The organism is Verticiella sediminum, from assembly GCF_007558815.1.
GTDB classification, from domain to species: Bacteria; Pseudomonadota; Gammaproteobacteria; order Burkholderiales; family Burkholderiaceae_B; genus Verticiella; species Verticiella sediminum.
Map to the genome: position 1 here is coordinate 1 of NZ_VLTJ01000032.1, position 41,327 is coordinate 41,327.

Annotated in this window: 38 protein-coding genes and 1 tRNA gene; 22 read left to right on the plus strand and 17 right to left on the minus strand. The window is 69.4% G+C overall.

The genetic code is table 11. The features are described from left to right. Nucleotides 1-18 precede the first annotated feature (18 nt). From FOZ76_RS17625 to FOZ76_RS17635, 3 genes are all read right to left on the minus strand, one after another. Nucleotides 19-1,779 (minus strand): hypothetical protein, encoded by a 1,761-nt coding sequence (locus FOZ76_RS17625; RefSeq protein ID WP_170235518.1) that lies wholly within the window; start codon nt 1,777-1,779, stop codon nt 19-21. A gap of 328 nt (nt 1,780-2,107) precedes the next feature. Beyond that, on the minus strand, nt 2,108-2,560 hold the full coding sequence (locus FOZ76_RS17630) for a YaiI/YqxD family protein (protein WP_143949608.1): 453 nt from the start codon (nt 2,558-2,560) through the stop codon (nt 2,108-2,110). Between the two features lie 151 nt (nt 2,561-2,711). Beyond that, nucleotides 2,712-3,119, minus strand: coding sequence for a GFA family protein (locus tag FOZ76_RS17635; protein WP_143949609.1), 408 nt, complete (start codon nt 3,117-3,119; stop codon nt 2,712-2,714). Nucleotides 3,120-3,205: 86 nt separating this feature from the next. Between FOZ76_RS17635 and FOZ76_RS17640 the strand changes: the two genes are divergently transcribed. The 5 genes from FOZ76_RS17640 to FOZ76_RS17660 all read left to right on the plus strand — a co-directional run bounded on the left by FOZ76_RS17640 (nt 3,206) and on the right by FOZ76_RS17660 (nt 7,501). Beyond that, nucleotides 3,206-3,406, plus strand: coding sequence for a hypothetical protein (locus tag FOZ76_RS17640; protein WP_143949610.1), 201 nt, complete (start codon nt 3,206-3,208; stop codon nt 3,404-3,406). A gap of 76 nt (nt 3,407-3,482) precedes the next feature. After that, the gene (locus FOZ76_RS17645) at nt 3,483-4,439 is read left to right on the plus strand and encodes a Bug family tripartite tricarboxylate transporter substrate binding protein (RefSeq protein ID WP_143949611.1); all 957 of its coding nucleotides are present in this window, start codon (nt 3,483-3,485) and stop codon (nt 4,437-4,439) included. 33 nt (nt 4,440-4,472) lie between these two features. Beyond that, complete coding sequence (locus tag FOZ76_RS17650) at nt 4,473-4,955, plus strand: tripartite tricarboxylate transporter TctB family protein (RefSeq protein WP_143949612.1); 483 nt, start codon at nt 4,473-4,475, stop codon at nt 4,953-4,955. Further along, entirely contained in the window at nt 4,955-6,442 is a 1,488-nt protein-coding gene (locus FOZ76_RS17655; protein WP_143949640.1) for a tripartite tricarboxylate transporter permease, read from the plus strand. The genes FOZ76_RS17650 and FOZ76_RS17655 overlap by 1 nt, the downstream gene beginning before the upstream one ends. A 36-nt stretch (nt 6,443-6,478) precedes the next feature. Continuing rightward, nucleotides 6,479-7,501 (plus strand): LLM class flavin-dependent oxidoreductase, encoded by a 1,023-nt coding sequence (locus tag FOZ76_RS17660; RefSeq protein ID WP_143949613.1) that lies wholly within the window; start codon nt 6,479-6,481, stop codon nt 7,499-7,501. Nucleotides 7,502-7,605: 104 nt separating this feature from the next. Here FOZ76_RS17660 and FOZ76_RS17665 read toward each other — a convergent pair whose 3' ends face one another. The 3 genes from FOZ76_RS17665 to FOZ76_RS17675 form a co-directional block, all read right to left on the minus strand. Beyond that, complete coding sequence (locus FOZ76_RS17665; RefSeq protein ID WP_143949614.1) at nt 7,606-8,028, minus strand: NUDIX domain-containing protein; 423 nt, start codon at nt 8,026-8,028, stop codon at nt 7,606-7,608. Nucleotides 8,029-8,193: 165 nt separating this feature from the next. Further along, complete coding sequence (locus FOZ76_RS17670; RefSeq protein WP_143949615.1) at nt 8,194-8,325, minus strand: Arm DNA-binding domain-containing protein; 132 nt, start codon at nt 8,323-8,325, stop codon at nt 8,194-8,196. A 169-nt stretch (nt 8,326-8,494) separates the two neighbouring features. Next, nucleotides 8,495-8,570, minus strand: a tRNA-Phe gene (locus tag FOZ76_RS17675). A gap of 150 nt (nt 8,571-8,720) precedes the next feature. On the opposite strand from FOZ76_RS17675, the gene hemA reads away from it, so the two are divergent. The 5 genes from hemA to FOZ76_RS17700 all read left to right on the plus strand — a co-directional run bounded on the left by hemA (nt 8,721) and on the right by FOZ76_RS17700 (nt 13,122). Further along, nucleotides 8,721-9,989 carry a glutamyl-tRNA reductase gene (gene hemA, locus FOZ76_RS17680; protein ID WP_143949616.1) on the plus strand — a complete coding sequence of 423 codons (1,269 nt, stop codon included), beginning with the start codon at nt 8,721-8,723 and terminating at the stop codon, nt 9,987-9,989. A 107-nt stretch (nt 9,990-10,096) separates the two neighbouring features. Next, the gene (gene prfA / locus FOZ76_RS17685; RefSeq protein ID WP_143949641.1) at nt 10,097-11,176 is read left to right on the plus strand and encodes a peptide chain release factor 1; all 1,080 of its coding nucleotides are present in this window, start codon (nt 10,097-10,099) and stop codon (nt 11,174-11,176) included. Between the two features lie 162 nt (nt 11,177-11,338). Further along, nucleotides 11,339-12,172, plus strand: coding sequence for a peptide chain release factor N(5)-glutamine methyltransferase (gene prmC / locus FOZ76_RS17690; RefSeq protein ID WP_143949617.1), 834 nt, complete (start codon nt 11,339-11,341; stop codon nt 12,170-12,172). A 30-nt stretch (nt 12,173-12,202) separates the two neighbouring features. Continuing rightward, nucleotides 12,203-12,532 (plus strand): Grx4 family monothiol glutaredoxin, encoded by a 330-nt coding sequence (gene grxD, locus FOZ76_RS17695; RefSeq protein WP_143949618.1) that lies wholly within the window; start codon nt 12,203-12,205, stop codon nt 12,530-12,532. Then, nucleotides 12,529-13,122, plus strand: a complete 594-nt coding sequence (locus FOZ76_RS17700) for a UbiX family flavin prenyltransferase (protein WP_143949619.1) — start codon at nt 12,529-12,531, stop codon at nt 13,120-13,122. Before grxD ends, FOZ76_RS17700 begins: the two co-directional genes overlap by 4 nt. Before the next feature lie 45 nt (nt 13,123-13,167). On the opposite strand, the gene FOZ76_RS17705 is transcribed toward FOZ76_RS17700, so the two are convergent. From FOZ76_RS17705 to FOZ76_RS17725, 5 genes are all read right to left on the minus strand, one after another. Next, on the minus strand, nt 13,168-14,172 hold the full coding sequence (locus tag FOZ76_RS17705; RefSeq protein WP_143949620.1) for a Bug family tripartite tricarboxylate transporter substrate binding protein: 1,005 nt from the start codon (nt 14,170-14,172) through the stop codon (nt 13,168-13,170). Nucleotides 14,173-14,377: 205 nt separating this feature from the next. Beyond that, nucleotides 14,378-15,439: a histidinol-phosphate transaminase gene (hisC, locus tag FOZ76_RS17710; protein WP_143949621.1), complete on the minus strand. Its 1,062-nt coding sequence runs from the start codon at nt 15,437-15,439 to the stop codon at nt 14,378-14,380. A gap of 29 nt (nt 15,440-15,468) precedes the next feature. Continuing rightward, on the minus strand, nt 15,469-16,449 hold the full coding sequence (gene ttcA, locus FOZ76_RS17715; RefSeq protein WP_143949622.1) for a tRNA 2-thiocytidine(32) synthetase TtcA: 981 nt from the start codon (nt 16,447-16,449) through the stop codon (nt 15,469-15,471). A gap of 39 nt (nt 16,450-16,488) precedes the next feature. Next, nucleotides 16,489-16,854, minus strand: a complete 366-nt coding sequence (gene folB / locus FOZ76_RS17720; RefSeq protein ID WP_143949623.1) for a dihydroneopterin aldolase — start codon at nt 16,852-16,854, stop codon at nt 16,489-16,491. A gap of 66 nt (nt 16,855-16,920) precedes the next feature. Then, nucleotides 16,921-17,712, minus strand: coding sequence for an SDR family oxidoreductase (locus FOZ76_RS17725; RefSeq protein ID WP_143949624.1), 792 nt, complete (start codon nt 17,710-17,712; stop codon nt 16,921-16,923). A gap of 130 nt (nt 17,713-17,842) precedes the next feature. On the opposite strand from FOZ76_RS17725, the gene FOZ76_RS17730 reads away from it, so the two are divergent. Continuing rightward, entirely contained in the window at nt 17,843-18,670 is an 828-nt protein-coding gene (locus tag FOZ76_RS17730) for an NADPH-dependent oxidoreductase (RefSeq protein WP_143949625.1), read from the plus strand. An 18-nt stretch (nt 18,671-18,688) separates the two neighbouring features. Here FOZ76_RS17730 and FOZ76_RS17735 read toward each other — a convergent pair whose 3' ends face one another. Further along, nucleotides 18,689-20,236, minus strand: coding sequence for an acyl-CoA carboxylase subunit beta (locus tag FOZ76_RS17735; protein ID WP_143949626.1), 1,548 nt, complete (start codon nt 20,234-20,236; stop codon nt 18,689-18,691). Further along, complete coding sequence (locus FOZ76_RS17740; RefSeq protein WP_143949627.1) at nt 20,181-21,047, minus strand: GntR family transcriptional regulator; 867 nt, start codon at nt 21,045-21,047, stop codon at nt 20,181-20,183. The genes FOZ76_RS17735 and FOZ76_RS17740 overlap by 56 nt, the downstream gene beginning before the upstream one ends. Before the next feature lie 64 nt (nt 21,048-21,111). Here FOZ76_RS17740 and FOZ76_RS17745 point away from each other — a divergent pair, with 64 nt between their 5' ends. Further along, the gene (locus FOZ76_RS17745; RefSeq protein ID WP_143949628.1) at nt 21,112-21,327 is read left to right on the plus strand and encodes an acyl-CoA carboxylase biotin carboxyl carrier protein subunit; all 216 of its coding nucleotides are present in this window, start codon (nt 21,112-21,114) and stop codon (nt 21,325-21,327) included. Between the two features lie 154 nt (nt 21,328-21,481). Here FOZ76_RS17745 and FOZ76_RS17750 read toward each other — a convergent pair whose 3' ends face one another. After that, nucleotides 21,482-22,264, minus strand: coding sequence for a GntR family transcriptional regulator (locus FOZ76_RS17750; protein WP_143949629.1), 783 nt, complete (start codon nt 22,262-22,264; stop codon nt 21,482-21,484). A gap of 290 nt (nt 22,265-22,554) precedes the next feature. Between FOZ76_RS17750 and FOZ76_RS17755 the strand changes: the two genes are divergently transcribed. From FOZ76_RS17755 to FOZ76_RS17795, 9 genes are all read left to right on the plus strand, one after another. Continuing rightward, entirely contained in the window at nt 22,555-25,005 is a 2,451-nt protein-coding gene (locus FOZ76_RS17755; RefSeq protein ID WP_170235519.1) for a CaiB/BaiF CoA transferase family protein, read from the plus strand. Further along, nucleotides 25,002-26,075, plus strand: coding sequence for an ABC transporter ATP-binding protein (locus FOZ76_RS17760; RefSeq protein ID WP_246129599.1), 1,074 nt, complete (start codon nt 25,002-25,004; stop codon nt 26,073-26,075). Before FOZ76_RS17755 ends, FOZ76_RS17760 begins: the two co-directional genes overlap by 4 nt. Then, a complete protein-coding gene (locus FOZ76_RS17765; protein ID WP_246129601.1) occupies nt 26,072-27,160 on the plus strand; it encodes an ABC transporter ATP-binding protein in 1,089 nt (362 codons plus the stop codon). Before FOZ76_RS17760 ends, FOZ76_RS17765 begins: the two co-directional genes overlap by 4 nt. A gap of 20 nt (nt 27,161-27,180) precedes the next feature. Further along, nucleotides 27,181-28,752, plus strand: a complete 1,572-nt coding sequence (locus FOZ76_RS17770; RefSeq protein ID WP_143949631.1) for an ABC transporter substrate-binding protein — start codon at nt 27,181-27,183, stop codon at nt 28,750-28,752. A gap of 132 nt (nt 28,753-28,884) precedes the next feature. Further along, entirely contained in the window at nt 28,885-29,844 is a 960-nt protein-coding gene (locus tag FOZ76_RS17775; RefSeq protein WP_143949632.1) for an ABC transporter permease, read from the plus strand. Continuing rightward, a complete protein-coding gene (locus tag FOZ76_RS17780; RefSeq protein ID WP_143949633.1) occupies nt 29,841-30,734 on the plus strand; it encodes an ABC transporter permease in 894 nt (297 codons plus the stop codon). Before FOZ76_RS17775 ends, FOZ76_RS17780 begins: the two co-directional genes overlap by 4 nt. Nucleotides 30,735-31,148: 414 nt before the next feature. Further along, the gene (ptsP, locus tag FOZ76_RS17785; protein ID WP_143949634.1) at nt 31,149-34,028 is read left to right on the plus strand and encodes a phosphoenolpyruvate--protein phosphotransferase; all 2,880 of its coding nucleotides are present in this window, start codon (nt 31,149-31,151) and stop codon (nt 34,026-34,028) included. Then, nucleotides 34,028-34,975, plus strand: a complete 948-nt coding sequence (gene pfkB, locus FOZ76_RS17790) for a 1-phosphofructokinase (protein ID WP_143949635.1) — start codon at nt 34,028-34,030, stop codon at nt 34,973-34,975. The genes ptsP and pfkB overlap by 1 nt, the downstream gene beginning before the upstream one ends. Next, complete coding sequence (locus FOZ76_RS17795; RefSeq protein WP_143949636.1) at nt 34,972-36,744, plus strand: fructose-specific PTS transporter subunit EIIC; 1,773 nt, start codon at nt 34,972-34,974, stop codon at nt 36,742-36,744. The genes pfkB and FOZ76_RS17795 overlap by 4 nt, the downstream gene beginning before the upstream one ends. 39 nt (nt 36,745-36,783) lie before the next feature. Here FOZ76_RS17795 and FOZ76_RS17800 read toward each other — a convergent pair whose 3' ends face one another. Continuing rightward, nucleotides 36,784-37,701: an FkbM family methyltransferase gene (locus tag FOZ76_RS17800; protein ID WP_170235520.1), complete on the minus strand. Its 918-nt coding sequence runs from the start codon at nt 37,699-37,701 to the stop codon at nt 36,784-36,786. A 157-nt stretch (nt 37,702-37,858) separates the two neighbouring features. After that, complete coding sequence (locus FOZ76_RS17805) at nt 37,859-39,658, minus strand: M61 family metallopeptidase (protein WP_246129603.1); 1,800 nt, start codon at nt 39,656-39,658, stop codon at nt 37,859-37,861. Nucleotides 39,659-39,751: 93 nt separating this feature from the next. Between FOZ76_RS17805 and FOZ76_RS17810 the strand changes: the two genes are divergently transcribed. After that, nucleotides 39,752-40,528, plus strand: a complete 777-nt coding sequence (locus FOZ76_RS17810) for an enoyl-CoA hydratase (RefSeq protein ID WP_143949638.1) — start codon at nt 39,752-39,754, stop codon at nt 40,526-40,528. Between the two features lie 21 nt (nt 40,529-40,549). Here FOZ76_RS17810 and glcF read toward each other — a convergent pair. After that, a partial coding sequence (glcF, locus tag FOZ76_RS17815; RefSeq protein ID WP_143949639.1) for a glycolate oxidase subunit GlcF occupies nt 40,550-41,327 on the minus strand: 778 nt, incomplete at its 5' end.

A 41,327-nucleotide genomic window follows, 5' to 3' on the forward strand; every position in this document is an offset into this window, starting at 1 on the left:
CCCGGCCGTGCTCATGCCCTACTGCACCGCCTCGTCCGTGTAAATCATCATCCAGCCGTTGCGGCCTTCGATGAAGCGCGCCTGCTTGAGCGACGCGCCCTCGAGCAGGCGCTGGGCTTCGGGGCCGACCAGAGCCGGGTTCAAGCGCTTTTCGACCGCCAGCCGGTAGTCGCACTGGTAGCCGGCCTGGCCCAGTGCCGGCGCGCAGCCGATCTTTTCGAACGCCAGGATTTTCGGCGGGGGCGCGGGTTCCCAGGTGCCGCTGGTCACTCCGGCGTAGAGCATCGTGGCGAGGCACACCTGGTTCATGGCCGGATCGTGGGTCCGCGGGCCGTCCAGGCAGCCGGCCATGAGTGCGTTCTGGCGTCGCGTGCCGGTATCGAGCACGCTGCGCACCAGATCGTACATGACGTCCTCGGAGGGCTCGCCCGCTGCGGCCTGGGGGGCAGCCTGCTTCGAGGGAGCGGGCTGTTCGGGCTCGACGCCCGAGCGGCCCAGCGCGATGCGCTTGTCCACAGCCTGCGCCTGCGCGGTAAAGGCGGTGAGGATGGCCATGCCCGGCACCGTCTGCTGATCCTGCGGCAGGAGATAGCGCGCCTGCAGGCCATGCAGCTCCTCGTGGCTCGCCGTGCCGGCGGCCTGGCGTTGCAGCGTCTCCCGAGCCTGGGCCAGGGCTTGCTCGCGTTTTTGGGTGAAGTAGGGCAGCAAGCCAGCCAACGGCTCGACCCGCGCCGCGTACGGTTGCAGACGCTGCAGGTAATCCGCATGCCAGCGCACGCCTTGCTCCAGGGCCACGGCTCCCTCGCCCAGGGCGTCGATGCGCTGTCGCTCCGTCGCGGCCAGCGCTTCGCCGATCGCGTCCATCCGCTGCTGGATGCGGCGCAGGTTCTCCGCGCGCGCCTGCACGCCCTCGGTGGATTGCAGGCGCTCGCCCGCCGGCATGAAGCCGGCCTGCTGGCGGTGCGCCAGGGTGGCCAATGCCTGCAAGCCGTCCAGCCCCTGGGCAGATGCCAAGGCTTGGTCGACGGCCGCGGCCAATACCGGCACTGCGACGGCCGTGTCCGCCGCGCGCAGGTCCGCCAGGAACCGCTCGCGCGCCGCCTGTGCGGCCATCGCGAACACCGCCTCGCCTTCACGCTCCATGGCGAGCAGGCGCTGGGCATCGGGCTCGGTGGGCTGCAGGCCCGTCGCCGCCGACGCCAGCCGAAGCAACGTGGCGTCGGCTTCGCGCGCACGCGCCAGGTGCTGCAGGTTGGCTGGCTGCTGCCCGGGGGCCAAGGCGCTGTTCACGAGCTGCTTCTCGCGCGCGGGCAGCGCCGCCAGCGGTCCGTTGGGAACCGCGAAGCAACGGGAAGCGCCCTGCGCAAGCTGCTGCAGTGTCTGGCGGTCCATCTCGTCATAGCGCTGCCCGAAAATCGGTACGAAACGCGCATCGCGAAGCATCGCGGCGATGGCCGCCTCGCTGGGGCGGTGGCCGGTGTAGAACGGGATCGGCTCGGCATCGACCCACGCCTGGAGCGAGGCGCAGGAGCGCGCCAGCGTCTCCTGGCGCGCCTGAGCGTTGGCCTCGCGCTGTGCCTGAGCCTGACGCTGTCGTGCCTCGCGCTCGGCCTGCGCCGCGCGCTGGCGTTCCTCTCGTTCGGCCCGTGCCTGCTGCTGCTTGGCCTGACGCACAGCCTGATCCGCCGCCCGCTGCACGGCGCGCTGGACGTCGGCGTCGGTGGCCGCGAACGTGGGCAGGGCGATCGACAACAAGGCGACGGCCAGGACAGCGCGCAACCACGGCGCGCCCGCGCGAGAGCGGCGCAGCGGCTGGGGCAGGCATCGTCCTGGCAGGCTACAAGGCGACATGTGCGGTCTTCCGGCAAGGCGATGCAGAAAGTCCGACGATAAGAAAGGCCTGGCCTGCCGTCCATTCGCCAATGGGCCTAAGACAACGCTGTCGGACGCGCTATTCGCGCGCCTGCCGAGCTACGCCTTGTGCGCGGGCGGCGTCGCCCATGGCGTTGGGCCGGGACGCAGGAAAAAGGGGCTGCGCTTTCACGCAACTCCTGCGGATACTCGAGGGCTGGGTGCAGTCGAACCGGTAGACGCAGCGAACGCCCGTTTACGCGCGCGCTGCGTGCAGCATCAGTCGATCGAGCGCATTGGCAAACGTGCGCCGGTCGCTTTGGCTGAGAGCCGCGGGGCCGCCCGTATCGACGCCCAGGCTGCGCAGCTCTTCCATCATGTCCCGCAGCGACAGGCGCTCGCGTATGGTGTCGACGGTGTAGCGCTCGCCTCGCGGGCTGAGCACCAAGGCGTTCCTGTCGAGCACCTGGGCAGCCAGGGGAATGTCGCCGGTAATCACCAGGTCGCCGGCGGACACATGCTTGACGATATAGTCGTCCGCCACATCGAAACCGCGCGGCACCTGGACGGCACGGACCAAGGGCGATGGCGGCGTGCGCAGCATCTGGTTGGCGACCAGCGTCAGCGACCGTTGCCATCTTTGCGATGCCCGGTACAGGATTTCCTTGATCACGACGGGGCAGGCGTCGGCGTCGACCCAGATATGCATGGCGCTGGATAGTGGATCGTCTGTGGGGTACTGCTGGGGAGGGGAGTGGTGGCTGGCGCGAAATCGAAAACTGCCAGCAAGCCACCGTTCAAGCCATTCTACGCCGTTACATTGCGCTGATGACGCCGGACGCCTTTCTCTCGAAAGAAGGCTATGGCTGCCCTTCGATCTCGCCAACGCCGTCGAGCGGCGGCATCCAGCCGACACGGCGGCGCGTCCAGATTTGCGTTTGAGGACCACCCAACTGGTCGCGCTGCGCCAGGGTGCCGACCCGCAGCGAATAGCGTTTTGGCGTACCGGGATCGGTTGCGTAGAGCTGCGTGCCGCACTGCTCGCAAAAACCGTTGACCCGGTGCGCGCCGCTGTCGGCGGTCTTCACATAGTGGCGCGGCTGGCCTTGCAGCAAACGAAACGTCTCGGCCGGCGCGGCGATATTCGTGCGAAACGCCGAACCCGACATGATCTGACAGTCGAGACAATGGCAAATCCGCATCGAATCGGGTTGGACCTCGGCCTCGTAGCGGATCGCGCCGCAGTGACATTGCCCCTGCACTTTCATTGCTATCTCCCGTTCAGCCCCGGAATGGCCGTCCCCCGGGTCTGGTAGATGGTCGGAGCCTATGATTTGAGCATAGGAGAAAGTCCATGAGCACCGAGCGTTTTACCCCGGAATTCAAGGAAGAAGCGGCCAGCCAGGCGCCGGCCGCGTCGGGCATCGTCGTCTTTCCGGGTGGACAGCGCCACGGCTCGATGTCGAGGCGTCAAGGCAAGCTGGAAATGTCCGCTAGTTGGGCAGGCTATGCGCTGGTCGCCGGGCGGCAAGGTGACCCAGGGACGGCGCATTGACAGCCGCGAGGCCCAGGCTTACGCTGCAACGAGCGCGGCGCGCGGCGTATATAACCAGAAGAATCAGGGGACTGCCATGAAGGCGATGCAGTGGATGAAAGCACTGGCGTTGGGGGCTGTTTTGTGCGCCGGGGCGGCGCACGCTCAGGTGAGTGTGATGTTGCCGGCCAATCCGGGCGGCGGTTGGGATGCGACCGGGCGGCAGGCCTTCCAGGCGATGAACCAAGCCGGTATCTATACCGGGACCGTGAGCTACACGAACAAGGGCGGCGCCGGCGGCACGATCGGGCTGGCCGATTTCCAGCGTGCGCAAAAAGGCAAGCCGGACGCCCTGGCGGTGTTCGGCGCGATTACCGTGGGCGCCATTACGCTGAATAAATCCCCGATCGACCTGAGCCAGTTCAAGCCGGTGGCGCGGCTCACGGCCGAGTACCTGGTGCTCGCCGTGAAGGCCGATTCCTCCTACAAGTCGCTGGACGATTTCGTGGCGGCGCTCAAGAGCGACCCGGGCGCGACGGCTGTCGGGGGCGGCTCGGCCGGCGGGGTGGACCACATTGCCCTGGCGCTGCTGGCGCAAAGTGCGGGTGTGCCGGTGCAGTCGCTGAATTACATTCCACAGGCGGGCGGTTCGGACACCGTGATCGGCATCGTCAACGGCACCTTGAAGGCGGGGATTTCGGGTATTTCCGAGTTCCAGCAATTCGCCCAGGATGGCCGGATACGCATTCTGGGCGTGACGACCGCCGAGCGCATGAAGAATCTGGCAGACGTTCCGACCTTCAAAGAGTCCGGTTACGACGTCGAGATCGCCAACTGGCGAGGCATCCTCGGTTCGATCGACATGCCCGAAGCCAATCAGAAGGAATGGGTGGATCGCTTCAGCAAACTGAACGAAAGCGACGCCTGGAAGGCTGTGCTCGAGAAACAGGGTTGGGATCCCTATTTCCTGGCCGGTGACGAATTCGGCGAGTTCATCCAGAGCGAAAGCGGTCGTATCAATCAGGTGCTCAAGGACGCGGGCCTGGCCAAGTAAGCGCAAGCGCGCGGTTTTGCTGAAGGAACGTCGATGAGCTGGTTGCGCAAGGGCCCCTGGTGGTTGGGGCTGGCCGTGATATGCCTGGGCGCCGTCTGCATCTATGCCTCGACCGAGCTCGCGGCAACCGCCCAGTACGCCGCCATCGGCCCCGGCATGCTCGTGTCGGTGGTGGGCCTGGGGCTGGTCGTTCTGGGCATTCTGTTGTTGATCCAGATCGCACGCGGCGAAGTGTTCGAGCCGGAAGAGGCCGAGAACGCTGCGCCGGGGCAGCCGATGGACAAGCGCGCCTTTTTTACCGCGCTGCTCGCCGTCATGCTTCCTGCCCTGGCCATGCAGACCCTCGGCTTGCCGATAACCGCCATGCTTGCCTTCATGCTGGTTGCGCGGGCCTTCGGCTCGCGGCGCGTGGTATCGGACCTCATCGTTGGCTTCGCACTGGGCGGGCTGTGCTGGCTGCTGTTCGGCTGGTTGGGCTTGCAACTGGGCGGATTCTTTCCGTTGGCGGGCCTGTAATGGATACCCTGGCGCTGCTTTTCCATGGCTTCGAGGTGGCGCTCACCCCGACCAACCTGATGTGGGCTTTCATCGGGTCGGTATTGGGCACGGCCATCGGCGTGCTTCCGGGCATCGGGCCGGCCCTGACCATCGCCTTGCTGCTGCCGATCACGGTCTCCGTGGGGCCGGTGTCCGCCTTCATCATGTTCGCCGGCGTGCTGTACGGGGCCATGTATGGCGGCTCGACCACCTCGATCCTGATCAATACGCCGGGCGAGGCGGGGTCGATGATGACCGCCCTGGAAGGCAACAAGATGGCGCGCGCCGGGCGTGGCGCGGCCGCGCTGGCGACCGCGGCCATCGGGTCGTTCGTCGCCGGAACCATCGCCACGCTGTTGCTGACGTTCGCCGCGCCGGTCGTAGCCGAGCTTGCCTTCCTGCTCAAGCCGGCCGACTATTTTGCCCTCACGGTTCTGGCGTTCACGTCGGTGGCGGTGGTGATGGGCGCATCGCGGGTGCGCGGTTTCGTCTCGCTCTTCATCGGGCTTGCTCTCGGTCTGGTCGGTATCGATGGGATGACCGGTCAGCCGCGCATGACCTTCGGCATCGCGGACCTGCTCGACGGGGTCGAACTGACGGTCGTCCTCGTATCGGTCTTCGCCGTGGGCGAGATTCTCTACGTCGCCAGCCATTACGTGCACGAGCAGGGCGAGATCGTCGCCGTCAAGGGGTGGACCTTCATGACGCGCGAGGATTGGCGACGTTCATGGCGGCCATGGTTGCGTGGAACGGCGCTGGGTTTTCCGATCGGTACGATTCCCGGCGGGGGCTCCGAAATCCCCACGATGCTGTCCTATGCGGTCGAGAGAAAGCTGTCCCGGCATAAGGACGAGTTCGGCAAAGGCGCCATCGAGGGGGTCGCCGGGCCCGAGGCGGCCAACAATGCCGCGGCCGCCGGCATTCTGGTGCCTTTGCTGACGTTGGGACTGCCCACGTCGGCCACCGCCGCGATCCTGCTTGCGGCGTTCCAGAACTATGGGCTGCAGCCGGGGCCGTTTCTGTTCAGCAGCAATCCGGAGCTGATCTGGGGATTGATCGCGTCGCTTTACATCGGCAACGTGATGCTGCTGGTGCTGAACCTGCCGCTGGTCGGCATTTGGGTGAAACTGCTGCAGGTTCCCCGGCCTCAGCTATACGCGGGCATCCTGGTGTTCGCCATGATCGGAATCTGGGGCGTATCGGGTTCGGTCTTCGACCTGGTCCTGATGGCCGCCCTGGGAGCGGTCAGCTACGCGATGCGGGTTTACGGCTTTCCCATCCCGCCGCTGCTCATCGGCCTGATTCTCGTGCCGCTGGCGGAAAACCAGTTGCGCACGGCGCTGGCGGCGGCGCAGGGCAGCGTATCGGTCCTGTTTGAGACGCCGATCTCGATTGCCTTTCTCGCGCTGGCGCTCCTGTTCCTCTTTGCGCCGATGTTGTTGCGGCGGCTGAGGGCGGCGGCGTAAGCTGGGTGCATCGGTCGCACCTACAGAGCGCATCGCATGAAGAAGATCGGATTCCTGTCGTTCGGCCACTGGACGCCTTCCCCCCAGTCGCAGACGCGTTCTGCCGCGGACGCGCTGCTGCAGTCCATCGAACTGGCCGTGGCCGCTGAGGAACTGGGTGCGGACGGTGCCTATTTCCGGGTGCACCACTTCGCCCGCCAGCTCAGTTCGCCTTTTCCTTTGCTGGCTGCCGTCGGCGCGAAAACCAGCCGCATCGAGATCGGCACGGGCGTGATCGACATGCGCTACGAGAACCCGCTTTACATGGCCGAGGATGCGGGCGCGGCCGACCTCATTGCCGGTGGACGCCTGCAGCTCGGCATCAGCCGGGGTTCTCCCGAGCAGGTGGTCGATGGCTGGCGCTACTTCGGCTACCAACCCGCCGAGGGCGAGACGGACGCCGACATGGCCCGGCAGCACACGCAGGCCCTGCTCACCGTCTTGCAGGGCAAGGGTTTCGCGCAGCCCAACCCGCGCCCGATGTTCCCCAACCCGCCCGGCCTGTTGCGCGTGGAACCCCATTCCGATGGCTTGCGCGAGCGCATCTGGTGGGGTTCGAGCTCGAATGCGACCGCGGTCTGGGCCGCCGAGTTGGGCATGAACCTGCAGAGTTCGACGCTGAAGGACGACGAGACGGGCGAGCCATTCCACGTCCAGCAGGCCAAGCAGATCCGGGCCTACCGCGAGGCATGGAAGGCGGCGGGCCATGCGCGCACGCCACGGGTGTCGGTGAGCCGCAGCATCTTCGCCCTCGTGAACGAGCAGGACCGGAGGTATTTCGGGCGCAGCGGCCAGGAGGACGATTCAATCGGGTTCATCGATGAGAAAACCCGGGCGATCTTCGGCCGCAGCTACGCCGCGGAGCCGGACCTGCTGGTCGGGCAACTCGCGCAGGACGAAGCCATTGCCGAGGCCGATACCTTGCTGCTGACGGTGCCGAACCAACTGGGCGTCGACTACAACGCGCATGTGATCGAATCGGTGCTGACGCATGTGGCGCCGGCACTGGGCTGGCGGTGAAACAACAAGCTAGATGGGCTGAAAGTCTCCCGTCGCCACGTACCGCAGGTACGCATCGACGCTTCTTGCCATGTTCGGCAGCATGGCCGGCAGGTCGTCGACGATCAGCCCGACTTCTTCGGCGATTTCCCGGCGCACGACGGATTCCAGGTTCTCGCTTCTTCGCCGCTGCAGCAGGATTTCTTCCTTGGCGTTCTCGATGGCGACGTGCGCGCCAGGCATGAGCAGAAGCCGATCGCCAACGGCCGCGCGCAGTTTGCCGAGATGGGTGTCCGAGAACTCCGCCATTGCATGTCGAACGAGCGCTGCGTGATCGGCGCGCCGATGTCGGCCCGCGTGAAGCCGGTTTCTTCACGCAACTCCCGTCGCGCGGCGGTCTCGAAGTCTTCGCCGTCATCCACCGCGCCGCCCGGTGTGGCCCAGAAATCGCGGCCGGCCAGCGGGCCGCGCCGATGCACGAATCGGAACAGCAGCACTCGACTGGAGGCATCGACGACGAGCAGGCGGGAAGACGAGCGGGTACGCATGGGCAACGAATCCAAGGGGCAAAGGGCATTCTAGCCGCCCGGCTTCGGCATCATGCTTCGGCCGTCGGCTGTCATCCATCGGCGTTGGCCAGAATGGCCTCCAGCTTTCGGCGCACCTGCGCCCGATGCTGATCGGCCTGGCGTCTTTGCCTGCATAAGCCAGCGTCACGGATAGTTGAATAGCCAGCTCTTGCCGCCACTCGGATGGACGCGAAGATACAGCTCGTCCCCGTTGGACAGCATGTATTCTTTGTCCGCGAGCTGAGCCAGTTCAATGGCTTTGGCAGTGAGTTTCATCGCTGTGCTCCCGTGCATCCTGGAAAGCTGGGGGAGTACGGTAAGGGAACACGCCTGGGAACAAAAACCCTGGAATTCGGTGGAACCGAATAATGCGGCGCTATGGGACAGGTTTCTGCTGCCAGTCCTCTCCTGGGGATGGGACTGTTGAAACCGGATGGGAGGGGGATGGTGGCCTGGGGCGGAATCGAACCACCGACACGCGGATTTTCAATCCGCTGCTCTACCAACTGAGCTACCAGGCCACGCGAAGACCGAAACTATACCGTATTTTTGTGGTGGTGCAACACCCTGGCAACCCCTTTCCGTGCTTTTTTTGCCATGTTGCTTATAATTGCATCAACCTCCGCTCCTGATCCGCCCGTCCGAGTTTCCAAGCGCAGGCGGGGCCGCCCATGTCAGTCGATGTCATCACTTTTGGCTTGAACCACACCTCTGCGCCGCTCGCCGTGCGCGAGCAGGTGTCGCTGGCCGGCGAGCTGATGAAGCCTGCGCTGACGGCGCTGCGTTCCGCCTTCGGCGGCGCGGTGCGCGAGGCGGCCATACTCTCCACCTGTAATCGCACCGAGATCTACTGTGCGGCCGAGCCCTCGGCCGCGCGGGAGCTGCCTGCGTGGCTGGCGGACTTCCAGCGGGTCGAGGCGGACGCGCTGCAGCCCCACCTGTATCGGCACAGCCAGGACGAGGCCGTGCGCCACGCGTTCCGGGTGGCGAGCGGGCTCGATTCGATGGTGCTGGGCGAGCCGCAGATCCTCGGCCAGATGAAGGATGCGGTGCGCACGGCCGAAGACGCCGGTGCGCTCGGCACGCTGCTGCACCAGCTCTTTCAGCGCACGTTCGCGGTCGCCAAGGAGGTGCGCTCGACCACGGCCATCGGCGAGCAGTCGGTGTCGATGGCGGCCGCGGCGGTCAAGCTGGCGCAGCGGGTGTTCGGCGATCTGCGCCAGGTGAAGGTGCTCTTCATCGGTGCGGGCGAGATGATCGATCTCTGTGCGACGCACTTCGCCGCGCAGCATCCGGCTCGCATGACGGTGGCCAATCGCACCATTGCGCGCGCCGAGGGGCTGGCCGGCAAGATTTCGGCCGGCACGATGCGGCTGGCCGAGCTGCCTGAGCACCTGGCCGAGTACGACGTGGTGGTGTCCTGTACGGCCTCGGCCCTGCCCATCCTGGGCCTGGGCATGGTCGAGCGGGCGACGCGCCAGCGCCGGCGCAAGCCCATCGTGATGGTCGATCTGGCCGTGCCGCGCGACATCGAGGCCGAGGTCGCGCGCCTGGACGACGTCTATCTCTACTGCGTGGACGATCTGGGCCGCCTGATCCAGACGGCCACCGACGCCCGCAAGGCCGCCGTGGTGCAGGCCGAGGCCATCATCGAGACGCGGGTGCAGCACTTCATGCACTGGCTCGGCACGCGTCGGGTGGTGCCGGTGATCCGCGATCTGCATGAAGCCGCCGGCGCGATGCGCGCGGCCGAGCTGGAGCGCGCGCGCAGGGCGCTGGCGCGCGGCGACGATCCCGAGGCGGTGCTCGAGCAGCTTGCCCACGGGCTCACCCAGAAATACCTGCACGGGCCGCTCGCGGCGCTCAACCAGAGCGAGGGCGAGCACCGCGATCAACTGCTCACCTGGCTGCCCAAGCTCTACCCCCTGCGCGAGCGTTAGCGGCGCTGTCTGTTCCGGCCCTGCCGCTGGCGGCGGGGTATCCCCCTCCTTCTTCCCGACCCGGCCGCTCGCCGTTTCCTCCGCTTTTTCCGGAATTCTCCTCGATGATCAAAGCTTCCATGCGCGAACGCCTCGAGCAGTTGTCGCGTCGGCTGGTCGAAGTCGACGCCTTGCTCGCCACGCCGGAAGTCGGCAGCGACGTCGAGGCCTTCCGCAAGCTCTCGCGCGAGCGCGCCGAGCTGGAGCCGGTGGTCACGGCTTTCGCCGAGTTCGCGCGCACCGAGGACGATCTGGCCACCGCGCGCGAGATGCTGGCCGACCCGGAGATGAAGGCGATGGCCGAGGAGGAGATCGAGACCGGCCGCGTGCGCCTGGACGAGCTTGCCGAGGCGCTGCGCCTGCTCCTGCTGCCGCGCGATCCGGACGACGGCCGCAATCTGTTCCTGGAAATCCGCGCCGGCACGGGAGGCGACGAGAGCGCGCTCTTTGCCGGCGACCTCTTGCGCATGTACCTGCGCTACGCCGAGCGCAGGGGCTGGCAGACGGAGATCATGTCCGAGAGTGCCTCCGAGCTCGGCGGCTACAAGGAAGTCATCGTGCGCCTGGCGGGCGAGGGCGCCTATGGGCGGCTGAAGTTCGAATCGGGCGGGCACCGCGTGCAGCGCGTGCCCGAGACCGAGGCGCAGGGCCGCATCCATACCTCGGCCTGCACGGTGGCCGTGATGGCCGAGCCGGACGAGATGGGCGAAATCGACATCAACCCCTCGGACCTGCGCATCGACACCTTCCGCGCCAGCGGCGCCGGCGGGCAGCACATCAACAAGACGGATTCGGCCGTGCGCATCACCCATCTGCCCACGGGGCTGGTGGTCGAATGCCAGGACGACCGTTCGCAGCACCGCAACCGCGACAAGGCCATGAAGGTGCTGGCCGCGCGCCTGAAGGACAAAGAGGTGCGCGAGCGCCAGGCCAAGGAGGCCGCCGAGCGCAAGAGCCTGGTCGGCTCGGGCGACCGCTCCGAGCGCATCCGCACCTACAACTTTCCGCAAGGCCGGGTCACCGACCATCGCATCAACCTGACGCTCTACAAGCTGCAGCAGGTGATGGACGGCGATCTGGACGACATCACCAACGCTCTGATTTCCGAACACCAGGCCGAACTCCTGGCCGCCCTTGGAGACGCATGATGACCCGCTCCCGTCCTTTCCCCGCTGCCTGGCGAGGCGCCTGGCAGCGTCGCGCGACGGCACCGGCGCCGTCGCCGGCGCCGCGTCCGCAGCAGCCGCAGGGAACGCCGTCGCCGCGATGAGCTCGATCCCGGCCGCCGCCCCCCGCCGCGGGGGCAGGCCATGACCACCGTGCGCGAACTGCTGGCCGAGGGAGCCCGCGCGGGCATGCCCGGCCTGGAGGTGCGCCTGCTCGCCTCGCGCGCGCTGGGCGTCGGCCGCACCTGGCTGATCGCGCACGATACCGAGGCGGTCGAAGTGGGGGCGCTGACGCGGGCGCGCGAATGGTTCGCGCGGCGCGCCGCAGGCGAGCCGGTGGCGTATCTGCTGGGCGAGCGCGAGTTCATGGGCCATGTGTTCCGGGTCGGCCCGGCCGTGCTGATCCCGCGGCCGGAGACCGAGCTGCTGGTGGAAACCGGGCTCGAGCACGTGCGGGACATCGCGGCGCCGCGCCTGCTCGACCTGGGCACGGGCAGCGGCGCAATCGCCATCTCCCTGGCCCTGGCGCGCCCGGACGCCGAGGTGACGGCGACCGATCTGAGCACCGACGCGCTCGCGGTCGCCGGAGACAACGCACGGCGGCTGGGCGCGCGGCTCGGCCTGCACGCCGGGTCGTGGTGGGACGCACTGCCGGCCGGCGACACGGGCGGTTTCGACCTCGTCGTCTCCAATCCGCCCTACATCCGCCCCGACGACGAGCACCTGGCCCGGGGCGACCTGCGCCACGAGCCTCTCGGTGCGCTCACCGACCACATCGACGGCCTGGCGGCGCTGCGGGCCATCGCCGCCGGCGCGCCCGCGCGTTTGAACCCCGGTGGGGCACTGTGGGTCGAACATGGCTACGACCAGGCGGCCGCGGTGCGCGAACTGCTCGTTCAGGCGGGTTTCGCCGACGTGCGCAGCCTGCGCGATCTGGCGGGCATCGAGCGGGTTTCCGGCGGCGTGCGCCTTCTATAATTCTCCTCATCCAACGCAAACGAGGTTGCCATGAGCACCGTGCAGGAATTCATCTCCAATACCGTCACGCAGAACCCGGTCGTGCTCTTCATGAAAGGCACGGCCCAGTTTCCTCAGTGCGGCTTTTCGGGCAAGGCGATCCAGTTGCTCAAGGCCAACGGCCTGAAGCAGCTCATTACCGTCAACGTGCTGGAAGACGCCGAAGTGCGCCAGGCCATCAAGGAATTCTCCAACTGGCCCACCATTCCGCAGCTCTACGTCAAGGGCGAGTTCATCGGCGGCTCGGACATCATGGCCGAGATGCACGAGTCCGGTGAGCTCAAGCAGTTGCTGGACGACGCCGGCGCGACCGGCGGATGACCGCGGCCAAGCGCCCGCGCCGGCTGATCGTCGGCATCACGGGCGCCACCGGCTCGGTCTACGCGCTGCGTCTGCTGCAGGTGCTGCGCGATGTTCCGGAGGTCGAGACGCATCTCGTCATCTCGCCCTCGGGCGTGCTCAACGTCAAGCACGAGCTGGATCTGGGGCGCCAGGATCTGTATGCGCTGGCGGATCACACGTACGGCATCCGCGACGTGGGCGCCACGCTGGCCAGCGGCGGTTTCGCGACCGACGGCATGATCGTCGCGCCGTGTTCGATGCGCACCCTGGCCGCGGTAGCGCAGGGCCTGTCGGACAACCTCATCACCCGCGCGGCCGACGTGGTGCTGAAAGAGCGCCGCCGTCTTCTGCTGATGGTGCGCGAGACGCCCTTCAACCTCGCGCATCTGCGCAACATGACCGCCGTCACCGAGATGGGCGGTATTGTGTTTCCGCCGCTGCCGGCGTTCTACCACCGCCCGCAGAGCATCGCCGAGATGGTCGACCACACGGTGGCACGCATGCTCGGGCTGCTGGGCATCGAGGTGCCGGGGCCGGAGTGGCTGGGGACGCGGGGCGAGGGCGGCTGAGGCCGCCTGTCCGGGCGGCCTGCCGTTCCAGGCGCCGCAAGCGTCTTACTCGTTCACGATGCCGGCCGTGCGGATGATGCGTTCCCATTTTTCGCTTTCCGCCGCGACGAAGGCGGCGGCGCCGTCGGGGTCCAGCAGGGTATCGTCGCTGACGGCGACGCCGGTCTGGTTGCGGAAGCGTTCGCGCGTGTCGGGATCGCGCAGCACCTGCACGATTTCCCGGTTGAGATAGGCCACGACCTCCGCCGGCGTGCCCCGCGGCGCGAAGATCGCACTCCAGGGCGTCAAGTCCATGCCGGGCACGCCTGCGTCGGTGGCTGCCGGCACATCCGGCAGGGCCGGGCTGGCGGTGGCGGAGGTCACGGCCAGAGGGCGAATCTTGCCCGCCTGGGCCAGCGGCAGCGTGGCCAGCAGCGTATCGAAGACGACCTGGACGTGGCCGCCGAGCAGGTCGGTCATGCTGGTGGAACTGGCCTTGTACGCCACCGGGTACAGGTCGACCTGCGCCAAGCGTTCCAGTTCGGCCAACGCCACCCGGGCCGTGGTGCTCGGCAGCGCCACGCTGACGGTGTCGGGCTGCCGGCGCGCCTGCTCCAGCAGGTCTTGCAGGCTGCGCAGGGTACTGTCGGCGCTGACCGACAGCACCATAGGCGAACGGTTGAGCAGTGCCACCGGCATCAGCGCCTCGCGCGGGTCGAAGCCCATGTCCTTATACAAGGCCCGGTTGGCCGCGTTCGTTGCGTTGGTGCCGTAGAGCAGTGTGTAGCCGTCCGGCGTCGATCTGGCGACGTGGCCGGCGCCGATGTTGCCGCCTGCGCCGGGCTTGTTCTCGACCACCACCGGCTGGCTGATCCGTTGCGCGAGCTTTTCGGCGACCAGGCGCCCCGAGGTGTCCGCGCCCTGGCCGGCCGCATACGGCACCACCAGGTGCACGGCGTGCGTGGGGAACGCTGCGCCCATGGCCGCGGGCGCAGCCGCGGCGGCCAGCGCCAGCACGAGGATGCGACAGGCCAGGGACGAAAGACGGGCGAGGACGGGGGCGGCGGTCATGGGCAGCGTTCCGGTGAGGCGCCCGGGCTTGCTCGGTGGCAGGTGCCGGCACGGGGCCGCAGGCGTTGCAGTGCCGATGAATGTAGATGGAAGAAAACGCCCCGTGAAATCGAAAGATCGGTGAAAACCATCGATAAAACCGATCAGTGCCTGGCGCCGCTTCCCGCCGCCGCGCCAGGCGTTCCTGGCGCGACTCCACGACTGTTCAACGCCCCAGGATCGCGTCCAGCGCCTTGACGAACGCGGCGCACTGCGCCTCGGTGCCGATCGAGATGCGCAGGAACTGCTCGATGCGCGGTAGCTTGAAGTGGCGCACCAGCACGGCGCGCTCGCGCAGCGCCTGGGCCAGCTCGGCGCCGTCGCGGCTGGTGTGGCGCGCGAAGACGAAGTTGGCGTAGGAGGGCAACACCTCGAAGCCGCGCTTCTCGAGCGCCTGGATGAGGTCGTGGCGCGAGTTCATGATCTTCTCGCGCGTGGTGCGGAACCAGTTGTCGTCCTCGAAGGCCGCGGCGGCGCCGGCCTGGGCCACGCGGCCCAGCGGGTAGGAGTTGAAGCTGTTCTTCACGCGCTCCAGCCCCTCGATGAGTTCGGGATGGCCGATGGCGTAGCCCACGCGCAGGCCGGCGAGCGAGCGCGACTTGGACAGCGTCTGGACGACCAGCAGGTTGCGGTACTGCTTGGTGAGCGGCACCGCGCTCTTGCCGCCGAAATCGATGTAGGCCTCGTCCACCACCACGAGCTGGTTGGGCACGCGCTTGACGAGCTTCTCGATGGCCTCGGGCCCCAGCAGGTGGCCGGTGGGCGCATTCGGGTTCGCGAAGATGATCGGGCCGGCGTCGGCGCGGTAATCGTTCAGGTCGATCTCGTAGCGCGCGTTGAGCGGGATCGCATCGTGCCGGATGCCGTACAGCAGGCAGTACGACGGATAGAAGCTGTAGGTGATGTCCGGCATCTGCAGCGGCTTGCCGGTATTGAGCAGCGCCATGAAGACGTGCGCCAGCACCTCGTCCGAACCGTTGCCCACGAACACGTGATCGAGCGCCACGCCATGCCGCTTCGCGACCGCCTGAGCGAACGCGCTCGAATGCGGATCGGGATACAGGCGCAGGTTGTCGTTGACCATGTCGCGCATCACGGCGATCGCGTTGGGCGACGGGCCGTAGGGGTTCTCGTTGGTGTTCAGCTTGACGAGCTGGTCGATGCGCGGTTGCTCGCCCGGGATGTAGGGCTTGAGCTGGCTGACGATGGGACTCCAGAACTGGCTCATGATGTCTCGTGGTGGTTTGCTGCCGGGGGTCAGGCCGGGCGTTGGCGCACGAACTGGACCGTGCGCAGGCCCTCGTCCTCGCCCGGCGTATCGCAGGGCTCGGCGGCGCGGTCGCCGGCCGGCTCCACCGGGTCGAACGCGGTGTCGCCATCCGGGTCGGCGCGGCCCGTGGGCTCGAGCCCAACGAAATCGTACAGCTTGTGGTCCATCAAGTGGCTGGGAATCACGCGGCCGAGCGCGTTGAACATGTTGTCCACGCGGCCGGGAAAGCGCGCTTCCCACTCGTCGATCAGGCGCGCGGCCTCTTGGCGCTTGAGGCCTTCCTGCGAGCCGCACAGGTTGCACGGGATGATGGGGAACTCGCGCCAGGCCGCGTAGGCGACCAGATCGTCCTCGCGCACGTAGGCCAGGGGCCGGATCACCGTATGGCGCCCGTCGTCCGAGACCAGCTTGGGCGGCATGGCCTTCATGATGCCGCCGTAGAAGAGGTTCATCAGGAAGGTGGCGAGGATGTCGTCGCGGTGATGGCCCAGCGCGATCTTGGTCGCGCCCAGTTCGTCGGCCACGCGGTACAGGATGCCGCGGCGCAGCCGCGAACAGAGCGAGCACATCGTCTTGCCTTCCGGGATCAGTCGGGTGACGATGGAATACGTGTCCTGCGTCTCGATGTGATAGGGCACGCCCAGCTTATCCAGGTATTCGGGCAGTACGTGTTCGGGGAAGCCGGGCTGCTTCTGGTCCAGGTTGACCGCCACGATGTCGAAGTGGATGGGCGCGCGCTCGCGCAGGCGCAGCAGGATGTCGAGCAGGCCGTAGGAGTCCTTGCCGCCCGAGAGGCACACCATCACCTTGTCGCCGTCCTCGATCATGTTGAAGTCGGCGATGGCCCGGCCGGTCTCGCGCATCAGCCGCTTGGCGAGCTTGTTGCGTTCGAAGGCGAGCTTGCGCTCGTCGATGGCGTTGGGCGTGTCGTGCGCTTCGGTCTGGGGGGCGGTGGCCGCGGTGGTCATGGCAGTTCGCAGAATGGAGGCGCGCCGCAGCGCGCGGGTTCAGGCGGAGCGTTCTATGGTGGTTTCGATGCCGACGGCGGCGCAGTCGGCGAAGGCCATCGGCTTGCCGATGCGCAGGCGCACGCGCTGGACGTCGGCGAAGTCGCGCAGCAGGCGGGCGGCCAGCCGGTCGACCAGCGTCTCGAGCAGGTTCACGTGCGCCCGCGAGCACTCGTCGATGATGGCTTCGCGCAGGCGCCGGTAGTCCAGCACGTCGTGGATGTCGTCATGCCCGCTGGGCGGCTTGACGGCGACGTCGAGCTCGGCGTCCACGTGCAGCGGCTGGGTGGTGCCGCGCTCGTGATCGAGGATGCCGATGCGGGAGTCGACGGCGAGCCGGGAAAAGAAGATACGGCGGTTCTGCATGACGGGTCCAGGTAAAGGCCGAAAAGGTCGGCGTGGCGGGAACGCAGGCCCGCGCCGGGCGCGGGCTCAGCCCTTCATCAGGCTGAAGTCGCGCGCGAAGCCCACCAGGTGCTGGCCGCCGTCGACGAGTATGGTCGTGCCGGTGATCGACGGGTTGCCGGCGGCGAACAGCACGGCGTCGGCCACCGCGCGCGGGTCGCTGGCCTTGCCCAGCGGCGACAACTGGTGCGTGCGGGCGAAATCTTCCTCGCTCTGCAGGTGGCTGGGCAGGGTCAGCCCGGGCGCCACGCCGACGACGCGCACGGTGGGTGCGAGCGCCTGGGCGAGCATGGTGTTCGCGGCTTCCATCGCCGCCTTGGTGAGGCTGTACGAAAGAAAGTCGGGATTGTAATTCCAGAGCTTCTGGTCGAGCAGATTGACGACCACGCCGCGCGCCTCCTCGCCGCGTGCGCGCAACTGCGCCGCGAGATCGCGCGCCAGCACGATGGGCGCAACCAGGTTGGGCCCCAGGTGCGCGCGCAGCATGTCGCCGCTGAAGCTCGCCGCGTCGTCGTACTCGAAGAGGCTGGCGTTGTTGACGACGGCGTCGAGCCGGCCGAAATGCGCCGCCACCTCGCCTGCCAGTCGGGCCACTGCGGCTTCGTCGGCGAGGTCGCACGAGAAGGCGTGGGCCGTGCCGCCGGCCGCCTCGATGTCGGCCACGGTGCGCCGGGCTTCGTCGTGCGAGCGGCCGTAGTGCACGGCCACGCGCCAGCCCGCCTGGGCGAGCGCGATCGCAATGACGCGGCCGATGCGTTTGCCGGCGCCGGTGACCAGGGCCACCGCGCCCGGTTCGGGGCGGAACAGCGGGGGATTCATGGCGCCTATTGTATCGGCAAGCCCGGCCGCGCCGGCCTGCGGAGCGGTGGCGATCCGCGTTATCGTTGGATTTCCCCGGCGCGACCCGCCCGGCCGCGCGCCATGCCTTTCTTTTTCACTCGCACACCTCATGACCGACCATTCCGCAGATCCCGACACCGTTCTGTTCCAACGCTACCGCGACCCCGGCTTCGCCCGGCCCGCCCAGTGGAATGCCACGCTGGACGTGCTGATGGCGCACCGCTCGGTGCGCCGGTTCACGGACGCGCCGGTGTCCGATGAAACGCTCGCGACCCTGGTCGCGGCGGCGCAGTCGGCGTCGACCTCGTCGAACCTGCAGCTCTGGAGCGTGGTGGCCGTGCGCGACCCGGCGCGCAAGGCCCGTCTGGCCGGGTTCTGCGGCAACCAGCGCCACATCGTCGAAGCGCCGCTCTTCCTGGTCTGGCTGGCGGATTTCGCCCGGCTGCGCCAGTTGGCCGAGGACCACGGCAAGCCGCTGGACGGCCAGGATTTCCTGGAAGCCGGCGTGCTCGGCTGCGTCGATGCCGCCCTGGCCGCGCAGAATGCCGTCGTCGCCGCCGAATCCCTGGGCCTGGGCACCGTCTATATCGGCGCCATCCGCAATCGTCCGGAGGACGTGGTCCACGAACTGGCCTTGCCGCGCTACGCGATGCCGGTGTTCGGCATGTGCGTGGGTCGGCCCGACCCGTCGCTCTCCTTCGACGTCAAGCCGCGCCTGCCGCAGCGCGCGGTGCTGCATCACGAGACCTACGACCTACCGGCGCAGCGCGAGGAGGTTGCCCGCTACGAGGAGCGCGTCAACGCCTTCTACGGCGAGCAGGCCATGGCCGAGAGCTGGGTCGCGCGGGTGCTGGCCCGCATGGCCTCGGGCCAGTCGCTGACCGGCCGCCACCGCCTGCGCGAAGCCTGGCACAACCAGGGCTACGAGTTGAAGTGACCCATCCTCCCCCACGCCTCACGGCCGATAGCCGAAGGCCGGCTTGCCCGGCTCGCGCAGCGGCGCGGCGAGGTTGGCGAAGCGGCACAGGTAGCGCCGGGTCTGGCGCGGGTCGATGATTTCCTCCACGCCGAACGACTCGGCCGTGCGCAGGGGCGATTGCAGCGCTTCGAGCCGCTGCTCGATCTCGGCCCGGCACGCATCCGGGTCCGGCGCGGCCTCGATCTGCGCGCGGTAGGCCGCCTGCACGCCGCCGGCGATCGGCAGCGAGCCCCATTGCGCCGAAGGCCAGGCGTAGCGCATGAAGGCCGGCGAGCCGTTGCGCTGGGCCAGGGCGGCCATGCCGAAGGCCTTGCGGACCATGATCGCGCACCAGGGCACGGTCGCTTGCCGGATCGCGGTCAGGGCCTGGGTGCCGTAGCGCATGATGCCCGATGCCTCGGCGTCCTTGCCGATGAGAAAGCCGGGGATGTCGACCAGATGCACCACCGGCAACTGGAAGGTCTGCGCGAGGTCGACCAGCCGGATCGCCTTGCGGCAGGCGTCCACCGTCCATGCGCCGCCATAGTGGTAGGGGTCGCTGGCCAGCACGGCCACCGGCCAGCCATCCAGCCGCGCGAGGCCGGTGATCACCGACTTGCCCCAGCCCCGGCCCATCTCGAACCAGCTCTCGCGATCGACCACCGATTCCACGATGGGCCGCATCTTGTAGACCTTGCGCGCCTCGCGCGGCACGGCGCCGAGCAGGGCTTCGTCCCCGCGCTCGGGGTCGTCCGCGCACTCGGTACGGCCGGCGAGTTCGTGCACCGAGTTCGGCAGGTAGGAGAGAAAGCGGCGTGCGCGCTCGAACGCCTCGGCCTCGCTCTGGACTTCATCGTCGATGGTGCCGTTGCGCGCGTGGATGCCGCTGCCGCCCAGCTCCTCCTTGGTGAGTTCCTGGCCTGTGCGCGCCACCACCGGCGGGCCGGCGGCGAATAGCTGCGATGTGCCGCGCACCATCATCGAGTAGTGGCTCGCGCAGACGCGCGCCGCGCCCATGCCGGCCACGGAGCCCAGGCCCAGGGCCACCACCGGCACCTCGGACAGCGCACCGAGCACTTCGGTGAAGTCGCGCACGTCGGGCAGGTAGGTGCGGCCGATGATTTCCAACTGCTTGACCGAGCCGCCGCCTCCGGTACCGTCGACCAGGCGGACCAGGGGCGTGCGCCAGCGCCGCGCCTGTGTCTCGGCAAAGCCGAACTTGTCCTTGAGCCCGCCGTCGCTCGCGCCGCCGCGTACGGTGAAGTCGTCGCCGGTGAGAAAGATCGCCCGCCCGCCGAGCGTGGCGCGGCCGCAGATGACGTTGCTGGGCGTGAAGGCGGCCAGCCGCCCGTGCTCGTCGTACTGCGGAAAGCCGGCGATCGAGCCGAACTCCTCGAAGCTGCCCGGGTCGGCCAGGCCGGCGATGCGCTCGCGGACGGTGAGCTTGCCTGCGTTGTGGTGGCGCTCGACCTTGTCCGGGCCGCCCAGCTCAAGGGCCAGTCGGCGGCGCCTTTCCAGGTCGTCGATTTCTTCCTGCCAGCTCATGCCTCGTCTCCTCCTTGTGGTCATGGCGCGGATCGCTGTCCGTCGCCTGTGTGCGGACCCGGTGCCGCTCGTCCAGCGCGTCGCCGCGCAATTGCGTGAGCGCGCCGAGCGCGGTGTCGCGCGTGTCCTCGAGCGCCACGCGCAGCTCGGATTCGGCGCCTTCGCCGTCGCCGGCCGCGATGGCCTGCACGACGCGGCCGATCCGGCGGCACACAGCGTCCCGGCGTCGCGGCGTCGCGAAGTCGAGGGTGTGGCGCCAGACCGTGGTCCAGGCCGTGTGATTCGCCAGGTCGCGCATCACCGCCGCGAGGGCGTCGTTGCCGCTGCCCTTCGCGATGCTGCCGATCGCGCGGCTATAGGCGCGGGCGAACTCGCGAGGGTCCGCATCGCTTCGTCGGGCCATGGCGCGCATGTCGGCCAGCCGATGCTCGAGCGCGCCGACGTGGCCGTCGGGCCGCGCCTGCGCCATGGCGCGCGCGGCATAGCCCGCCAGTGCGATCCGGACGTTGAAGAGCTCGGCGATGGCGTTGGTGCTGACCGCTCGGACGTAGGTGCCGCGCCGGGGAAGAATCTCGATCAGGCCGCGGCGCTCCAGCAGGCGCAGGGCCTCCCTGGCGGGCGCCCGGCTGACGCCGAAGCGCAGGGCCACTTCCTGCTCGGTGATGCGGTGTCCGGCCACGACGGTGCCTTCGATCACGCGCGCGCCGAATTCATCGGCGATCTGCTCCGGCACGGTGCGCGGCCGGTTGGCGGCGCGGCTGCCGGACGCGACCGGGCGCGCGCGCTGCGGCATGGAAGTCGGGAGGACCATGCATGGACAATACGAGGGACCTGGTTTATTGTCAACAATCAACAATAACGTCGGGGAGATGGCAATGGCGGCAGTGCAGTCGGAAGTGGCGGGCTCGGTCTGGAAGGTGCTCGTCTCCGTGGGCCAGCAGGTCGGCCCCGAGGACGAACTGGTGATCCTGGAGTCGATGAAGATGGAGATCCCGGTTCAGGCCGGTGCTGCCGGCGTGGTGGACGAGATCCTGGTCGCCGAGCAGGACGCCGTCGCCGAAGGCCAGGTGCTGGTGCGCCTGCGTCCCTGAAGCGGGCGCTGGACGCAGGCAAGCGCACGAAGGCCGCCCTGGCGGCCTGCGCACGCGCAGGCTGGCCGACATGCTCGACGCCGTCGCCAGGCACGACCCGGCTCGGCTTGGGGGCCGGCTCTCCATGATGGCCAGTGACGAGGCGGGCGGCGGCTCAGGCCGTGTGCGGCAGGCGGTCGGCCGGCACCTGCTCGCCGCGCAGCTTGGAAAGCGTCTCGATGGCCGAGTCCCGAGTCGATTCCAGGGTGCGCCGCATGTAGTGCTCGGCCGCGTCGGGATCGCCGGCGAGCAGCGCGCCGTGCAATTGCCGGTACAGCGACTTGTGCTCGAGCCGCCGCTGGCGCGTGCGGTAGTCCAGCGGATAGGTCCAGATCACCCGCCACACCGTCTGTTCCGACAATTCGGCCATGAGCTGAATGGCTGGCACATTGTGGCTGGCGGCCACCACCGTGCGCGCGGCCCGGCTGGTATCGGTGGCGAAACGCACTGCCAGGCTGTCATCCTCCTCGTGCGACTGCATGTCCTCGATGCGGCGCTCGAGCGTGTCGCAATAGGCCTGCTCGCCGACCAGGGCGGCCTGGCGCGCGCCGAGCGCGCACAGGGCGGTGCGCACGTTGAAGAGGTCGGCGATGGCGGCGAGCGTCACGCCGCGCGCCTGCGCGCCGCGGCGCGGAACCACGCTCACCAGGCCGCGCCGTTCGAGCAGGCGCAGCGCTTCGCGCACCGGCCCGCGGCTGACGCGGAACGCGTCGGCGAGCTCCTGCTCCGGCAGCCTTTCGCCGTCGCCGTATTGCCCGGCCACCAGGGCGGCGCCCAGGTCGTCGGCGATCTGCTCGGGAATGGTGCGCGCGACCGGCCTGGGCGGCGGGATGTGGCGGCGCCAGTCCTCGGCAAGACGGTGCCAGTCGGGGATGTCGGGAGTGTCGAGAATGCGCATGAGCGAGGGGGTAACAGGGGTGTCGCGGCATTGTAGGGCCCGGCCGTGATCTCGGGGTTTTTAAGTAGTTTGTTGATTGTTGACAATATAACGGGCCACATGGCTTAATCGACCGCAACCCCTCCCACCGAATCGTCGGCGGGACTGCAAAGAAAACCCTCGGCACGGTAGCGCCGGCACGAGGGTCCAGGAGGAGACATGAGCAAGTCCGGACTTGCCGGCTGCGGATCATCCTCGCGATGCCTACACGGCGCCGCGGCGATGCATGCCGCTGTGGTGCGAGGCGTGGCGTGACGCCGCCAGCGCTGTTCGCCGGCCTGAGCGTGCTCGAGCTGGGCGTGCTGCCGGCCGGCGCCTATACGGCCCGGCTGCTGGCCGAGCTGGGTGCGCATGTCGTCAAGTTCGAGCCACCGGCGGGCGACCCGGCGCGCCATGCTTCACCGTGCATCGCCGGCGGCGAGCCGGGGCTGGCGAGCGCGTGGTTCGCCTGGCTCAACGCCGGCAAGCACAGCGCGAGGCTCGGCGACGCGGGCGCGACACTGCTCGACAGGCTGGTCTCGGCCGATGTCGTCATCGACAGCCTCACGGCGTCCGAGCGCACGCGCCTGGGCATCGACCTCGAAGGCCTGCGCCGCGAGCGTCCCGGCCTCATCGTTGCCGACCTGAGCTGGTTCGGCCGCAGCGGGCCGTACGCCGGATTTCGCGGCACCGATGCCGTGTGCCGGGCGCTGGCCGGACTGACCTCTCTCACCGGGCCCGCGGCCGGCCCGCCGCTCGGCCTGCCGGACTATCAGGCCGCCGTCAGCGCGGGGCTCGCGGCGTTCGTCGCGGTGGCCGCCTCCCTGTACGGACGCTTGCGCGGCGTGGCCGGCATGCAGTGGGAGACCAGCGTGTTCGAAGCCTCCTGCGTGCTCGCCGAGATGCAGGCCACCGAGGCGCACGGCAAGGGTGCGCGGCCGGCGCGCCTGGGGCTCAACCGCTACACACCGACCTTCCCGATGGGGGTCTACGCATGTGCCCAGGGCTGGCTGGGCGTCACTGTGATCACGCCGGCGCAATGGCGCGACTTCTGTGCATTGCTCGGGCTGCCCGAACTGGCTGCCGACCCCGCCCTCGCCACCGGCGTGGACCGGCTCGCCCAGGCCGACCGCATCGATACCCTCATCGGCCCTCGCCTGCGCGAGCGCACGGCCGCCGAATGGTTCGAGCAAGGGCTGGCGCGCCGTCTGCCTTTCGTGGAGATGCCCGACATGGGGCAAGTGCTCGCGTCGCCGCGCTTCGCGGCGCGCGGCGCGCTGGCCACCTACGAGCTTGGTGCACGTACGCTGCACGGCCCCGGCGTGCCCTGGCGCATCCGCGGGCTGGCGGCGGGCGGCCGGGTTCCCCGGCTGGGCGAAGCCGCCGCGCCGGCGCCCACGGGCGCCTGGCCCGGGGCGCTGGCCCGGGCGCCGCGTGCCGATGCCGCGGCCAGCCCCGCGCAGCCGCTCGCCGGGCTGCGCGTGCTCGACCTCTCCATGGGCTGGGCCGGCCCCTTGTGCACGCGCCAGCTCGCCGATCTCGGCGCCAGCGTCGTCAAGGTCGAGAGCTGCGGCTACGCCGACTGGTGGCGCGGCACCAGCATCAATCCCGACGACTATGCCGCCCGCCTCTACGAGAAGCAGCCGCGGTTCAACATGATGAACCGCAACAAGGAAGGCATCACGCTCGACCTGACGCACCCGGAAGGCGTGGCGCTGGTGAAGGCGCTGGCGCGCGATGCGGATCTCGTTGTCGAGAACTATTCCAACGGCGTGCTGGCCAAGCTCGGCCTGGACTATCCGCAACTGCGCGCGATCAAGCCCGATCTGGTCATGCTGTCCATGTCCGCCTACGGTGCCGGGGGCGCCTGGGCCGAATGCCGCGCGTATGGTTCGACGCTGGAGCAGGGCGCGGGCCTGCCCGGCCTGAACGGCGTGCCGGGGCAGCCGCCGGTCATGAACCACATCGCCTACGGCGACGCCGTGGGAGGGCTCAATGCGGCCTGCGCCGCGCTTGCCGCGCTGATGTGGCGCGATCTCACCGGCGAAGGCCAGCATCTGGACATCTCGCAGATCGAATGCATGCTGCCGTACGCAGCGCCCTGGCTGCTCGCACATTCGGCCGCCGGCGCCACCCCCGAACGGGTCGGCAACCGGCATCCGGACCACGCCCCGCACGGCATCTACCGTTGCGCTGGGGCCGACGCCTGGGTGCTGGTGAGCGTGGCCGACGATGCCGCCTGGGCCGCGCTGTGCCAGGCGCTCGGCCGCGACGACCTGCGCCGGGACGCCACGCTCGCGCACGCCGCGGGCCGGCGCGCGGCACACGACAGGCTGGACCGCATCATCGCCGCATGGACAGCCCGGCACGCTGCGGACAGCGCCATGCACCTCTTGCAGGCCGCCGGGGTGCCGGCCGGCGTGATCCGCGCGCCGCACGATCTGTTCGACGACGCGCACCTGGCGGCCCGCGGCCACTGGCGCGAGATGATGCGGCCGCATGTAGGGTCGCATCCGCTGCCCGCCGCGCCGTTCCGGCCGCAAGGGCGCGCCCTGCCGATGCGCGGCCCTGCGCCGACGCTGGGCGAGCACAACGACCGGGTGCTCGGCCGCCTGGGCCTGGACGCCGAGGCCATCGCGCAGCTACGCGCGGCCGGCGTGATCGGCGAACAGGCCTATCCGCCCGCCAAGTTCATCCGCCCGACTTCAGGAGTGCCGACATGACTGCTTCCGGCTGGAGCGCCAGCGCCAGACGCGCGGCGCCCGACGACATGGCGGGCGTGCACAGGGGCGTGACGGCCGACGCCGCCGCACCGCTGCTGGACGTGCGCCAGCTCTCGATCCACTTCGGCGAACCCGGCGACGAAGTCCAGGCCACGCGCGACGTGAGTTTCGCCATCCGGCCCGGCGAGCGAGTGGGCCTGGTGGGCGAAAGCGGTTGCGGCAAGACCGTCACCGGTCTGTCGCTCCTCGGCCTGCTGCCGCCCGGGCGCAGCCGCGTCGAGGGTGCCGTGCGTTTCGACGGCCAGGACCTGCTCGCCCAGGGTGCGCGCGCCTGGCGGCGGGTGCGCGGCGCGCAGATCGGCATGATCTTCCAGGAACCCATGAGCGCGCTCGACCCCGTCTTCACCATCGGCCAGCAGATCGCCGAGACGCTCAAGGCGCACCAGCGCATCGACGACAGGCAGGCGCGCGAGCGCGCCATCGCCGCGCTGGCCGAAGTGGGCATCCCGGCGCCGGAGCGGCGCGTGGACGACTACCCGCACCAGCTCTCGGGCGGCATGCGCCAGCGCGCGATGATCGCCATTGCGCTGGTCTGCCGGCCGCGCCTGCTGATCGCCGACGAGCCCACCACCGCGCTGGACGTGACGATCCAGGCGCAGATCATCGACCTGCTGCTCGCCCTGAGCGAGCGCAACGGCACCGCGCTGCTGTTCATCACGCACGACTTGGGCGTGGTCGCCGAGACCTGCACGCGCGTGCTCACCATGTACGCGGGCGAGGTGGTCGAGGATGCCCCGGTCGGCCAGGCGCTGGCGGCGCCGCAGCATCCCTACACCTCCGGGCTGCTGCGTTCCATGCCGCGACTGAGCGAACGCAAGTCGCGCCTGCCGTCGGTGCCGGGCCGCGTGCCGCGGCTCACGGAGATGCCGGTGGGCTGTCGTTTCGCGGCGCGCTGCGCGCATGCGCGCGACGTTTGCCACGAGCTGCAGCCCTTGCGTCCGGCCGGCGCCCAGCGCAGCGTGCGCTGCGTGCGCCACGACGAACTCGACCTGCCGGGAGCCTCCACATGAACGCCATCGTCCAACCCGGCGCGGCGCACGCCGCGGGGCCGCGCGAGAAAGCGCGCGCGATGTCCGCCGTTCAGACCAGCACGCTCTTGAGCGTGCACGACCTGCGCGTACACTTTCCGACGGCACGCGCGCGCGAGACCGTCAAGGCCGTGGACGGCGTCTCCTTCGATGTGTGCGAAGGCGAAACCTTCGGCATCATCGGCGAATCCGGTTCGGGCAAATCCACGCTGGGCCGCGTGATGGTGATGCTCACCCAGCCCACCGGCGGCACGCTGCGCCTGGACGGCCAGGACCCGGCCAGACTCTCGGGCGCCGCCCTGCGCGCCTTGCGGCGCGACTTCCAGGTGGTGTTCCAGGACCCCAACGCCGCGCTGGACCCGCGCATGCGCATCGGCGACAGCGTGCGCGAGCCGCTGGACATCCAGGGCACGCTGCCGCGCGCCGAGCGGCGCGAGCGCGTTCTGCAGGCACTGGACCACGCCGGCCTCGGGCCGGAGTTCGCCGAGCGCTACCCGCACGAGATCTCGGGCGGCCAGAAGCAGCGCGTGAACATCGCACGCGTGCTTACGCTGCAGCCGCGCATGATCGTCTGCGACGAGGTCGTCGCCGCGCTGGATGTCTCGATCCAGGCCGACATCCTCAACCTCTTCGCCGACCTGCAGCAGCGCTTCGGCCTCACCTACGTCTTCATCACCCACGACCTGGGCGTCGTCTCGCACATCAGCGACCGCATCGCCGTGATGTACCTCGGGCGCTTCATGGAACTGGCCGATGCCGCCACCCTGGAGCGCGGCGCCCTGCATCCCTACACACAGGCGTTGCTCTCGGCCGAGCCCTCGCCCATGCCGGGCCAGGGCCGCGCCAACCGCATCGTGCTGCAGGGCGAAGTGCCCAGCCCCATCGCCCCGCCGTCGGGTTGCCGCTTCCGCACGCGCTGCCGGTACGCCCAGGCGCGGTGCGCGGAGCAGGAGCCGGCCTGGCGCGAGCTGGCGCAAGGCCATTGGGTGGCCTGTCATTTCGCTGCAAGAGAAGGCATGCAAGTTCCCGCCAATACTGGCTGCCCGGCAGCCGAGGCCACGGCCTAGCGGCCACAAGGAGAAGATCGATGAGCTTTCGCATTCTCGACGAATCGCGCGGCCCGAGCCGTGTTGCGCTCACGCGCCGCCAGATGATCGCGGTGCTGGCCGGAGGCGCTGCTTCCCTCGCCCTGCCCGGCGGCGCCTGGGCCGGCGCGGCCGCAGGCGGGCGCCTGCGCGTGGCCGCGCCGGCCAATCCGTCCAGCCTGGACCCGGCCACGGGCGGCGCCGGCAGCGATCACCCGTTTCTCTTCCCCATGTTCGACACCCTGGTGATGTGGGATTTCGAGACCCTGGAGGCCAAGCCGGGCCTGGCCGAGAGCTGGCAGTTCAGCGATGCCAAGACCCTGGTGCTCAACCTGCGCAGCGGCGTCACGTTCCACGACGGCACGCCGTTCGACGCCGAAGCCGTCAAGTTCAATCTCGAACGCAACAAGACCGCCCCGCGCTCCAACATCAAGGCCGATCTTTCCACCGTGGAGGCGGTGGAAGTCACCGGCCCGATGCAGGTCACGCTGCGCCTGCAGCAGCCCGACTCGGCGCTGCCGCTCATCCTGTCCGACCGCGCCGGCATGATGTGCTCGCCCACCGCCGTCAAGAAGTTCGGCGACGATCACGACCGCAACCCGGTCGGCGCCGGCCCGTGGAAGTTCGACGCCTGGGTCAACAACGAGCGCATCAGCGTCACGCGCTACGAGAACCACTGGCGCAAGGACGTGGCCCAGGTCGCCGGCATCGACTTCGCCATCATCCCCGAGGTCAACACCGGCCTGCGCTCGGTGATGGGCGGGCAGAACGATTTCGTGTACCAGCTTTCGCCGCAGCAAAAGCAGATCATGGACCGGGCGCGCAACATCGAGTCGGTCTCCGGCCCCACGCTCTACTGCCTGCAGATCTACCTGAACTACGGCCGCAAGCCGCTGGACGACCAGCGCGTGCGCCTGGCGATCAACCACGCGATCGACCGCGAGGCCTTCCTGAAAGCGAGCATGATGGGCATCGGCGAGGTGGCGTGGATGAACCTGCCCAAGCAGCACTGGGCCTACGAGCCCTCGCTCGAGAACTGCTGGCCGCACGACCCGGACAAAGCGCGCCAGTTGCTCGCCGAGGCCGGCTACAAGGACGGCATGGACCTGCATCTGCTGGGCTATACCGACCAGCGCTCGGTGCAGCGCCAGGAGATCCTGATCGAACAGTTCCGTCGGGCCGGCATCCGCTGCCGCTTCGAGAACGGCTCGATCGCCGAGAAGAGCGCGCAGTACTTCGCCGAAGGCCGGGGCGACGGCATCCTGTCGGCCTGGACCGGCCGCCCGGACCCTTCGCTGTCGTATGCGCTCATGTATCTCAAGGACGCCTACTTCAACGCCGGCCATGCCGAGCCCTCGCCCGAACTGACCGAAGCCATCCTGGCCAGCCGCGCTACGGAAGACCAGGAGGCCCGCAAGAAGGAACTCGCGACCGTGCAGCGCATCGTCACCGAGCAGGCGCTGGTCGCGCCGCTCATCTTCCAGTACGAACTCGCGGGCTACACCCCCAAGGTGCAGGGCTTCAAGACCAACCTGCTCGGCAAGCCCAAGTTCGAGGGCGTGCATCTCGCCTGATCACGAGGAAGAGCCCGCCCACCTCGCGGCTTGCATGCCGCTCGGATTCGCCAGGCGTAGGACAGCTCGCAGGGACTGTGCTACGCCCGGGCTGATCCTCCAGGCGGGATCGACTCATCTTAGGAGCGTGCCATGATCCAACGCGAGCGCGTGCGTTTCCTCGGCAATCGACTGCTGCAGTTCGTGCCGGTGATCCTGCTCGCCACCTTCATCGTGTTCGGCCTGATGCAGCTCGTGCCGGGCGACATCGCGGTCACGCTGGCCGGCGAGAACGCCTCGCAGGCGCGCATCGCCGAGATCCGCGGTCTGTACGGCCTGGACCGGCCCATGCTGGTGCAGTACGGCGACTGGCTGTGGAATGCGCTGCACGGCGATCTGTCGAGATCGATTCTCTCCGGCGCGCCGGTGCTCGACACGATTGCACGGACATTTCCCCTGACGCTACTGATCGTGGGTTATGCCATGGTGCTGTCGCTGGCGATCGGCCTGCCCCTGGGCGTGCTCGCCGCGACGCGTCCGGGCAGCCGCATCGACGGCTTCGTGACGGGCCTGGCCTCGGTCGGCATCGCCGTGCCCAATTTCTGGCTGGCCATGCTGCTGGTGTCCTACTTCGCGCTGCAACTCGGCTGGTTTCCGGCCACGGGCGCGGTGGCGTTCGGCGACGACCCGTGGGGCGCGCTGCATGCCGCCACGCTGCCCGCGGTGGCGCTGGCCTCGGGCGGCATCGCCGACGTGGCGCGGCAGTTGCGCAGCGCGCTCATCGAAGTGCTGTCCTCGCAATACGTGCGCACCCTGCGCGCCAAGGGGCTGTCGGACACCGCCATCCTCTGGAAGCACGGCCTGAAGAACGTCAGCGTCACCATGCTTACCGTCACCGGCCTCGTCTTCAACCGGCTGCTCGGCGCCACCGTGGTGGTCGAGGCGGTCTTCGCCATCCCCGGCATCGGCTCGTCGGTGGTGTACGCCGCCATTCACAAGGATTTCCCGGTGATCCAGGGCGCCGTCCTGGTCATGGTGCTGGTGGTCATCAGCGTGAACCTGCTGATCGACCTGTTCTATACGATCCTCGATCCCCGGGTAGCACGCCGATGAGTTCCGTTCCCTTCGAGAAAGCCGAGCCGGCCGCCGCAGCGAATCCGGCCACCGCCCCGCGCCGCCGCAGGTCGTGGCTGCGGCGCCAGCCGGGCGCTGCGCTGAGCCTGGTCTTTCTGGTCGCCTTGCTGCTGGTGGCGATCCTGGCGCCGTGGATCGCGCCGTACACGCCCACCGACCAGGATTTCAACAACATCCTCGCCGTGCCCGATGCCGCGCACTGGCTGGGCACCGACGACCTGGGCCGCGACGTGCTGAGCCGGCTGATCCACGGCGCGCCGGCCACGCTCTATGCGAGCGTGCTCGCGGTGGCGGTGGCGGTCGCCATCGGCCTGCCCGTGGGTCTGATCGCCGGCTTCGTCGGCGGCTGGGTGGACGATGTCATCAGCCGCCTGATCGACACTTTCCTGTCGTTCCCGGCCATCGTGCTGGCGGTGGCCGTCACCGGCGCCCTCGGCATCGGCCTCACCAACGCCATGATCTCGGTGGGTATCGTGTTCTCCCCGCAGGTCGCCCGGCTGGTGCGGGCGCAGACGCTGGTGGTGCGCGAAAGCCTCTACGTGGATGCGGCCAGGGCCTTCGGCGCCACGCCGGCGCGCATCCTGTGGCGCCATATCGTGCCGAACGCGATCCAGCCGGTGATCGTGCAGGTGACGCTGCTGCTCGCCACCGCGCTGCTGGCCGAGGCCAGCCTGAGCTTCCTCGGCCTGGGCGTGCAGCCGCCCGAGACCAGTTGGGGCGCGATGCTGGCGCGCGCCTACCAGTACATGGAGATCGCGCCCGAGCAGATGATCGTGCCGGGGTTGGCGATCCTCTTCACCGCGCTGGCGGTGAACACGCTCGGCGAGGCCGTGCGGGTGGCGCTGGACCCGACGCGCAAGGGGCGCTAGCGGCGGCTGGTCGCGCTGTCTGGCGACGCAGCGCCGCCACCCGCCACCCACCGGGAGGCGGCCATCCGGCGTGCCCGTATCGGCACGCCTTGCCTCGTGCCCATCCATCCAGTCCTCCGGGCCATGCATGACCCGGGCACCGGCGCTGTATGCTCGGCCGGCAGGGCGCAACCATTGCGCGCCGCCGAAGCGTGGGCCGCCGGTTGCATTTGTTACGCGATCCCGCCGTTGTTGGGCGGGATACAACGGCGACAGGGCACGTCTTTGTGCGACGCTTCCATCGGTGGAGGTTGCCGGTTACTGTGTGCGCCTTTGCGGCGGGCCGATGCGGGAAGCCGCGCCGGCGGCGCCGGCGCGCCCGGCGCCCTGCTTGATGGACGATGACGCGGGCCGCGGCCCGAACGAGGTGACACGATGCTCGAGCTGACGGCTGAGCAGGTTTCGATGGGGGTTGCCGTCCCCGACAAGGAAGCGGCGCTGGCGCTGCTCGCGCGCGAGTTGCAAGCCGACGGGCTGGTGCGCGAAGGCTATCTCAAGGGGCTGCAGGCCCGCGAAGCCCAGGGCGTGACCTACCTGGGGCAGGGCATCGCGATCCCGCACGGCACGCCCGAGACGCGCGAGCTGGTCGAGCGCACCGGGGTCCGGCTGCTGCAGTTCCCCGACGGCGTGGATTGGGGCCAGGGGCAGATGGTGTACCTGGCCATCGGCATTGCTGCGCGTTCGGACGAGCACCTGCGGCTGCTGCAGATGCTGACGCGTGCGCTGGGCGAGGCGGATCTGGCCGACGCCCTGCGTCAGGCGAACACTCCCGACGCGATCCTGGGCCTGCTGCAGAGCGCGCCCAAGGAGCTCGAACTGGATCGCCGGCTGATCGGCCTGGACACGCCTGCCGAGGACGTCGACGAACTCATCATCCAGGGCGTGCGCCTGCTGCGCCGGGCCGACTGCGTCGGCCGCGAGTTCGCCGCCGAGGTGCTGGGCGAGGAGCCGATGCCGCTGGGCGGCGGGCTGTGGTGGGTGAGCAGCGAGGCCGGCGTCCTGCGCCCGGCGCTGGCCTATCTCAAGCCCGAGCGGCCGCTGCGCCATCGCGGCCAGCCGGTCGAGGGCCTGCTCTGCCTGGCCAGCACCGGCGACGCCCACCTGAAGCTGCTCGATCGTCTGTGCGAACTGTTGTTGAGCGGGCGCAGCGGCGAGCTCACGCAGGCCCGCGCCAGCCGCGACGTGCTCGAGGCGCTGGGCGGCGAGGCGGTGCCCGAGTGGCCCGCGGTGCGCGTGCGCCTGGCCAACGCGCACGGCTTGCATGCGCGGCCGGCGCGCGAACTGGTGCAACTGGCCAAGCAGTTCGAGGGGGATGTCCGGGTGCGGCTGGTCGACAGCGACGGCCCGGCGGTGTCCGCCAAGAGCCTGAGCAAGCTGTTGAGCCTGGGCGTGTACCGTGGCCAGACCATCGAGCTGCTGGCCGAACCGGCGATTGCGGACCGGGCGTTGCCGCTGCTGCGCGCCGCCATCGAGCAGGGCCTGGGCGAGCCGGTCGAGCCGCTGTCGGAAGTGGTGCCCGCTGCGCCCCTGCCCACGCAGGCGCAGGCGGACATGGAACAAGAGCCGCCGGCGCAGGCGCCGCTGCTCGGAAGCTGGCTGCACGCGGTGCCCGCCGCGCCCGGCGTCGCGATCGGCCCGGTGCACCTGCAGTTGGCGTGCGCGCTGGAGTACCCGAGCCGGGGCGAATCGCCGGCGATCGAGCGCGAACGGCTGGCCGCCGCCCTGGCAGAGGCGCGGGCGGAAGTCGAGGCCCTGGTCGCGCGCAGCGAGGCCAAGGCGGTGCGCGACATCTTCGGCGCGCACCTGGAAATGCTGGCCGACCCGGCGCTCACCGACGAAGTGCACGCGCGACTGCAGCAAGGCGAGAGCGCCGAGGCGGCCTGGGCCACCGTGATCGAAGAGGCCGCTGTGGCGCAGGAGCGGCTGCAGGACGCGGTGCTCGCCGAACGCGCGGCCGATCTGCGCGACATCGGGCGGCGGGTGCTGGGCCGCCTGTGCGGCGTGGCCGAAGTCACGGCGCCCGACGAGCCCTACGTGCTGGTCATGGCCGAGATGACGCCATCGGACGTGGCACGGCTCGATCGCGAGCGCGTCGCGGGGCTGCTCACCGCGCGCGGCGGGGCGACGGCGCACAGCGCCATCGTGGCGCGGGCGCTGGGCATTCCGGCGCTGGTGGGCGCGGGCGACGGTGTGCTGCTGCTCGCCGAGGGCACCCGCGTGCTGCTCGACGGCCAGCGCGGGCGCCTGCTCGTCGGCCCGGACGACGCGCAGGTCGAACATGCCCGCGAGGAGCAGCATCGGCGCGCCGAGCGGCTGCGCCTGGCCGAAGCCCACAAGCTCGAACCGGCCCGCACGCGCGACGGCCATGCGGTCGAAGTGGCCGCCAACCTGGGCGACAGCGCCGGCGCGGCCAAGGCCATGGCGCAAGGCGCCGAGGGCGTGGGCCTGCTGCGCACCGAGTTCATCTTCATGGCGCAACCCCAGGCGCCCGACCTGGCGACGCAGGAGGCGGAGTACCGGCGCGTGTTCGACGCGCTCGACGGCCGTCCGCTGGTCGCGCGCACGCTGGACGTGGGCGGCGACAAGCCCTTGCCCTACTGGCCGGTGCCGCACGAGGACAACCCGTTCCTGGGCGTGCGCGGCATCCGCCTCACGCTGCGCCGCCCGCAGCTCATGGAAACGCAGTTGCGCGCCCTGCTGCGCGCGAGCGATGGCCGGCCGCTGCGCATCATGTTCCCGATGGTCGGCGGCGTGGACGAATGGCGCCAGGCCCGCGAAATGACCCGCCTGCTCGCCCGCGAGATTCCGCAGGCCGACCTGCAACTGGGCATCATGGTCGAGGTGCCGTCGGCCGTGATGCTGGCGCCGGTGCTGGCGCGCGAAGTGGATTTCTTCAGCATCGGCACCAACGATCTCACGCAGTACTGCCTGGCGATCGACCGCGGCCACCCCACGCTGTCGGCACAGGCCGACGGCCTGCACCCCGCGGTGCTGCGCATGATCGACATGACCGTGCGCGCCGCCCACGCCGAGGGCAAGTGGGTGGGCGTGTGCGGCGAGCTGGCCGGCGATCCGCTCGCCGTGCCGCTGCTGGTCGGCCTGGGGGTGGACGAACTGAGCCTGTCGCCCGGCGGCATCCCTGAGGTCAAGGCGCGCGTGCGCGAGCTGCAGTATTCGACGGCGGTGGAGCTGGCGGCCACCGCACTGACCCTGGACGGCGCGGCCGCCGTGCGCGCGCTGGCGGAGAGATTCTGATGGCCAAGGTACTCACTTTCACACTCAATCCCGCGCTGGACCTGACCGTGCAACTGCCGCAACTGCAGTTGGGGATCGTCAACCGCAGCGTGGAGCAGCACTTGCATCCGGCCGGCAAGGGGCTGAACGTGGCGCGCGTGTTGACCGACCTCGGCCATACGCTGACGGTCGCCGGCTTTCTCGGCATGGACAACCACGAGGCCTTCGACGGCCTGTTCGCGCGGCGCAAATGGCGCGATGGTTTCGTGCGCGTGCCGGGCCAGACCCGCTGCAACGTCAAGATCGCCGAGGCCGATGGGCGCGTGACCGACGTCAATGGGCCCGGCATGCAGGTCGATGCCGGCGCCCAGCAGGCGCTGTTCGCCTCCCTGGACGCGCTGATGGCCGATCAGGATCTGGTCGTGGTGGCGGGCAGCCTGCCGCCAGGCGTCGCTCCCGACTGGTTCGCCGGCTTCGTCGCCGCGCTGCACGACTACGGCAAGCCGGTGCTGCTCGACAGCAGCGGCGCCGCCCTGCGCGCGGGCATCACGGCGCGGCCTGCGCTGATCAAGCCCAATATCAACGAGCTGTCGGAGTACGCCGGGCGCCCGCTGGCTGCGCTGGCCGACCTGGCTGCCGAAGCCGAACGCCTGCACGGCCTGGGCGTCGAGCACGTCGTCGTGTCCATGGGCAGCGACGGTGTGTGCTGGTTCGGGCCGGGGATGGCCCTGCGCGCCACGTCGCCCAAGGTGCCGATGGTCAGCACGGTGGGCGCGGGCGATTCGCTGCTCGCGGGCATGGCGCACGGCCTCTTGAGCGGCTGGCCGCCCGAGCGCAGCCTGCGCCTGGCCGCGGCCGTCGGCGCGCTTGCCGTCACCCAGCTCGGCGCCGGGGTCCCCGATGTCGCCAAGCTCGAACCGCTGCAGCAGGCAGTCACGATACATGCGGTACAGGAGGACGGCCAATGAACCTGGCCATCGTCAGCGCATACCCGGGCGATCGCGCCACGGCAGAACTCAGCGCACGCCTGCTGGCCGGTGCGGCCAGCCGCCTCGGCTGGGAGGTCTCGGTCGAGCTCGATGATCCACAGCATCCCGAGCGCCGCTTGTCGGCCGAGGCCCTGGCCCGGGCCGACTGGGTGCTCCTGATCGGCCAGGGCGAGACCGGCCGCGAACGCTTCGCCGGCAAGCGCGTCTACCAGGCAAGCCCGCAGGAGGCGCTGGAGAACCCCGGCGCCTTCCTGCAGCGCGCCGAACGCGAGGCCGAACTGTCGGCGGCTGCGCTTGGCACGGCGACGCCGGCCGAGGGCGGCCAGGCGCCCCGCGTGGTCGCCGTCACGGCCTGCCCGACCGGGGTGGCGCATACCTTCATGGCCGCCGAGGCCCTCAAGCAGGCGGCGCAGAAGCTCGGCTACGGCCTGAAGGTCGAGACCCAGGGCTCCGTCGGCGCCCGCGATCCGCTCTCGGCGCAGGACATCGCCGACGCCGACGTGGTGCTGCTCGCCACCGACATCGAGGTCGACACCGTGCGGTTTGCCGGCAAGCGCGTCTACCACTGCGGCACGGGGCAGGCCCTGAAGCAGGGCGAGGCCACGCTCAAGCGCGCGCTGGCCGAAGCACAAACCATGGGTGCCGCGCCAGCGGCCGGCGCAGGCGGCGCCGAAGGCAAGGCCGCCAAGGCCGGCAAGGGCGAGTCCGCCGGCGTCTACAAGCACCTGCTCACCGGCGTGTCGTACATGCTGCCGATGGTGGTCGCGGGCGGCCTGTTGATTGCGCTGTCCTTCGTCTTCGGCATCGAGGCCTTCAGGGAAGAAGGCACCCTCGCCGCGGCGCTGATGACCATCGGCGGCGAGACGGCATTCCAACTGATGGTGCCGCTGCTCGCGGGCTACATCGCGTATTCGATCGCCGACCGCCCGGGCCTGGCGCCGGGCATGATCGGCGGCATGCTGGCCAGCACGCTGGGCGCCGGCTTCATCGGCGGCATCGTGGCCGGCTTCATCGCCGGCTACAGTGCGCGCGCGATTAGCCGGCACCTGAAGCTGCCGCAGAGCCTGGAGGCGCTCAAGCCCATTCTCATCATTCCGCTGGTGGCCAGCCTCGTCACCGGGCTGCTCATGATCTACGTCGTGGGCAAGCCCGTGGCGGGCGTGCTGGAAGGGCTCACGCGCTTTCTGGACACCATGGGCACCTCCAACGCGGTGCTGCTGGGCCTGCTGCTCGGCGCCATGATGTGCGTGGACCTGGGCGGTCCGGTGAACAAGGCGGCGTACGCCTTCTCGGTCGGCCTGCTGGCCTCGCAGAGCTATGCGCCCATGGCGGCGACGATGGCCGCCGGCATGGTGCCGCCGATCGGCCTGGGCATCGCCACCCTGCTCGCCCGCCACAAGTTCGCCAAGGCCGAGCGCGACGCGGGCAAAGCGGCCCTGGTGCTGGGCGCCTGCTTCATCTCCGAGGGCGCCATCCCGTTCGCCGCGCGCGATCCGCTGCGCGTCATCCCGGCCAGCATCGTCGGCGGCGCGCTGACCGGCGCCCTGAGCATGTACTTCGGCTGCCGGCTGATGGCCCCGCATGGCGGCGTGTTCGTGCTGCTGATCCCGAACGCCATCAACCACGCACTGCTGTATCTCCTGGCGATCGTCGCGGGCAGCGTCGTCACCGGTGTGCTCTACGCCGCCCTGGCGCGGCGCGACCAGCCGGCGATGGTGGTGGAAGAGGGGGTGGAGGGCGCGCGCTGAGGGGCCGCCGGGCCGCGCCCGTCCCGGCGATGCGCCAACCTACGGCATGTTGGTGAAATAGCGGTCCACGCCCAGGGCGTGAACCTGGCGCAGCCCCAGGCGTTCGACCACGGGCAGGATGCGTTGCGCATTGCCTTCGAACACTTCCACCTGCATGAAGACTTCGTTCGTCTTTACCGTGCGTTCCAGGCCGGCCAGGGCGCGGTCCTCGTGGCCTTCGAGATCCATCTTGATGACGATGCGCTCGTCCTGCAGCGGCAGGTACTCGTCGATGCTCACGGCCGGCACGCGCAGCGTGGCCAGCGGAAAGTCGTCGCCGACCACGCCGACGCCGCCGCGGTTGCCGTCGGGATGCGCCCGGCTGTCGAAGAAGGTCAGGGTGCCGGCCGCGTCGCTGATGGCCAGGTTGTGGGGCGTGATCCGCGTGGCGGCGAGGTTCAGGAAGATCTGCGCCTGCAACTGCGCGAAATTGTGCGGGTCGGCATCGAAGGCATGGATGCGCTGCACGCCGGCGCGCATGGCCAGCAGCGAATACAGGCCCCAGTAGGCGCCGAGATCGAGAAACACTACGCTGCGGTCTTGCTGCAGGCGAGCGAGCGTCTGCACGAAATACCGGGTCTGGTCGGCCTCCCAACTGCCGCTGTCGATCACGCAGCGATCGACCTCGCTCGTGCTGTCCAGCAGCAGCCGGAACCCCATGCGTTCGTAGAGCCCGACATCCGTCAGCGCGCTCGTGGCGGGTAGCAGCGCATGCGGCGCTTGCGGGACATGCGCAGGCCCGTTCGCCTCCTCGCGTCGAGGTTCTTGTTGCCTTGCCAGCGCATCCACCTGGCGCGTCAGATGCTGCAGCGATGCCTGGAGCTTGCGCTCGCTCGCGGCCACGGCCTCCTGGGTGCGCAGAATGCCGGCGTATGCACGGCGCATCTGTCGGAACGGGGAAACTTGCCAAAGGCCCATCGGTCTTCTCCTGTCTTGCGATAGTAGCCTCTGGATGCATCTTGGTGCATCTTGTTGTGCGCACTGCTGGCGGCCTCCGCAAAGCGCGCCGGGGTTGCGCACCACCCGACGTCTTTCCCCACTGGGCGCCTGCCGACGGCCAGTGGGGATGAAAGCGTCACCCAGCGAAGAATACCGGCTCGCCCTCGGCCGGCTCGGCCAGCCGTACGCGGTACTCGCGCAGTTCGTCGCGCCGGAAGGCATGGATGCGCACGATCTGCCCCGGCCGATAGCGGGCGAGCAATGCGTCCACGGCGGCCGGCGTGCCCACGCGCAGCCCGTCGATGGCGAGCAGCACGTCCAGCGCCGACAGCCCGCCGCGGTGCGCCGCGCCGCCTTCGTACACGGTGGCCAGCACCACGTCGCTGCCCTGCGCGCGCAGGCGCACGTCGAGCGAGGGCGATAGCCCGGGCTTGGCCGGCTGCGTGCGTATGCCCTGGGTGGCGAGCAGTTCGCGCACCGGCACGTCCTCGCGGCCGTCGACGTAGCGCGCGATGAACTCGCTCGCATCCACGCCGGTGGCTTCGAGAATGAGTTCCGCGAACTCGTGCTCGGCCACGCCCTGCATGCGGCCCTGGTAGAAGTCGCGGCCATACGTGCGCCACATCAGGCGCATCACGTCGTCCAGCGAGCGCTTGCCGGCCGAGCCGTTGCGGATCGTGATGTCCAGCCCCAGCGCCGCGAGCGAGCCCTTGGTGTAGTAGCTGACGATGGCGTTGGGCGAATTCTCGTCCTGGCGGTAGTAGCGCGACCACGCATCGAACGAGCTTTCCGCCACCGATTGCTTCAGGCGGCCGGGGCCGCGCTCGACCGCCGCCACGGTGCGCGCCAGCAGCTTGAGATAGGCCTTGCGGTCGATCACGCCGGCGCGCAGCAGGAACACGTCGTCGTAGAACGAGGTAAAGCCTTCGAACACCCAGAGCAGCCGCGTGTAGTTCTCGCGCGCGAGATCGTAGGGCGCGAAGGCGGCGGGCTTGATGCGCTTGACGTTCCAGGTGTGGAAGTATTCGTGGCTGACCAGGCCGAGAAAGCCGCGATAGCCGTCGGTCTGCTCGGGGTTGCCGATCACGGGCAGATCGTTGCGGCTGGTCATGAGCGCGGTCGAGGCGCGATGCTCCAGGCCGCCGTAGCCATCGCCGGTCACCAGGGTCATGAAGACATAGCGTTCGGCGCTGTCGAGAAAGGGCGCCCTGCGCGTGCGCGGCTCGAAGAAGGCGATCTGCGCTTCGCAGATGCGTTGGCAGTCGCTCACGATGCGCGCCAGGTCCAGGCCCGGCACGATGCCGGTGAAGACCATCTCGTGCTCGGCGCCGTGCGCCGTGAAGCTCGCCACTTGCGGCGTGCCCATCTCGATGGGGTGATCGAGCAGGGCGTCGTAGTCCGGCGCGCGATACAGGCCGAAGCCGTGGCGGCGCGCTGCGCCCGCTACGCCGCGGGCCTCGGGCAGGCTGGTGTATACGCGCCAGGGGCCGTGCGCTATCTGCCTGGAGTCCGGTTCGACGAGCTCGAGCAGGCAGGGCAGGTGTTCCTGCCCATGCACGCGCAGGAACAGGCTGGTGCCGTTGAAGAAGCCGTGGGTCTCGTCCAGGTGCGCGGCACGCACCGAAAGATCCCAGGCATAGATCACGCAGGTGATGGTCAGCGCGCCACGGCAGGGGGCGGCGTGCCAGCTATGCTTGTCGAGCTTGGTGAGTGCCACCTTGCGGCGCCCGCAGCGCGCTTCGATGCGTTCGATCTGGCGGGCGAACTCGCGGATCAGGTAGCTGCCCGGGATCCACGCGGGCAGCGAGACGATCTGGCCGTCGGGGGCGGGGTTGTCGATGGTGAGGGTGACTTCGCAGCGATGGCCGGCGAGGTCGATGGGGGCGAGTCGATAGTGGATCGGGGTATCGGTCATGTCGTGGGCGGGCACGGGCATCGGGGTGACCCGCGCAGGGGATTACTGGCACAATGCTTCGGTCCATCATACTCGCCCACTGGCTACGGGGCCGCGGGCCTTCAGGAGATACCCATGAGCGAAGCCTTCGTCCTCACCGAAACCCATGGCCGCGTCGGTCTCATCACGCTGAACCGTCCCAAGGCGCTCAACGCGCTGAACGATGAGCTGATGAACCAGCTCGGCGCCGCGCTGCTCGATTTCGATGCCAACCTGGACATCGGTTGTATCGTCATCACCGGCAGCGACAAGGCTTTTGCCGCCGGCGCGGACATCGGTGCGATGCAGAACTGGTCGTACATGGAGGTCTACGGCACCGACTACATCACGCGCAACTGGGAAACCCTGCGCCGCGTGCGCAAGCCCGTCATCGCCGCCGTCGCCGGCTATGCCCTGGGCGGCGGCTGCGAACTCGCCATGATGTGCGACTTCATCATCGCCGCCGACAGCGCCCGCTTCGGCCAGCCCGAGATCAAGCTGGGTGTGATCCCCGGCGCGGGCGGCACGCAGCGCCTGCCGCGCGCGGTGGGCAAGTCCAAGGCCATGGACATGGTGCTCACCGGCCGCATGATGAAGGCCGACGAGGCCGAGCGCGCCGGCCTGGTGTCGCGCGTGGTGCCCGCCGCCGAACTCATGAACGAAGCCCTGGAGGCCGCGACCATCATCGCCTCGATGTCGCTGCCGTCGGTCATGATGGCCAAGGAGTCGGTCAACCGCGCCTACGAGTCCTCGCTCACCGAGGGCGTGCTGTTCGAGCGCCGCGCCTTCCATTCGCTGTTCGCCACCTACGACCAGAAGGAAGGCATGAAGGCCTTCCTCGAGAAGCGTTCGCCCACCTTCAAGCACGAATGAGGCGCGCGTAGCCGCGGCGGATCAGCCCGCCGGCGCCAGCGCCGCGTCGAGCAGCTCCACCCAGTGCCGTACCGGCGTGTCGCCCGCGCCGGCCTGCAGGTGGCTGATGCAGCCCACGTTGGCCGAGACGATCTCCACCGGCGCGAGCGCCTGCAGGTGCCCGAGCTTGCGCTCGCGCAGCGCGCCCGCGATCTCGGGCTGCAGCACCGAATACGTCCCGGCCGAACCACAGCACAGGTGGGATTCCTCGTTCGCCACGCGCAGCTCGAAGCCCAGCGCGCGCAGGCCCTGCTCCACCTCGCCGCGCCGCCGCTGGCCGTGCTGCAGGGTGCAGGGCGGGTGATAGGCGATGGTGCCGGCGGGCGGGCGCACGCGGCCCTGCAGGGCCTGCGCCAGCTCGTCCAGGTATTCGCCCAGGTCGCGCGTCATGTCGCTCACGCGCTGGGCCTTGGCGGCGTAGGCCGCGTCGTGGCGCAGCAGATGGCCGTATTCGCGCACGGTCACGCCACAGCCGGAGGCGTTCATCACGATGGCCTCCACATCGCTGCCTTCGATCAGCGGCCACCAGGCGTCGATCAGCGCGCGCATCTGTGCCAGCCCGCCCGCCTGGTCGTTCAGATGGAACTTCACGCCGCCGCAGCATCCGGCGTCCTTGGCGAGCAGCGTCTGGATGCCGGCGGCATCCAGCACCCGGGCGGTGGCGGCGTTGACGTTGGGCATCATGGCGGGCTGCACGCAGCCGGCGAGCAGCAGCACCTTGCGCGCATGCGTGCGGGTGGGCCATGCGCCGGCGGCCGCT

Coding starts and splice junctions, on each gene's coding strand:
- FOZ76_RS17630 (WP_143949608.1), bottom strand. CDS start 2,560: ATGCATATCTGGGTCGACGCCGACGCCTGCCCCGTCGTGATCAAGGAA.
- FOZ76_RS17635 (WP_143949609.1), bottom strand. CDS start 3,119: ATGAAAGTGCAGGGGCAATGTCACTGCGGCGCGATCCGCTACGAGGCC.
- FOZ76_RS17640 (WP_143949610.1), top strand. CDS start 3,206: ATGAGCACCGAGCGTTTTACCCCGGAATTCAAGGAAGAAGCGGCCAGC.
- FOZ76_RS17645 (WP_143949611.1), top strand. CDS start 3,483: ATGAAGGCGATGCAGTGGATGAAAGCACTGGCGTTGGGGGCTGTTTTG.
- FOZ76_RS17650 (WP_143949612.1), top strand. CDS start 4,473: ATGAGCTGGTTGCGCAAGGGCCCCTGGTGGTTGGGGCTGGCCGTGATA.
- FOZ76_RS17655 (WP_143949640.1), top strand. CDS start 4,955: ATGGATACCCTGGCGCTGCTTTTCCATGGCTTCGAGGTGGCGCTCACC.
- FOZ76_RS17660 (WP_143949613.1), top strand. CDS start 6,479: ATGAAGAAGATCGGATTCCTGTCGTTCGGCCACTGGACGCCTTCCCCC.
- FOZ76_RS17665 (WP_143949614.1), bottom strand. CDS start 8,028: ATGCGTACCCGCTCGTCTTCCCGCCTGCTCGTCGTCGATGCCTCCAGT.
- FOZ76_RS17670 (WP_143949615.1), bottom strand. CDS start 8,325: ATGAAACTCACTGCCAAAGCCATTGAACTGGCTCAGCTCGCGGACAAA.
- hemA (WP_143949616.1), top strand. CDS start 8,721: ATGTCAGTCGATGTCATCACTTTTGGCTTGAACCACACCTCTGCGCCG.
- prmC (WP_143949617.1), top strand. CDS start 11,339: ATGACCACCGTGCGCGAACTGCTGGCCGAGGGAGCCCGCGCGGGCATG.
- grxD (WP_143949618.1), top strand. CDS start 12,203: ATGAGCACCGTGCAGGAATTCATCTCCAATACCGTCACGCAGAACCCG.
- FOZ76_RS17700 (WP_143949619.1), top strand. CDS start 12,529: ATGACCGCGGCCAAGCGCCCGCGCCGGCTGATCGTCGGCATCACGGGC.
- FOZ76_RS17705 (WP_143949620.1), bottom strand. CDS start 14,172: ATGACCGCCGCCCCCGTCCTCGCCCGTCTTTCGTCCCTGGCCTGTCGC.
- hisC (WP_143949621.1), bottom strand. CDS start 15,439: ATGAGCCAGTTCTGGAGTCCCATCGTCAGCCAGCTCAAGCCCTACATC.
- ttcA (WP_143949622.1), bottom strand. CDS start 16,449: ATGACCACCGCGGCCACCGCCCCCCAGACCGAAGCGCACGACACGCCC.
- folB (WP_143949623.1), bottom strand. CDS start 16,854: ATGCAGAACCGCCGTATCTTCTTTTCCCGGCTCGCCGTCGACTCCCGC.
- FOZ76_RS17725 (WP_143949624.1), bottom strand. CDS start 17,712: ATGAATCCCCCGCTGTTCCGCCCCGAACCGGGCGCGGTGGCCCTGGTC.
- FOZ76_RS17730 (WP_143949625.1), top strand. CDS start 17,843: ATGACCGACCATTCCGCAGATCCCGACACCGTTCTGTTCCAACGCTAC.
- FOZ76_RS17735 (WP_143949626.1), bottom strand. CDS start 20,236: ATGAGCTGGCAGGAAGAAATCGACGACCTGGAAAGGCGCCGCCGACTG.
- FOZ76_RS17740 (WP_143949627.1), bottom strand. CDS start 21,047: ATGGTCCTCCCGACTTCCATGCCGCAGCGCGCGCGCCCGGTCGCGTCC.
- FOZ76_RS17745 (WP_143949628.1), top strand. CDS start 21,112: ATGGCGGCAGTGCAGTCGGAAGTGGCGGGCTCGGTCTGGAAGGTGCTC.
- FOZ76_RS17750 (WP_143949629.1), bottom strand. CDS start 22,264: ATGCGCATTCTCGACACTCCCGACATCCCCGACTGGCACCGTCTTGCC.
- FOZ76_RS17760 (WP_246129599.1), top strand. CDS start 25,002: ATGACTGCTTCCGGCTGGAGCGCCAGCGCCAGACGCGCGGCGCCCGAC.
- FOZ76_RS17765 (WP_246129601.1), top strand. CDS start 26,072: ATGAACGCCATCGTCCAACCCGGCGCGGCGCACGCCGCGGGGCCGCGC.
- FOZ76_RS17770 (WP_143949631.1), top strand. CDS start 27,181: ATGAGCTTTCGCATTCTCGACGAATCGCGCGGCCCGAGCCGTGTTGCG.
- FOZ76_RS17775 (WP_143949632.1), top strand. CDS start 28,885: ATGATCCAACGCGAGCGCGTGCGTTTCCTCGGCAATCGACTGCTGCAG.
- FOZ76_RS17780 (WP_143949633.1), top strand. CDS start 29,841: ATGAGTTCCGTTCCCTTCGAGAAAGCCGAGCCGGCCGCCGCAGCGAAT.
- ptsP (WP_143949634.1), top strand. CDS start 31,149: ATGCTCGAGCTGACGGCTGAGCAGGTTTCGATGGGGGTTGCCGTCCCC.
- pfkB (WP_143949635.1), top strand. CDS start 34,028: ATGGCCAAGGTACTCACTTTCACACTCAATCCCGCGCTGGACCTGACC.
- FOZ76_RS17795 (WP_143949636.1), top strand. CDS start 34,972: ATGAACCTGGCCATCGTCAGCGCATACCCGGGCGATCGCGCCACGGCA.
- FOZ76_RS17800 (WP_170235520.1), bottom strand. CDS start 37,701: ATGGGCCTTTGGCAAGTTTCCCCGTTCCGACAGATGCGCCGTGCATAC.
- FOZ76_RS17805 (WP_246129603.1), bottom strand. CDS start 39,658: ATGCCCGTGCCCGCCCACGACATGACCGATACCCCGATCCACTATCGA.
- FOZ76_RS17810 (WP_143949638.1), top strand. CDS start 39,752: ATGAGCGAAGCCTTCGTCCTCACCGAAACCCATGGCCGCGTCGGTCTC.